The organism is Rhodomicrobium lacus, assembly GCF_003992725.1.
Taxonomy (GTDB): Bacteria; Pseudomonadota; Alphaproteobacteria; order Rhizobiales; family Rhodomicrobiaceae; genus Rhodomicrobium; species Rhodomicrobium lacus.
The window spans coordinates 798,536-855,598 of the sequence record NZ_RZNF01000012.1; the positions used below are offsets into that span (position 1 = coordinate 798,536).

At 61.4% G+C, this 57,063-nt stretch carries 48 protein-coding genes, 3 tRNA genes and 1 pseudogene (2 of these 52 only partly in view); 30 read left to right on the forward strand and 22 right to left on the reverse strand.

Annotation, left to right across the window (positions count from 1 at the left end):
- The 3 genes from EK416_RS13120 to tsaD all read right to left on the reverse strand — a co-directional run.
- Nucleotides 1–872 carry the 5' portion of an alkyl sulfatase dimerization domain-containing protein gene (locus tag EK416_RS13120; protein ID WP_210211001.1) on the reverse strand. Its footprint begins 823 nt before the window's first position, so 872 of the gene's 1,695 nt are visible here — the first part of the coding sequence; its start codon is at nt 870–872; its stop codon lies beyond the left edge, outside the window.
- A 413-nt stretch (nt 873–1,285) separates the two neighbouring features.
- Nucleotides 1,286–2,326, reverse strand: a complete 1,041-nt coding sequence (locus EK416_RS13125) for an NAD(P)H-dependent glycerol-3-phosphate dehydrogenase (protein ID WP_127078202.1) — start codon at nt 2,324–2,326, stop codon at nt 1,286–1,288.
- Nucleotides 2,327–2,438: 112 nt separating this feature from the next.
- Complete coding sequence (gene tsaD / locus EK416_RS13130) at nt 2,439–3,509, reverse strand: tRNA (adenosine(37)-N6)-threonylcarbamoyltransferase complex transferase subunit TsaD (protein WP_127078204.1); 1,071 nt, start codon at nt 3,507–3,509, stop codon at nt 2,439–2,441.
- 182 nt (nt 3,510–3,691) lie between these two features.
- Between tsaD and hemC the strand changes: the two genes are divergently transcribed.
- From hemC to EK416_RS13155, 5 genes are all read left to right on the forward strand, one after another.
- Nucleotides 3,692–4,633 carry a hydroxymethylbilane synthase gene (hemC, locus tag EK416_RS13135; protein WP_127078206.1) on the forward strand — a complete coding sequence of 314 codons (942 nt, stop codon included), beginning with the start codon at nt 3,692–3,694 and terminating at the stop codon, nt 4,631–4,633.
- Nucleotides 4,634–4,864: 231 nt separating this feature from the next.
- Nucleotides 4,865–5,572, forward strand: a complete 708-nt coding sequence (locus EK416_RS13140) for a uroporphyrinogen-III synthase (RefSeq protein WP_127078208.1) — start codon at nt 4,865–4,867, stop codon at nt 5,570–5,572.
- A gap of 78 nt (nt 5,573–5,650) precedes the next feature.
- Nucleotides 5,651–6,751 (forward strand): COG4223 family protein, encoded by a 1,101-nt coding sequence (locus tag EK416_RS13145; protein WP_127078210.1) that lies wholly within the window; start codon nt 5,651–5,653, stop codon nt 6,749–6,751.
- Between the two features lie 46 nt (nt 6,752–6,797).
- Entirely contained in the window at nt 6,798–8,375 is a 1,578-nt protein-coding gene (locus EK416_RS13150; protein ID WP_127078212.1) for a heme biosynthesis protein HemY, read from the forward strand.
- A gap of 170 nt (nt 8,376–8,545) precedes the next feature.
- Nucleotides 8,546–8,621: transfer RNA gene (locus EK416_RS13155), tRNA-Thr, on the forward strand.
- 592 nt (nt 8,622–9,213) lie between these two features.
- On the opposite strand, the gene soxR is transcribed toward EK416_RS13155, so the two are convergent.
- Nucleotides 9,214–9,711, reverse strand: a complete 498-nt coding sequence (soxR, locus tag EK416_RS13160; protein WP_127079772.1) for a redox-sensitive transcriptional activator SoxR — start codon at nt 9,709–9,711, stop codon at nt 9,214–9,216.
- A gap of 162 nt (nt 9,712–9,873) precedes the next feature.
- On the opposite strand from soxR, the gene EK416_RS13165 reads away from it, so the two are divergent.
- The 3 genes from EK416_RS13165 to EK416_RS13175 all read left to right on the forward strand — a co-directional run bounded on the left by EK416_RS13165 (nt 9,874) and on the right by EK416_RS13175 (nt 14,206).
- Nucleotides 9,874–10,077: a hypothetical protein gene (locus EK416_RS13165; protein ID WP_127078214.1), complete on the forward strand. Its 204-nt coding sequence runs from the start codon at nt 9,874–9,876 to the stop codon at nt 10,075–10,077.
- Between the two features lie 154 nt (nt 10,078–10,231).
- A complete protein-coding gene (locus EK416_RS13170; RefSeq protein WP_245434053.1) occupies nt 10,232–11,164 on the forward strand; it encodes an efflux RND transporter periplasmic adaptor subunit in 933 nt (310 codons plus the stop codon).
- Nucleotides 11,165–11,173: 9 nt separating this feature from the next.
- On the forward strand, nt 11,174–14,206 hold the full coding sequence (locus EK416_RS13175) for an efflux RND transporter permease subunit (protein WP_127078218.1): 3,033 nt from the start codon (nt 11,174–11,176) through the stop codon (nt 14,204–14,206).
- Nucleotides 14,207–14,360: 154 nt separating this feature from the next.
- Here EK416_RS13175 and EK416_RS13180 read toward each other — a convergent pair whose 3' ends face one another.
- The 3 genes from EK416_RS13180 to EK416_RS13190 form a co-directional block, all read right to left on the reverse strand.
- On the reverse strand, nt 14,361–14,909 hold the full coding sequence (locus EK416_RS13180; protein ID WP_127078220.1) for a hypothetical protein: 549 nt from the start codon (nt 14,907–14,909) through the stop codon (nt 14,361–14,363).
- 133 nt (nt 14,910–15,042) lie between these two features.
- Nucleotides 15,043–15,801: a rhomboid family intramembrane serine protease gene (locus EK416_RS13185; protein ID WP_127078222.1), complete on the reverse strand. Its 759-nt coding sequence runs from the start codon at nt 15,799–15,801 to the stop codon at nt 15,043–15,045.
- 18 nt (nt 15,802–15,819) lie between these two features.
- Nucleotides 15,820–16,746, reverse strand: coding sequence for an alpha/beta fold hydrolase (locus EK416_RS13190; protein ID WP_164730020.1), 927 nt, complete (start codon nt 16,744–16,746; stop codon nt 15,820–15,822).
- 109 nt (nt 16,747–16,855) lie between these two features.
- On the opposite strand from EK416_RS13190, the gene EK416_RS13195 reads away from it, so the two are divergent.
- The 3 genes from EK416_RS13195 to acs all read left to right on the forward strand — a co-directional run bounded on the left by EK416_RS13195 (nt 16,856) and on the right by acs (nt 21,930).
- Nucleotides 16,856–17,362, forward strand: coding sequence for an Hsp20/alpha crystallin family protein (locus tag EK416_RS13195; protein WP_164730021.1), 507 nt, complete (start codon nt 16,856–16,858; stop codon nt 17,360–17,362).
- Nucleotides 17,363–17,560: 198 nt separating this feature from the next.
- On the forward strand, nt 17,561–19,882 hold the full coding sequence (locus EK416_RS13200; RefSeq protein ID WP_164730022.1) for an adenosylcobalamin-dependent ribonucleoside-diphosphate reductase: 2,322 nt from the start codon (nt 17,561–17,563) through the stop codon (nt 19,880–19,882).
- Between the two features lie 101 nt (nt 19,883–19,983).
- On the forward strand, nt 19,984–21,930 hold the full coding sequence (gene acs / locus EK416_RS13205) for an acetate--CoA ligase (protein WP_127078228.1): 1,947 nt from the start codon (nt 19,984–19,986) through the stop codon (nt 21,928–21,930).
- A 621-nt stretch (nt 21,931–22,551) separates the two neighbouring features.
- Here acs and EK416_RS13210 read toward each other — a convergent pair.
- The 3 genes from EK416_RS13210 to EK416_RS13220 form a co-directional block, all read right to left on the reverse strand.
- Nucleotides 22,552–23,370, reverse strand: a complete 819-nt coding sequence (locus EK416_RS13210) for an enoyl-CoA hydratase (RefSeq protein WP_127078230.1) — start codon at nt 23,368–23,370, stop codon at nt 22,552–22,554.
- A gap of 125 nt (nt 23,371–23,495) precedes the next feature.
- Entirely contained in the window at nt 23,496–24,215 is a 720-nt protein-coding gene (locus EK416_RS13215; protein ID WP_127078232.1) for a DUF4145 domain-containing protein, read from the reverse strand.
- Between the two features lie 19 nt (nt 24,216–24,234).
- Complete coding sequence (locus EK416_RS13220; protein WP_245434054.1) at nt 24,235–26,589, reverse strand: ATP-dependent helicase; 2,355 nt, start codon at nt 26,587–26,589, stop codon at nt 24,235–24,237.
- Between the two features lie 233 nt (nt 26,590–26,822).
- On the opposite strand from EK416_RS13220, the gene EK416_RS13225 reads away from it, so the two are divergent.
- Both EK416_RS13225 and EK416_RS13230 read left to right on the forward strand, forming a co-directional pair.
- A complete protein-coding gene (locus EK416_RS13225; protein WP_127078236.1) occupies nt 26,823–27,617 on the forward strand; it encodes a DUF502 domain-containing protein in 795 nt (264 codons plus the stop codon).
- A gap of 76 nt (nt 27,618–27,693) precedes the next feature.
- Nucleotides 27,694–27,769: transfer RNA gene (locus EK416_RS13230), tRNA-Lys, on the forward strand.
- Nucleotides 27,770–28,422: 653 nt separating this feature from the next.
- On the opposite strand, the gene EK416_RS13235 is transcribed toward EK416_RS13230, so the two are convergent.
- Entirely contained in the window at nt 28,423–29,490 is a 1,068-nt protein-coding gene (locus EK416_RS13235; protein ID WP_127078238.1) for a hypothetical protein, read from the reverse strand.
- A 292-nt stretch (nt 29,491–29,782) separates the two neighbouring features.
- Here EK416_RS13235 and queF point away from each other — a divergent pair, with 292 nt between their 5' ends.
- Both queF and EK416_RS13245 read left to right on the forward strand, forming a co-directional pair.
- On the forward strand, nt 29,783–30,244 hold the full coding sequence (gene queF, locus EK416_RS13240) for a preQ(1) synthase (RefSeq protein WP_127078240.1): 462 nt from the start codon (nt 29,783–29,785) through the stop codon (nt 30,242–30,244).
- Between the two features lie 9 nt (nt 30,245–30,253).
- Nucleotides 30,254–31,243 (forward strand): DUF1835 domain-containing protein, encoded by a 990-nt coding sequence (locus tag EK416_RS13245; RefSeq protein WP_127078242.1) that lies wholly within the window; start codon nt 30,254–30,256, stop codon nt 31,241–31,243.
- A gap of 71 nt (nt 31,244–31,314) precedes the next feature.
- On the opposite strand, the gene EK416_RS13250 is transcribed toward EK416_RS13245, so the two are convergent.
- Both EK416_RS13250 and EK416_RS13255 read right to left on the reverse strand, forming a co-directional pair.
- Nucleotides 31,315–32,034, reverse strand: a complete 720-nt coding sequence (locus tag EK416_RS13250; RefSeq protein WP_245434055.1) for a quinoprotein dehydrogenase-associated SoxYZ-like carrier — start codon at nt 32,032–32,034, stop codon at nt 31,315–31,317.
- Nucleotides 32,035–32,135: 101 nt separating this feature from the next.
- Nucleotides 32,136–33,065: a quinoprotein relay system zinc metallohydrolase 2 gene (locus EK416_RS13255; RefSeq protein ID WP_425376118.1), complete on the reverse strand. Its 930-nt coding sequence runs from the start codon at nt 33,063–33,065 to the stop codon at nt 32,136–32,138.
- A gap of 686 nt (nt 33,066–33,751) precedes the next feature.
- On the opposite strand from EK416_RS13255, the gene EK416_RS13260 reads away from it, so the two are divergent.
- Nucleotides 33,752–34,960: a glycosyltransferase gene (locus tag EK416_RS13260; RefSeq protein ID WP_127078246.1), complete on the forward strand. Its 1,209-nt coding sequence runs from the start codon at nt 33,752–33,754 to the stop codon at nt 34,958–34,960.
- Nucleotides 34,961–35,001: 41 nt separating this feature from the next.
- Here the strand turns inward: EK416_RS13260 and EK416_RS13265 are convergent, their stop codons facing one another.
- A complete protein-coding gene (locus EK416_RS13265; protein ID WP_127078248.1) occupies nt 35,002–38,508 on the reverse strand; it encodes a PAS domain-containing hybrid sensor histidine kinase/response regulator in 3,507 nt (1,168 codons plus the stop codon).
- 291 nt (nt 38,509–38,799) lie between these two features.
- Between EK416_RS13265 and mnmA the strand changes: the two genes are divergently transcribed.
- The 4 genes from mnmA (at nt 38,800) to EK416_RS13285 (ending at nt 42,918) form a co-directional block, all read left to right on the forward strand.
- The gene (mnmA, locus tag EK416_RS13270) at nt 38,800–39,987 is read left to right on the forward strand and encodes a tRNA 2-thiouridine(34) synthase MnmA (RefSeq protein ID WP_127078250.1); all 1,188 of its coding nucleotides are present in this window, start codon (nt 38,800–38,802) and stop codon (nt 39,985–39,987) included.
- The gene (locus EK416_RS13275) at nt 39,984–40,634 is read left to right on the forward strand and encodes a class I SAM-dependent methyltransferase (RefSeq protein ID WP_127078252.1); all 651 of its coding nucleotides are present in this window, start codon (nt 39,984–39,986) and stop codon (nt 40,632–40,634) included. The genes mnmA and EK416_RS13275 overlap by 4 nt, the downstream gene beginning before the upstream one ends.
- Before the next feature lie 82 nt (nt 40,635–40,716).
- Nucleotides 40,717–40,793, forward strand: a tRNA-Met gene (locus EK416_RS13280).
- A gap of 328 nt (nt 40,794–41,121) precedes the next feature.
- Nucleotides 41,122–42,918 carry an ABC transporter ATP-binding protein gene (locus EK416_RS13285; RefSeq protein ID WP_127078254.1) on the forward strand — a complete coding sequence of 599 codons (1,797 nt, stop codon included), beginning with the start codon at nt 41,122–41,124 and terminating at the stop codon, nt 42,916–42,918.
- A gap of 496 nt (nt 42,919–43,414) precedes the next feature.
- Here the strand turns inward: EK416_RS13285 and EK416_RS13290 are convergent, their stop codons facing one another.
- Nucleotides 43,415–43,708 (reverse strand): con-10 family general stress protein, encoded by a 294-nt coding sequence (locus EK416_RS13290; RefSeq protein WP_013419904.1) that lies wholly within the window; start codon nt 43,706–43,708, stop codon nt 43,415–43,417.
- A 243-nt stretch (nt 43,709–43,951) separates the two neighbouring features.
- On the reverse strand, nt 43,952–45,136 hold the full coding sequence (locus EK416_RS13295; protein ID WP_127078256.1) for a type III PLP-dependent enzyme domain-containing protein: 1,185 nt from the start codon (nt 45,134–45,136) through the stop codon (nt 43,952–43,954).
- Nucleotides 45,137–45,907: 771 nt separating this feature from the next.
- On the opposite strand from EK416_RS13295, the gene EK416_RS13300 reads away from it, so the two are divergent.
- Nucleotides 45,908–46,300: a response regulator gene (locus EK416_RS13300; protein WP_127078258.1), complete on the forward strand. Its 393-nt coding sequence runs from the start codon at nt 45,908–45,910 to the stop codon at nt 46,298–46,300.
- A 7-nt stretch (nt 46,301–46,307) separates the two neighbouring features.
- Here EK416_RS13300 and EK416_RS13305 read toward each other — a convergent pair whose 3' ends face one another.
- Nucleotides 46,308–47,879 carry a cation:proton antiporter gene (locus EK416_RS13305; RefSeq protein ID WP_127078260.1) on the reverse strand — a complete coding sequence of 524 codons (1,572 nt, stop codon included), beginning with the start codon at nt 47,877–47,879 and terminating at the stop codon, nt 46,308–46,310.
- Nucleotides 47,880–48,000: 121 nt separating this feature from the next.
- Between EK416_RS13305 and EK416_RS13310 the strand changes: the two genes are divergently transcribed.
- Together EK416_RS13310 and EK416_RS13315 are read left to right on the forward strand one after the other, a co-directional pair.
- Entirely contained in the window at nt 48,001–48,456 is a 456-nt protein-coding gene (locus tag EK416_RS13310; protein ID WP_127078262.1) for a DUF3429 domain-containing protein, read from the forward strand.
- 202 nt (nt 48,457–48,658) lie between these two features.
- Nucleotides 48,659–49,009, forward strand: a complete 351-nt coding sequence (locus EK416_RS13315) for a BA14K family protein (protein ID WP_245434056.1) — start codon at nt 48,659–48,661, stop codon at nt 49,007–49,009.
- A gap of 224 nt (nt 49,010–49,233) precedes the next feature.
- Here the strand turns inward: EK416_RS13315 and rfbB are convergent, their stop codons facing one another.
- A complete protein-coding gene (gene rfbB, locus EK416_RS13320; protein ID WP_127078266.1) occupies nt 49,234–50,292 on the reverse strand; it encodes a dTDP-glucose 4,6-dehydratase in 1,059 nt (352 codons plus the stop codon).
- A 1-nt stretch (nt 50,293) separates the two neighbouring features.
- Nucleotides 50,294–51,208 carry a glucose-1-phosphate thymidylyltransferase RfbA gene (gene rfbA, locus EK416_RS13325; RefSeq protein ID WP_127078268.1) on the reverse strand — a complete coding sequence of 305 codons (915 nt, stop codon included), beginning with the start codon at nt 51,206–51,208 and terminating at the stop codon, nt 50,294–50,296.
- Nucleotides 51,209–51,338: 130 nt separating this feature from the next.
- Here rfbA and rfbC point away from each other — a divergent pair, with 130 nt between their 5' ends.
- From rfbC to EK416_RS13340, 3 genes are read left to right on the forward strand one after another with little or no spacing between them, the layout of a single operon-like run.
- Nucleotides 51,339–51,893, forward strand: a complete 555-nt coding sequence (gene rfbC / locus EK416_RS13330) for a dTDP-4-dehydrorhamnose 3,5-epimerase (RefSeq protein WP_127079779.1) — start codon at nt 51,339–51,341, stop codon at nt 51,891–51,893.
- 5 nt (nt 51,894–51,898) lie between these two features.
- Entirely contained in the window at nt 51,899–52,804 is a 906-nt protein-coding gene (gene rfbD / locus EK416_RS13335) for a dTDP-4-dehydrorhamnose reductase (RefSeq protein WP_127078270.1), read from the forward strand.
- Nucleotides 52,782–53,639, forward strand: coding sequence for a glycosyltransferase family 2 protein (locus tag EK416_RS13340; protein WP_127078272.1), 858 nt, complete (start codon nt 52,782–52,784; stop codon nt 53,637–53,639). Before rfbD ends, EK416_RS13340 begins: the two co-directional genes overlap by 23 nt.
- A gap of 141 nt (nt 53,640–53,780) precedes the next feature.
- Here EK416_RS13340 and EK416_RS13345 read toward each other — a convergent pair whose 3' ends face one another.
- On the reverse strand, nt 53,781–53,984 hold the full coding sequence (locus tag EK416_RS13345; RefSeq protein WP_127078214.1) for a hypothetical protein: 204 nt from the start codon (nt 53,982–53,984) through the stop codon (nt 53,781–53,783).
- 55 nt (nt 53,985–54,039) lie between these two features.
- Nucleotides 54,040–54,735 (reverse strand): O-methyltransferase, encoded by a 696-nt coding sequence (locus EK416_RS13350; RefSeq protein ID WP_127078274.1) that lies wholly within the window; start codon nt 54,733–54,735, stop codon nt 54,040–54,042.
- A gap of 136 nt (nt 54,736–54,871) precedes the next feature.
- Between EK416_RS13350 and EK416_RS13355 the strand changes: the two genes are divergently transcribed.
- The 4 genes and pseudogenes from EK416_RS13355 (at nt 54,872) to EK416_RS13375 (ending at nt 57,005) form a co-directional block, all read left to right on the forward strand.
- On the forward strand, nt 54,872–55,693 hold the full coding sequence (locus tag EK416_RS13355) for an AraC family transcriptional regulator (RefSeq protein WP_127078276.1): 822 nt from the start codon (nt 54,872–54,874) through the stop codon (nt 55,691–55,693).
- 180 nt (nt 55,694–55,873) lie between these two features.
- Nucleotides 55,874–56,543, forward strand: a pseudogene (locus EK416_RS18015) (IS630 family transposase); the annotation flags it as partial.
- An 8-nt stretch (nt 56,544–56,551) separates the two neighbouring features.
- Nucleotides 56,552–56,707: a type II toxin-antitoxin system Phd/YefM family antitoxin gene (locus EK416_RS18020; protein WP_281023884.1), complete on the forward strand. Its 156-nt coding sequence runs from the start codon at nt 56,552–56,554 to the stop codon at nt 56,705–56,707.
- Nucleotides 56,697–57,005, forward strand: a complete 309-nt coding sequence (locus EK416_RS13375) for a type II toxin-antitoxin system RelE family toxin (RefSeq protein ID WP_127078284.1) — start codon at nt 56,697–56,699, stop codon at nt 57,003–57,005. Before EK416_RS18020 ends, EK416_RS13375 begins: the two co-directional genes overlap by 11 nt.
- Nucleotides 57,006–57,022: 17 nt before the next feature.
- On the opposite strand, the gene EK416_RS13380 is transcribed toward EK416_RS13375, so the two are convergent.
- Nucleotides 57,023–57,063: the end of a metal-dependent hydrolase gene (locus EK416_RS13380; RefSeq protein ID WP_127078286.1), read on the reverse strand. Its footprint extends 652 nt past the window's final position; 41 of the gene's 693 nt are visible here — the last part of the coding sequence; its start codon lies off the right edge, out of view; its stop codon occupies nt 57,023–57,025.

Below are 57,063 nucleotides of genomic sequence, written 5' to 3' on the forward strand. Positions count from 1 at the left end.
TCTGCGAGTTGATCGCGCTTGTAACCGAGGTTCATCCAGTAGATGGATTGATCGTGGACATATTGGATCGCGTCGCGATAGTTGCGGATGCGGTCCACGATGAAGTCGTTGCCCTTCCACGCGCGCATGTGCGAGCCGGAATAGGTGTCCGCGTTCTTCGCATACTGCAATAGCGCGTCAACGCCCTCCATCCACGCTTGCACGTCGCGGTACGATGTCCCGCGCAATGTGTAGAGGTTCGGAAAGGTTTCACCCTGCACCGTCTCCGAGCCGTGGACGTGCTTGAAGTCGGGCAGCCAAACGTCGATCTCGTCGTCGCCCGCGTCGCCATAGGCCGGAAAGATTTCGAAGTTCACGCCGGAAATCGACGTCTTGAGCGGCTTGTCGCCCGGCACCAGAACGGTCGGCATGAAAAAGGATACCGGCCCCGCGCCAAAGGTTGGCCCAATGCCGAAATGAACAGGGCCTTCCGGTCCGAGCGGAAGATAACCGGCGCTATAGGCGGTGCGCTGGGTCAGAATGTTGCCGACGACGCCCACATCGTTGACGAGATTTTTCACGAAGTTTTCGGACGCGATGATCTGCGTCTTGCCCGAGTTCACGGTGTCTTGCGTCACGCCCCAGCCTTTCGAGCCGAAGGCGTGATCGGGGTGCCGGTGCGTGTAGATGATGGCGGCCACGGGAAGTTTCGCGGCCTCCGGCGCGGCCTTCGCGAACGCCTCGCGGGTATCCTTCGCGCTGTTGTCGTCTGAGCCGGGATCGACGACGATCAGCCCGTCATTACCGATCACGATCAGCGTGGAAGCGAGCTGGAAGCCATAGGCGTGATAGATCTTGCCTTTCACGACCTCCTGAATCGTTTTCGGCATCATCCGCGCATATTCGGTTTGCGCAGGCGGGATGGTCGGCGCAGATTCCGTATAAGCGAGGTTTTCGCCTTGCCATACCGCCGGAGCCAGATGACTCAAAGTGTCCTTGCCGTTGAAAACCGAAGGGTTTTGACTTCTTATCGGGCTGTTTAGCGGACCCTGTTCGTCGGCTGCCGCGAAGCCAGCCAAAGTGAACATCGAAATCGCGCTTCCAAGAAAGATTTCTCGACAGAACGTCATAACCGCCTCCGCATCGTTTGTGTGACGCAAGGCGCTTATCGGCAGGTTCGTTCCGGGAAAGAGTGCTAATCGGCTCCAATAACGGCTTAAGGCGAACAGATTGTAAACTGTGGCAACACTTGCTGGCTCGCGCCTCTCCAGACGGGTGTTGGGTGACGGCCGGAACAGCTTGGGCTTTACGAGGCAGGCGGGAAATCCACCTCGGCGCGCAGCGGGCGCGACAGCAGCGCATCGATGGCGTCATCCACGCTCGTCTCGCCCTTGACGATGCTATGCACGGCCTCGCAGATAGGCATCTCCACCCCGTGCTTCGCCGCCAGCGCGACCACGGCGCCCGCCGAATGCACGCCCTCGGAGACCGATTTCCGCTGGCCGAGAATTTCGGAAAGCATGCGGCCTTGCCCGAGCGCCAGCCCGAGCGACATGTTGCGCGATTGAACACTCGACGCGGTCAGGATGAGATCGCCGAGCCCGGAAAGCCCGGTCAGCGTTTCGAAGCGTCCGCCGAGCGCGCGCCCCAGCCGCACGAGTTCCGCGAAACCGCGCGTGACCATGGCCGCGTGCGCATTCGCGCCGAACTTCCGACCCTCAACGATACCTGCCGCGATCGCCAGCACGTTCTTCACCGCGCCGCCAACCTGTGCGGCCGTGACGTCGTCGGTCCAGTAGAGGCGGAAGGTGCGATGCGCGAGGGCGGCGGTGAGTTCCGCGCCGAGCGTCTCGTCCGGGCAGGCCAGTGTCAGCGCCGTGGGCAGATTGCGCGCGACCTCACCCGCAAAGCTCGGGCCGGAAAGGACAGCGATTTCGGCGCCGGGCACAACTTCGCGCACCACCTCGCTCATGAACGCGTTCGTGCCGTTCTCCACGCCCTTGGTGCAGATTACGACGGGCGTGCCGCTTCGAAGGTGTGGCGCGACTTCGCTGGCTACGGCGCGCGAGAACTGCGAAGGCGCGACGAAGAGGAGAGCGTCAGCCGCCGCGACGTCCTTCGCCTTGGCCGTCGCGCGTATGCGTGGATCGAGCGCCACGCCCGGCAGATAGACGCGGTTCGTGCGGTGATCGTTGATTTCGGCAACCGTTTCGAACTCGTAAGCCCAGAGCGTGACCTCGCGCCCCGCGCGGCAGGCGGACTGCGCAAGCGCCGTTCCCCACGCGCCGCCGCCTATGACGCCGATGTGCTGCAAACGCGCCGCCTCGCCGGAAGTGTTCGTGGCCATGATCGAGCCGCCCTTTCCAAAATGCCGCGAGCCATGCGGCTGCGAGCTTACGATTGAGGCGGCTGTGGTAGCGGGGCGGCGGAGACCGCGCAACCCGCTGGCCCTTTCAGGGTCATTCCGCCGCGGAAAGCTCTTTCACCGCCTCGACCGGGGCCGGAACTTCGGAAATTGGCCAGCGCGCGCGTGCCGCGACGTCAAGGCCGTCTACGAGGCCGGCTGCGATCCGGTTAGCCCCCGCCCAGGCGATCATTGCCGCATTGTCGGTGCAAAGCCCGGGTGGCGGGGCGTGAAACGTGTATTCAGAAGCTTCACACTCTCTGAGAAGCGCAGCTCGCAGCGCGCGGTTGGACGCGACGCCGCCCGCCACCACAAGCCGCCGCGGCAGGCCGGATGCTTCATAGATGGTCATGGCCGCGCGAAGCCTGTCGCGCACGACGTCCGCCGCAGCCTTCTGGAACGACGCACAGAGATCGGCCGCAACCTGCCTCGACACAGGCGCGTGCGTGAGCGCAACCTGACGCACGGCGGTCTTGAGGCCGGAAAACGAGAAGTCGGGGCGGGTGCGCCCTGCCAGAGGTCGCGGCAGATCGAAGCGATACGGATCGCCGCTGGCCGCCGTGCGCTCAACGGCGGGGCCGCCGGGAAAGCCGAGGCCGAGCATCTTCGCGACCTTGTCGAAAGCCTCGCCGAGAGCGTCGTCGATGGTGCCGCCGAGCTTCTCGTATCGAAAGAGACCGTCAACCTTCAGAAATTCCGTATGGCCGCCCGACACCAGCAAAAGGAGATACGGCGGCCGAAGCCCTTCCGTGAGGCCGACCGTCAGCGCGTGGCCTTCGAGATGGTTCACCGCGGCAAGCGGGAGATCGTGAACGAGCGCGATGGCCTTCGCCGTGACGAGGCCCACGAGGACGCCGCCGATCAGCCCCGGCCCCGCCGTCGCTGCCACGCCGTCGAGGTCGTCGAAGTCGAGCTGCGCCTCTACGAGCGCGGCCTCCACGATGCTGTCCACGACCTGCACATGAGCGCGCGCGGCAATTTCCGGCACGACGCCGCCATAGGCTTCGTGATCGTTGAATTGCGAACGTATGATAGACGAGAGAAGTGTGCCGTTACCGAAAGGGTCGCGCCGGACTATTGCAGCGGCGGTTTCATCGCAACTCGTCTCGATTCCCAGCACTGTCAACTCGCGGTCTTTTGTCGCCCCCGGCTCCTTAGTTGCTCCGGTGCTCGCGCGTTGCTGCATGATCCGTGTCTAATTCCGTCTTGCTTTAGTGCTGTACCTTGCGGCTGCGATATGCTTAGTGTCCCAATCCTCTGCATCCTCAAAAAACCGGACGCACCCCTACAACCTAAGTCAACACAACCATGAAAAATCACTCAGACGCAAGGCAAATTCGCATCGGTACCCGTGGCAGTGCGCTGGCTCTGGCGCAAGCTACGGAAGTACAGAACCGCCTGGCCGCGATCTATGGCGACGAGGTACAATTCGAGCGTGTCGTCATCAAGACGACCGGCGACAAAATCCTCGACAAGGCCTTGTCTTTGGTTGGAGGCAAGGGGCTTTTCACCAAGGAACTTGAAGAGGCGTTGTTTGCGGACCAGATCGACATTGCCGTTCATTCGATGAAGGACGTGCAGGCTTTTCTGCCGGACGGTCTTGAGATCGCCTGCAATCTTCCGCGTGAGGACGTGCGAGACGCGTTCATCTCGACGAAGGCGAAATCTCTCTCCGACTTGCCGGAGGGCGCGGTCGTCGGAACGGCTTCCATTCGCCGCGAAGCCTTCATCAAGAACAAGCGTCCGGATCTGAAGACGGTGCTGTTCCGCGGCAACGTTCAATCGCGGCTGAGGAAGCTCGAAGAGGGCGTTGCCGACGCGACGCTCCTGGCGTCCGCCGGCTTGAACCGTCTCGGTCTCTCCGACCGCATCACCGACCATATCCCCGTTGAAGAAATGCTGCCCGCTCCCGCGCAAGGCGCGATCGGCATCGAAATCCGCTCCGACGATCAGGTGACGCGCGAACTCATCATGGCGCTGCACGACGAAGCGACTGGCTATGCCATCAATGCCGAGCGCGCATTCCTCAGCGAACTCGACGGTTCCTGTCGAACGCCGATTGCGGCGCTCGCCCGCTACGACGGTCACGGCAAGATATCTTTCAAGGGCGCGATCCTTACGCCCGACGGCGCACGCATCTATGAAACCACCCGCGAAGGCAGCGCGAACGACGCGGCAGCGATGGGTAAGGATGCGGCGAAAGAGCTTTTCGCGGTGGGCGGCAAGGACTGTTTCCCCGCCACCGAATGACATGATCGCGTATCAAGCGGAACGCCGCACGTCGCGGCGTCCGCAACTGGTGCTTCGATGCAGACGTTTCGCCTGACTGATGCACAGGCAAACCCAGACTCCAGAAGAGCACCGCATTTATCGAATCCCGTGCAGTATGACGATTGACTTTGATATGAGAGCCCACGCTGCGGGCGAATCGAGTGTCAGTCCGACCGCACCGGCGCAGGACCATCCGACAGCGGAGGCGGCATGCGTTTGCTGGTAACGAGAGCGGAGCAGGACGCCGGTCCATTCGCCGACGAATTGCGCGAGCGGGGGCATGAGCCCGTGCTTCAGCCGCTCATCGAACTTCACGCGCTCGATTTCGACGCAGCGGCGCTTGAAGAGACCGACGCGCTTATCGTGACGAGCGGCAACACGCTGCGCGCGCTGGAACAGGCGGGCGCAATCGGTGGACTTGCCCGCTTCCCCATATACTGTGTCGGAGATGCTACCGCGCGACGCGCCAGACATAGCGGCCTTCAAAAGCCGCTTGCCATCGAGGACACGGGCGAAAAGCTCGCTGCCGCGATCGTCGATGCGGCTGCGCCGGGCACACGCTTCGTCCACCTGGCGGGAGAACATCTTGCGTTCGATATCGTTGGAGAATTGACACGCCACGGCATGCCGTCGCGGTCGCTGGCCGTCTACGCCATGGAAGCCGCCGAGGCGTTCAAGCCCGAGGTCGCGGACATGATCGAACGGGGCACGCTCGACGGCGTGACGCTGCTCTCTCCGCGCACGGCCGAAATATACGTTTCATTATGTCACAGGCATCGATTGGCTGAATGCGCTAAAAAACTGGCGTATTTTTGCATATCGGAAACTGTGGCGCACCGACTTGAGACGCTCGACGCGCGTCGCGTTTACATATCCGAAAGGCCGAATCGCAAGGCTCTTCTTGACCTTGTAAGTTAGGCGCAACCTCTGCCCTTCCGAGAACACGATCTTGTGGAAGAAGGCGCTTGCAAAAAAGATAAATAGGCTGGTCCGACGATGCCCGAAGACAAGAAACCGAGACCGACTATCATCGATGGCGAAAAGGCTCAGCCAGCGGCGGCAGGCGCGGACACCTCGCCCCGTCCGAAACCGCAAATCATCGACCAGGCACCGCAACCGACAAGCGGGGGCGGCCTTTTGAAGACGCTGACAGCGGGCGTCATCGGCGGCCTCGTTGGCGCAGGCGCGGTCTATTTCACGGTCGCCGCCGACACGACCGGGGGCACGGACGCGGAAGCGCGCAGGCAGATCGCCGATCTCCAGCAGCGGACGGCGCAGCTTGGCGAGGCCGTACGCGCGCGGCCGCAGGCGGTGGCCGAAACGGCGGCTCCGGCCGTGCCGCCCGTCGATCTTACGGAGGTCAACAACCGTCTCGATGCGCTTGAGAATACCGGCAAGGATGCGAGCGCCTCGCTGCAATCGCTGACGCAGCGAATCGAAGCCGTCGAGCAGAAGCCCGGCATCGAGCCGCGCAAGGAAGTGGTCGAAGCGGCCGTCGCGGCGCAGATCGCCCCAATCGGCGATCGCATCACGGACATCGAACGCGGTCTTGGCGAGCGGCGTGCCGACGCCCGCAATGCCGCCCTTTCGCTTGCTCTTGCAAACTTCAAGCGCGCGGTCGCCGAAGGGCGCCCCTTCGCCGAAGAACTGACGGCCATCGAAAACCTGTCGCCTGAAAAGCTTCCGGTGTCGGCGCTCGCCGCCTACAAGGACAAGGGTGTGCCTTCCATCGCCGCGCTGCGGACGAGTTTCGAGGATGCGGCGCGCGTGGCGATCCAGCGGCACTATCAGAAGCAGTCGCCCGACAGCGTCGTCGGCCAGGTGGTGGCGCGCGCGCGCTCCGCGGTTCAGGTCAAGCCGTCCGGCGATGGTGGCGACACGGTCGAGGCCATCCTCGGGCGGGTTTCGTCCGCGCTGAAGGCGGGAAATGCGGCGGGTGCCCTCGCGGCCTCGGATACGCTTCCTTCTACGGCCAAAGAGGAAATCGTCGCGTGGCTTGAGCAAGTAAAAGCCCGCGTCGCTGCAGACGAGGCCGTGAAGAACACCGATCAGCAGCTTATCGCGACCCTGACGAAACCTCAGGGCGTCCAGAACTGAACAACCGGCAACCACGCGCGAACTCGCTAACTTTGGAATTCAAGTCATGACCCGCCTCATCGGCTATTTCCTGCTCATCGTCCTTGTCGCCGTCGGGTTTGCCTGGATTGCGGACCGGCCGGGAAGCGTAACCATCCAGTGGCTCGGCTATGACATCCAGACGAGCGTCTTCATCGGCTCGGTAGCGCTGCTGCTGGCCTTCGTCATCGTGTTCCTTCTGGGGTGGCTGGGCCTCCTCACCTGGACCGGACCGAAGAAGTTCCGCAACAGGGTCCAGCGCCGCCGCCAGCGCATCGGTCAGGAAGCCGTGCGACGCGGTATCTTCGCAGCGGGAGCGGGCGACAAGTCCGCCGCGCTCAAGGCGGACGCCATTGCGAGGCGGACCGTGCCGAACGAGCCTCTGGCCCTTCTTCTTCAGGCGCAGTCGGCACAGCTGAACGAGGACTCGATTGCGTCGCGGCAGGCCTTCGAGCGCATGCTGGAAAAGCCGGAAATGGCCGAGCTTGGCCTTCGCGGTCTTTACATGGAGGCGAAGAAAGCGAATCAGAACGAGGCCGCCAAGCAGTTTGCGGAACGGGCGCTCGCCGCCAACCCCGCGCTGTCGTGGTCTTCGAGCGCGCTTTTCGAAATCCAGACCCGCGAAGGCGACTGGCGGGCAGCGCTGAAAACGCTTCAGATCGCAAAGGAACACCGCCATCTCGCCAAGCCCGAAGCCGACAGGCGCCGTTCGCTGCTTCTGACGCAGCTTGCCATCGAGCTTGAAGATTCGCAGCCAAGCAAGGCGCTGGCATACGCCACGGAAGCTTTTGACTTGTCGCCCACGCTGATCCCCGCCGCTGTCGTGGCGGGCCGGATCCTTACCACGCAGGGCCAGACATCGCGCGCCACGAAAATTCTCACGCAAGCCTGGCGCTCGACCCAGCATCCCGAGATCGCGCTCACCTTTGCTCACGCGCGGCGCGGCGATTCGCCCCGTGACCGCCTTGCCCGTGTAAAGTCCCTCGTCGCGGCCGGGGCGCAGACGCTCGAAGGTGCGGTCGCCGTTGCCGTGGCTGCCATCGACGCACAGGAATGGAAGACGGCGAGGCTGGCACTCGAACCCTATCTCGCCAACAATCCGACCGCGCGGGTGTGCCGCCTCATGGCGCGCATCGAGGCCGGTCAGAACCGTGATTCAGGCCGTGCGCGCGAATGGCTTGCAAAAGCGGCGCGCGGCGCTCCGGATCCGGTCTGGGTGGCTTCGGATGGCACCATATCCGCCGAATGGCAGCCGATATCGCCGACGACCGGCGCGCTTGGCAGCTTTGAATGGAAGACCCCGCCCGCCAACGCGACACCAACCTCCGAAGACTTCGCAGCAGAGATTTCAGCCCTGGACGTCGTTTCGCTCGAAGGTGAATCGCTGCCGGACTCCTACGCGAAGGCCAAGGGGTTGTCTGGCCGCTCGAACGAGCCGGTGGACGTCGTCGCCTCTCCTGTGGGCAAGGAGGGGGCCGATCCGTCCAAGACGCCTCCTACGCCCGCTAATGACACGGCAACGTCCAACGCTTTGATCACAACGCCGGAGACGACGGTGGAGGCCGAGGAGGTGACGACGCCGGTCGACCGCTTCCGGCGCCGCTGAGCGCGGGCGACGAGCAGGTCGAACGCAAAGTGCCAACCGTGTGCGGTCGCGGCGCCTTGCGGTAGCCGCGCCTCGTATAGAGTATCGAGATTTCCGCCAAATATCTTTCAAAGCGGGCTTGCACCACGAGAAGTCCGTTGCTATGCATGTTTCGCGGGTTGGCCCGCATCGCCGCTTTAGCTCAGCCGGTAGAGCACCTCATTCGTAATGAGGGGGTCGCGTGTTCGAGTCACGCAAGCGGCACCACTTCCCTGCCAATTCCGAATTGTAAAATTCCGTACCCGAACGCAATCGGGAGCGAACGGTGTCGCGGCGCGTCGAATCTGGGCGGTCGAAGCCGTGATTATACGGTGGTTACAAGTGCAAAAGCTTGAGAAGTCACCTAAGGGTCGGGTTCATACAAGACGTGTCGCTCTGCTCAGCAGACATTCAACCTCGTGACGAGCCCTGGAGATGATGTCCGAATATGACCAAACCCGCATGTTCGGGGCATCGTTCTGGGGATTCAATTCGCTCACCCGCTTCCCACCAATTACGATGATGTCGCAGGGCTTCGCCGGTAGCCGTGTCTGCAAATCGTCCGCATAAGTCCTGAAGCCGCCTCTTGGCAATGCCTTCATCATTCGCCTGGCCGCTCTGGCGACGAACGCATCAGTGGAACGCCGCTTGCTTCCGAGGGGTGAGTTGCGTTTTCTTGCGGCAGAGTGCGCAATTTCTACTGGAATAGTCAGAAGCTGGCGTTCGCACTTATCCATGCCTTCAGTCCGTCGGCCTGCGCACCTGCAAAAGTTCAACCGACGCCAGCGAAATGCGTTGTAAGACCATTGGTGCTCCGAAATCATTCTGACTCGGGTTGGCACTCTCGGCTTTCTGCGCCTCCGATGGTGGAAGCAAGCCGGCGCGGGCCAGCGCCCTCATGTCCCAGTTCGTCGCCGGGGTTGCGCAGCGGGCATTCCTGGAGCGAAAGACATCCGCAGCCTATGCAATTTATGAGATGCTCGCGAAGTTCGGTCAGCGCGGCGATACGTTCGTCGAGCATGTCTCGCCAAGCGATCGAAAAATTCTTCCAGTCTTCGACGTCGGGCGGCCGATCTTGCGGGAAATCCTTCAGCGCTTCGCGGACGACCTGGAGCGGAATGCCCGCGCGCTGTGCAACGCGGATGATCGCAACGCGGCGCAAAACGGAACGATGGTAACGCCGCTGGTTGCCGTCGGTGCGCCACCCCTCGATAAGCCCCTTCGATTCATAGAAATGCAGAGTGGAGACCGCTACGCCCGCGCGTTTGGCGACCTCGCCGACGCTGAGCGTAACCTTGATATCTTCGTCCGTCTCCATGGCTTCCCTCTCGATGACGGCCTTCGCCGTTGCGACGTTGCGACGCGTTGGAGCATGCCCGCGCATGCTTGACCTCAACATTAGTTGAGGTTTTATAGTCCATGTCGGCTTGCAAGGGCAAGTCCCGCAACGTCTCAGCGGACGTCTTCAGGAGGGGCCGACATGATCAACCGTTTCAAGGCCTGGCTTTATCGCACACGTCCGGACCGTTCGCTTGGTCCGGCCCTGTTCATCGGTTTTCTGACGCTTCTCGCCGTTCTGATGTGGCTTGAGACGCTGAGGATCAGCACCCTTTTCTGCGAAACCGATCTTTGCTGCGCATTCTGGATCGCCGCCTCCGACGTGCGGGAGGCCGCTCATGGCTAATCCGACGCGCCGCCCCTTTTTCGCGACATCCGTTTCAGTCCACATTCTCGCTCTTTTGATACTCACAACCGTTTTTTCGGGGGTCTATGCGTGGCGCTCGACGAGACTGCAATCGTCCGGTTCTAAAGCCCTGCCTCCCATTGAGGTCGTGGCCATGACCGTCGAACCCGAGAACTTGCCTCAGGAGTTGGACGCCATAGGCTCGCTCTCGTCAGTGAACGAAGTGACGCTCGCGCCGGAAGTGGCGGGCCGCGTGATCTCGATCGATTTCGAAGCCGGGGCGGAGGTGGCAAAGGGGGCTGAACTCGTCCGTCTGTACGATGCGCCAGAGCGCGCCGATCTCGAAACGGCGAAGGCAAAACTGGAGTTCGCGCGGCTTCAGTTCGACCGCGCGCAGGACCTCGCACCGAAGGGCGCTGAGTCGCGCCAGATGCTCCAGCAGCGCGCGGCGGAACTCGCGCAGGCCGAAGCGGCGGTGCAACTGGCTGAAGCGCGCCTCACGCAACGCACCATCCGCGCGCCGTTCGCCGGCCGGCTGGGTGTGCGCCGCGTCAACCTCGGACAATATGTGAACGCGGGCGAGCCGCTCGTAAGTTTGACAGCTCTTGATCGGCTGTACGTCAATTTCACGGTTCCGCAGCAGGAACTTTCGAAGCTTGTGAACGGCGGCAAGGTGGCACTGCGGACCGATGCGTGGCCGGGACGAGACTTTGAAGCCCATATCAACGCCATCGAGCCGATGATCGCCGCGGAGACGCGCAATATTTCGGTGCAGGCCACGCTCGCGAACGCGGACGGCGCGCTCCGCCCCGGCCTTTATGTCACCGCGAAAGTGGGCCTGCCGCCGCGCGTCAAGGCAATCCTCGTGCCTGTGACCGCGGTCGTAACAGGTCCGTCCGGCGACACGGCCTATGTGGTCCGCAACGGCAAGGCCGAGATCGTGCTGGTCGAGACGGGACGAAGGGTTGGCGCGTACGTCGTCGTGGAGCGCGGCCTGGAGGCTGGCGACGTTGTCATCACCACGGGGCAACTCCGCGTGCAGCCGGGCGCGGCCGTCACTCTTGCCGCCACCAGGGCGAAGGAATAGGCGCGCGCGATGCGATTCACCGATCTGTTCATTCACCGGCCGATCCTGTCCATCGTCGTCAGCCTGCTGATCTTGCTGGCGGGGGTGAATGCGTTCTTCTTGCTGCCGGTGCGGCAATATCCGAACCTGCAAAGCGCGACGATCACGGTCGAGACGGGCTTCCCCGGCGCCACGCAGGACGTGATGCAAGGCTTCGTCACTACGCCGATTGCGCAGGCGATCGCGACCGCGAGCGGGATCGAATATCTGACCTCGACCTCCACGATGGGGCAGAGCCAGGTCAAGGCGAAGCTCGTTCTCAACGCGGACTCGGACCGGACGATGACCGAGGTTCTGTCCAAGGTCCAGCAGGTCAAATATCGCCTGCCGCAGGGCGCCTTCGATCCGGTCGTCACGAAGATCACCGATGGCGCTTCTGCCGTCCAGTATATCGCTTTTGTCAGCGACACGCTGACGATCCCGCAGATCACCGATTTCGTCACGCGGGTCGGTCAGCCGCTGATCACCTCGGTGAAGGGCGTCGCCTCCGCAGACTTCGCGGGCGCGCAGGCGCTCGCCATGCGCGTCTGGCTCGATCCGGTGAAGCTCGCCGCCCGCAATCTGACGGCGGGCGACGTCGCGGCAGCGCTGCGCGCCAACAACGTCCAGGCGGCGCCGGGGCAGCTTGAAAGCGACCGGAGCATCACCAGCATTACGGCAACGACCGACGCCACCTCTGTCGGCGATTTCCGCGAGATGGTGATCAAGACGAGCGCCAGCGGCCTCGTTCGGCTCCGCGATATCGCCGATGTCGAGATCGGTAGCCAGAACCATAAGACGCTCGGTTGGGCGAGTGGCCGCCGGGCCGTCTATTTGAAAATCGCGCCGACACCCGACGGCAACCCTCTGGAAATCGTGGCGGCGACGAAGGCGCTGATCCCGAGCATGCAGATCGTCGCTCCGCCCGGGCTCAAGGTGGAGAACCAGTTCGACGTCGCCCATTTCGTGAACGCTTCGATCGACGAGGTGCTGCGGACACTCGTCGAAGCTGTTCTCATCGTCGTCGTCGTGATCTTCCTGTTCCTGGGCTCGCTGCGCGTGGTCGTCGTTCCCGTCGTCACCATCCCGCTGTCGCTCGTAGGCACGGCGGCGCTGATGCTGGCGTTCGGCTTCTCGCTCAATCTGCTCACTCTTCTCGCCATGGTGCTGGCGATCGGGCTGGTGGTCGATGACGCCATCGTGGTCGTCGAGAACATCCACCGCCATATCGAGGAGGGTCATTCGCCGGTCGAGGCGGCACTCGCCGGGGCGCGTGAGATTATAGGCCCGGTCATCGCGATGACGATCACTCTCGCCGCAGTCTATGCGCCAATCGGGCTGATGGAGGGCCTGACCGGCAGTCTGTTCCGGGAGTTCGCCTTCACGCTGGCCGGATCAGTGGTCGTGTCGGGAGTTGTCGCGCTTACTCTCTCGCCGATGATGTGTTCGCAACTTTTGAGCGGCAAGGCCAGCGAAAGCCGCTTTGCCCGGCTGGCAGAGCGCCTGTTGACGGCGCTTGCGGGCACCTACGGCCGTGTGCTCGACCGAACGCTGAACATGCGCTCGGTCGTGCTGCTCGTCGCGGGCGCGATGGTCGCCGCCATCGTGGTGCTCTTCCTCGGCGCCAAACGCGAACTCGCCCCGCAGGAGGATCAGGGGTACGTGTTCACCGCCGTCCGCGCGCCGCAATACGCCAATCTCGACTACACGGCGTCAGCAGCCGCCGACGTTCAGCGGATCTTTCGGTCCTTCCCCGAATATGCGGCGAACTTCTTCGTCGTGGGCACCGATGGCATGAACAACGCCTTCGGCGGCATTATCCTGAAGGAGTGGAGTGAACGCGAACGAACGTCCACCGACATTCAGGCCCAACTCTATCGAGCCGTCAGAAGCGTGCATGACGCCTCGGTCACGCCGTTCCAGCCGATGGCGCTCCCCGCCTCGACGGGCGGCCTGCCGTTCCAGATGGTGTTGCGTTCGCCCGCCGACTACGACGGAATCTATCAGGAAATGGAGGTGCTGAAGGCGGCGGCACGGCGCAGCGGCCTCTTCGTGTTTGTCGACAGCGACCTCGCTTTCGACAGTCCGACGGCGCGGATGCGCATCGACGTCGCGAAGGCCGGAGAGGTCGGCGTCACCATGCAGGCAATAGCCGACACTATGGCCGTGCTCGTTGGCGAAAACTACGTCAACCGCTTCAACTATTATGGCCGATCCTACGACGTGATACCGCAGGTCCGCCAACCCGACCGCGTGACTCCGGATGCGCTCGGCCGCTTCTACGTTCGGGCCAGATCGGGTGCGATGATGCCGCTCGCCACCCTCATCAAGCTCGATGTCATGCCGCAACCCAACCGATTGCCGCAGTTCAATCAGATGAACGCCGCAACTCTCTCGGCCGTATTGAGGCCCGGCGTGACCATGGGCCAGGCGGTTGCATTCATGGAGTCGCTGCCGCGTGCGCCGGGCGTCACCATCGACTGGCTCGGCGACAGCCGCCAGTATGTGCAGGAAGGCAACCGGTTGACCGTTACTTTCGGCTTCGCGCTGATCGTGATCTTCCTCGTGCTTTCGGCCCAGTATGAAAGCTTCCGCGACCCGCTGGTGATCCTCGTCACCGTGCCTCTCGCGGTCTGCGGTGCGCTCGTGCCGCTCTGGCTCGGCTACACGACGCTCAATATCTACACGCAGATCGGGCTGGTGACGCTGATAGGGCTCATCTCGAAACACGGTATCCTGATGGTGGCGTTTGCGAACGACATCCAGCGACGCGAGGGCGCCGGAAAGCGGCAGGCCATCCTCAAGGCGGCGATGGTGCGGATGCGGCCGATCCTCATGACGACGGCGGCCATGGTGGCGGGCCTCGTGCCGCTTCTCTTCGCGACCGGCGCGGGAGCGGCGAGCCGCTTCGCAATCGGCATCGTGGTGGTGATGGGAATGCTGGTCGGGACGTTGTTCACGCTGTTTGTGTTGCCGACATTCTATGTCCTGCTCGGGAGTGAACGAATGCCCCGCCCGAGCTGACTCAGGTGGACCAAGATAACGGTATGCAGCGTCTGCTATCCGCTCGAAAGCCGGCGGAACGAGAAATGCAGGGTTTGATTGGAAGCGTAAAAAAACGAAGCCGTTCGTCTCATATGAAACGAACGGCTTCGCAGTAGAGAGCGCTTGCGAGAAGTTACGCCGCCGCGCTTGACGTTTCTGCCAGAGGATCGCCCGCATGGGCGCCCGCGAAGCGGATGCCGTCGAGCGCCACATAATGCGAGCGGAAAACCTTCCGGTCGAAAATGACCGTTCCGTAGAAATAAAGGCGCGGGATCGCGTCCGTCAGCCCGTTCGCCGTCGCGTAGGCGTCCCAATCCTTGCCCGCCTTTGCCCAGGACGCGTCGTCGAAACCGGGGGCAAACGCAATCGCCGGTCCTGCCTCGCCACCCGTCGGCGGCTTCAGATAGGCGAAGTCGCCCATGCGGTCGTCCTGGCGGCCGAAATCCCTGCGCGAAAAACTGAGGTTGCGCTTGCTGAACGTGGACAGAATGACGACCTGCTTGCCGGACCATTTGTAGCGCGGCACACCGAACAGCGAATATTTCGTGTGCGCGGCGAATTCGGCGAACGTGATGGGCGCATATTTCACGCCGTTGAACTCGTACGGGTCGAAGGGAGTAACGGTCTCCTCGGCGGTCTCTGCGATGGGCTCGCCTTGTTCGATCGGGTGTTCTTCGGTCATCTCAACCGCATCTCTCTGAGGGTTATCGGGATGGCGTCGTGCGGCACCTCGCATGACGCGCAATTTTCTTCGCCACTGTGGCAAAACGGGGACAGGCGCGCAAGGCGTCCATGCGCCGCGCTCCGGCAAGGGGCTACCCCCAGGGGCCAGGTTTCCAGGGCGGCGCACCGTTCGATGCGGTCGCAACGGGGGGCTGAAAACGCGGCTGGGACTCGTCATAGGTTCGATCCGGGCCGAACCGCCAGAGCGGAATCAGCGCCAAGCCCGCCACGAACCCCCCGATATGCGCCCACCACGCAATGCCGCCGCCCGTGTTCGGCTCCGACAGGTCGGTGAATCCCTGAGCAAACTGAATGCCGAACCACACGAGCCAGAAGAAAAGGGCCGGCACCCTGAAGACGAAGATCAGGATCAGGATCGTGAGGCGCGCGCGCGGAAATGTGGTGGCGTAGCCGCCGAACACGCCCGCGATAGCCCCGGACGCGCCGAGCGTCGGCACATCCGAAAGCTGGTTGAACCAGGCGTGTACGTAGCTCGCGGCGACCCCGCAAAGGAGGTAGAAACAGAGGAACTGCCAGCGACCCACGCGGCCTTCAAGCGACGAGCCGAAGACGAAAAGCAACCACATGTTGATGATGAGGTGCAGCCATCCGCCATGCATGAAGGTGCCGGAGATGAAAGGCAGGTAATCCGTGCCCGAGAGGCCCATATAGGCAGCCCAGGCCGGATCGAAATACCGGCGCGGGATCAGCGCGTATTCCATGGCGAAGGCGTGCGCCTCGGCTGGACTGAGGCTCGACTGGTATAAGAAGACAAGCACGTTGGCGAGGATCAGGCCATAGGTTGCCACCGGCGCGAAGGGGATGCGGATCGAATCCTTGATCGGGAACATCCGGCGCCCCTTCCCCGCTTATGAAGCAACGGTGATGCTGTCTTTGAGCGCGCCGAGAACCTCTTCCATGTGATCGAAAATCCAGTAGTGGCCAGCGCCGACAACCCGCACGGGCCTGCATTGCGGCACAAGCGCGCCGAGGTGCAACGCCGCCGAAACCGGCACGTTCCGGTCCGCCAGCCCCTGCCACAGCAGGAATGGCGTCTTGATCGCCTCGAATGAAATATTCCAGGGCTCGGAAAAGAGCCTGAACTCCTGCACGACGCCGCGAATGCCGGGCCGAATGCCCTCGATAACGCCCGCCAGAACATTCGCCTTGACCTCGGGCCGCGACAGGATCGGGGCGTCCGCTGGCCCCGCGCGGCGCATGAGCCCGCGAAACATGGCGTCGGGCGCGGCATTGAACAGCGCGCGGCTCAACGAGAAGACGCCCGTCATCGCAAGTGCATATTGTGGCATGGAGCGGAAGAAGATCGCTTCGCCGCGCGGCAGGGTCGGCGGGCCTTCGGGCGGGCAGAGCGGGCCGACGGGGCTGACAAGCGCCGTGGCGATCACACGCTCGGGCAGAAGCGCTGCGCTCGCGGCTGCATACGGCCCGCCGCCGGAGACACCCGCGACCGCGAACCGCTCGATGTTGAGATGATCCGCGAGAGCCGCGACATCGCCCGGCCAGTCGACGAGCTTTCTCTTCGACTGAAAGTCGGAGAAACCGAAGCCCGGGCGGTCGGGCGATATGAGGCGAAGGCCGAGCCTTCGCGCGGGCGCGTCTGCGAGGCGATACATGAGCCGCGAACCGGGCGTGCCGTGAAACACGAAAACGGGAGCCCCCAACTGGTCCCCATATTCGGCCCAGGCGAGCTTGCGGCCCCCGGCAAGCGCCAGCGTTCGCGGTTCATTCGCCGGAATGGCGTTATCGGCCTGCCGGGTGCTGGTTGCAAAAGCCATGATGCGCCTTCCGGTTGAAACATCGCGAGCGGATTTAAATATTAGAAAAAAGCCCCGCCCCATGGCGGACAATCTCGGAATGTTAGCACATCATGACAAGGAGAAAACGATGGCTGACGAAGGTTCGAGCAACGGTCGCGGCGCCGCGACCGCGCGCTACGGAGACCCGTTTCAATCGTTTCGGTCCGAAATGGACCGGCTTTTTGAAAACTTTCTGTCGGGAGTGCCGCAACTGGTGGGCTTCCCGCAGCGCGCATCGGCAGGTCACGGGCTGACGCCGTCTTTCGATGTGAAGGAGACGGACAAGGACTTCGTGGTGAAAGCGGATCTGCCGGGCATCGACGAGAAAGACCTGCAACTGACGGTGCACGACGGTCAGCTTCGCATCAGCGGGGAGAAGAAGAGCGAGACGTCGGAGGAGCACGAGAACTACTATGTGAAGGAGCGCAGCTTCGGCTCTTTCACGCGCACTGTCCGGCTGCCCGACACGGTCGATGAAGACAAGGTCGAAGCGACCTTCGACAAGGGTGTGCTTAAGGTCACCCTGACGAAGAAGGACGACCACATAAAGCCGCAGAAGAAGATCGAAATCAAAAGCGGTCCGGCGTCTGCCTAGTGGTCCGATCCCGACGTTTGCATCCTTTGCCGGGCAAATGTCGGGATCGAAAGGACACGCGACAGAAGGCGGGTGGCGGCCTCTGCGCCGCTATTTCATGGTTTGTTTCGCTCCTTGAAGTTTCGTTAGAAGTTTATCCACACGGCGCCCTTGACACTTTGGCACAAAAAGGGAACATTTGGGGATCATAACGCGTATATGTCACAGAGTTTGGACGCTTCGATGCCGATCCCGATTTCACGCCAGATATGGGAAGCCAAGTATCGTTTTTCGCCCGCCGGTGGCGAGCCCGAGCGATCCGTTGCTGAAACCTTCGCGCGCGTGGCAAGGGCCGCCGCCGCTGCGGAACCCGAAGCCAGACGAAAGGAGTGGGAGAAGCGCTTTCTCGATGCGATGACGGATTTCGCCTTCATGCCGGCGGGACGCATCCTAGCTGGCGCCGGCACCGGCCGCGAAGTCACCTTGTTCAACTGTTTCGTCATGGGAGAGATCGGCGACGACATGGGCTCGATCTTTACCCATGTTCGCGAGGCCGCGCTGACGCTTCAGCAGGGCGGCGGCATCGGGCACGACTTTTCCACGCTGCGGCCAAAAGGCGCGCCCGTGAAAGGGGTGGGCGCGGATGCGTCCGGCCCGGTCAGCTTCATGGATGTGTGGGATGCGATGTGCAGGACGATCATGTCCGCCGGATCGCGTCGCGGCGCCATGATGGGCACGCTCCGCTGCGATCATCCCGACATCGAAGCCTTCATAGAAGCGAAGGCCGACCCGGCGCGTCTCAGAAACTTCAATCTTTCGGTACTCGTGACAGACGCTTTCATGGAGGCGGTCAAGGCGGATGCGCGCTGGCCGCTCATGTTCGGAGGCACCCTGTTTCGGGAGGTCAGCGCCCGGGGCCTTTGGCTGAAGATCATGCGCAGCGCCTACGACTATGCTGAACCGGGCGTGATCTTCATCGACCGCGTCAACGCCGCGAACAACCTTGCCTGGTGCGAAACGATTTCGGCGACAAATCCATGCGGCGAACAGCCATTGCCCCCCTACGGCGCGTGCCTACTCGGCTCGATCAATCTCGCAGCGCTCATCGAAAGGCCCTTTGAAACCGAGGCCCGGCTTGACGAGGCGCGCCTTGGAAGGCTCGTGCCCGTCGCGGTGCGCCTTCTCGATAACATCATCGACGTCTCGCGCTATCCGCTGCCGCCGCAGGAGCGCGAAGCGAAGGCGAAGCGGCGCATTGGCCTTGGCGTCACCGGGCTGGCGGATGCGCTGGTTTTCTGTGGTGCGCATTATGGCGAGGAGAGCGGACGAGCGCTCGCTGCGTCATGGATGGCGCGCATTTCGCAACTGGCGTACGAGGCGAGCGCCGCACTTGCGAAGGAGAAGGGCGCGTTTTCGCTGTTCGACGCCGATGCCTTCCTGGCGCGGCCCTTCCCCGCCTCGCTTCCGCCGTCACTGCAAAAGGCCATCCGGCAACACGGCGTCCGCAACGGCGTTCTCACCTCGATCGCGCCGACGGGGACCATTTCGCTTCTCGCAGGCAATGTGTCGAGCGGCGTGGAGCCCATCTTCGATTTCGAATTCAGTCGCCGGGTCCTTCAGCCCGATGGCTCCGCGCGCCACGAAACGGTTGACGATTATGCGGTGCGCGTCTTCCGCGAAATGCGAGGCAGCGCGCCGCTGCCGCCCGCCTTCGTCGCGGCGCGGGAATTGACGCCCGCTCAACATATCGAAATGCAGGCCGCGCTTCAGCATCATGTCGATGCTTCGATATCCAAGACGGTCAACTGTCCGGCTTCCATCCGGTTCGAGGACTTCGAGATGCTGTATGCCGATGCCTGGCGCCTGGGCCTCAAGGGGTGCACCGCATATCGCCCTAACGCGGTGACGGGGGAGGTTCTCGCTTCCGCGCCCGCGGCGATCGGCGAGCCGCCTGCCCAGCCCGCGCTTCCGCTCGCTGCTGCCCCGCCGTATGAGGTCCAAGCTGTTGAACCGTTGCCTCGTCCGCGCGAACCCGTGCTTTCGGGCTTCACCTACAAGCTGAAATGGCCCGGCTCGGACCACGCGATATATGTCACCATCAACGACAGCATCGAGGACGGCGAGCGCCGCCCCTTCGAGATCTTCATCAACTCCAAAAACCTTGAGCACTACGCCTGGACGGTCGCCCTTACGCGCATGATCAGCGCCATTTTCCGCCGCGGCGGTGACGTGGGGTTCGTGGTCGAGGAGCTCAAGGCGGTTTTCGATCCAAGAGGTGGCGCGTGGATGGACGGGCGGTACGTCCCGAGCCTCCTTGCCGCCATCGGCGATATCGTCGAGCGGCATTTCATCCATATCGGCTTTCATGGCGGGCCGTCCGAGCCCGACCGGCTCAAAGTCCCTATCGGGCCGCAAGACGACGTCCAGAACGGCGCGCGGATCCCTCTGACGAATCTCTGTCCGAAATGCGGGGCGCCGGGGATGATCTCGCAGGAAGGATGCCGCACCTGCCGTGTCTGCGGGTTCTCCACATGCAATTGAAACAGCTCTCTGCCCGTCGGGTGTTCGACCTTTGCGCAACTTGCTCTGGGATAGCCAATCAAACATAAATAGCGCTGAAAAAGCGCATCGTGGAGGACGTCATGACGGGCAAAATTTATCCGGTCTCCGAGGCCTGGAGCAGCTCGGCCTATATTGATGAAAACAAGTATCGCGCGCTCTACGAGCAGAGCGTAAGCGATCCCGAAGGCTTCTGGGGTGAACAGGCCGCCCGCATCGACTGGATCAAGCCCTTCACGAAGGTCAAGAACACGTCCTACGACCCGCATAACGTTTCAATCAAGTGGTTTGAAGATGGATCGCTGAACGTCGCGGCAAACTGCATCGATCGCCATCTTGAAACGCGCGGCGATCAGGTCGCCATCATATGGGAAGGCGACGAGCCGAACCTGGATCTCAAGATCACCTACCGCGAGCTTCACGACCGCGTCAGCCGCTTCGCCAACGTGCTGAAGAAGCACGGCGTCAAGAAGGGCGACCGTGTCACGATCTACCTCCCGATGATCCCCGAGGCGGCTTACGCGATGCTTGCCTGCGCGCGCATCGGCGCGATCCATTCAGTCGTTTTCGGCGGGTTCTCGCCGGACAGTCTTGCGAGCCGCATTGTCGACTGCGATTCGAGCGTCGTCATCACGGCGGACGAGGGCGTGCGTGGCGGTCGCAAGGTTGCGCTCAAGGCAAACGCGGACAAGGCACTGGAAAAATGCCCGAGCGTGGAACGCGTGCTTGTGGTGAAACGCACCAATTCTCCCGTCGGCTGGACTGCGGGCCGCGATTTCTGGCTGGCGGAAGAAATGGAATCCGTGTCCGCGGATTGCCCGCCTGAGGAAATCAACGCGGAAGACCCACTGTTCATTCTCTATACGTCCGGCTCGACGGGGCAGCCGAAAGGTGTGCTTCACACTTCCGGCGGCTACCTCGTCTATGCTTCGCTGACCCATCAGTACATCTTCGATTACAAGGATGGCGATATCTACTGGTGCACGGCGGATGTGGGATGGGTCACCGGCCACAGCTACATTCTCTACGGTCCGCTCGCGAACGGCGCAACGACGGTCATGTTCGAGGGCGTACCGAATTATCCCACCGCGTCCCGCTTCTGGGACGTCATCGACAAGCATCAGGTGAACACGTTCTACACAGCGCCGACGGCCATTCGCGCGCTGATGGGCGCCGGCGACGAACTCGTCAAGAAGACGAGCCGCAAGTCGTTAAGACTGCTGGGGAGCGTCGGTGAGCCGATCAATCCCGAAGCCTGGGAATGGTATTATCACGTCGTCGGTGAACAGCGCTGCCCCATCGTCGACACCTGGTGGCAGACGGAAACCGGCGGCATTCTCATCAGCGCGCTCCCCGGCGCCATCGCCCTTAAGCCCGGCTCGGCCACGCTGCCGTTCTTCGGCGTGAAACCCGCGCTCGTGACGCCTGACGGCCAGAACATCGAAGGCGCCGGCGAGGGCAACCTTGTCATCACCGATTCGTGGCCCGGTCAGATGCGCACCGTCTACAAGGACCACACGCGTTTCGTGCAGACCTATTTCTCGTCTTATCCCGGCACCTACTTTACCGGCGACGGCTGCCGTCGCGACGAAGACGGCTATTACTGGATCACCGGCCGCGTCGACGACGTGATCAACGTGGCGGGGCACCGCATGGGTACGGCGGAGGTCGAGTCGGCGCTTGTGGCTCATCCCAAGGTGGCGGAAGCGGCTTGCGTGGGGTATCCTCACAGCCTCAAAGGTCAGGGCATCTATGTCTACGTCACCCTGATGGAGGGCATCGAGCCGACCGAGGCGGTCCGTACCGAATTGCGCAATTGGGTTCGGCAGGAAATCGGACCGATCGCGACGCCGGATCTTATCCAGTTCGCGCCGGGTTTGCCGAAAACGCGCTCGGGCAAGATCATGCGCCGTATCCTGCGCAAGATCGCGGAAGACGACTTCTCCAACCTGGGTGACACGTCGACACTCGCTGAACCTGGCGTCGTGTCCGATCTCATCGAGAACCGCATGAACAAGGCCGTCGCCTGATTGAATGCGGGGGCGGCAAAAGCTCGCCCCCCCGCATTCCAGCTGAGCCTTGCGCGGAGCTGTTACTTCAGGGCCACGGCGTTCCGCGAGAAGCGTTCTTGGCCGAGCCAACGCATGCATTTCCGCTCGAATCCGGTTAATAGGCAGGCCGTGGATGACATTGGAAAGAGCCATGCCTGAGCGGAACTTCGATAATGCAGACGTCAGAGCGAATCTGGGCTTTCGCCCCACACTTCTGACCCCTGTCATGGAACGAAACGCGCTGGAAAGCAGCGACGTTGAAGACTTTCTCTCGGTCCGCCTCTCTGCAGCGGAGGAATCCGGCGAAGGTGTGACAGAGCTCTGGCTTAGTTGACCCCCAGCGCGGCCACTCGCGGCGTGCATCGAAGAGCCGAGAGCGCGTCTGGAACAGTGAAGCGGTTCGGGGCGCGCGACAGAGCAAAAAGATGAAGCGAGCTTTTGCTTCGATCAAAAGCGAGATGCTCGGCGTGCTTCGCAGTGGATCAGCCCGCGTCAAGTCGGCATCGATCTGACGCAGGCAAGGTGAGCGCCAATATAATCTGCGCGTCATAAATCTACGGCGTCGTGGGGCGTCCGACATACACCGTGACGCCGTAAATCTCACGAGCCTGTCCATTCCGGTGTACGCTTTTCTATAAAGGCACCGATGCCCTCTTCAGCGTCGCGCGTGAGCATGTTTTCCACCATCACTTGAGCCGTGTAATCATACGCGGCCGCGAGCGGCATCTCGGCTTGTGCGTAGAACGCCTTCTTGCCGATAGACAGCGTCAGCGGCGACTTCGCGGCGATCTTCTGCGCCACGGCGAGCGCCGCCGGAAGAACCTCCGCGTCCGGCACCAGCCAGTTGACGAGGCCGAGGTCCTTGGCGCGCGCCGCGTCGATCATATCGCCGAGCAGCAGCATTTCCATCGCCGCCTTGCGCGAAACGTTGCGCGTCAGCGCGACCATCGGCGTGGAGCAGAAAAGACCGATATTGACCCCCGGTGTTGCGAATTGCGCGTGGTCGCCCGCAACCGCCAGATCGCAGCTCGCGACAAGCTGGCAGCCTGCGGCGGTCGCGATCCCGCCCACCGCCGCGATGACCGGCTTCGGACAGTCCACGATGGCCTGCATCAGCGCCGCACACGCGCTCATCGTCTGGTCGAAAAACGCGCGGCCCCGATCCGCATCCGCGCGGTGGGCGGTGAGTTCCTTCAGGTCGTGCCCGGCTGAGAACGCTGGCGGCGCGCCCGCGAGCACGATTGCCGCCACCTCGCGATTGGAACCCTCCGCCGCGATGGCGTCATGCAGCGCCGCGATGAGGCCGAGCGAAAGGCTGTTGCGCGCCCTCGGCCGGTTCATGGTGAGGATCGAGATGTTGCCCCGCCGCTCGGTGAGAAGCAGCGGCTCGGGCGTGTCCGGTGTCTGTGTCGCGGTCATGCGTTTCGTCTCCCTTTTTCGGGAGAGTAAAGCGAACCGCCGCCGCGCGGAAACACGACTACGTCAGCGGAACGGGGCAAGCGGATCGCTGGCTATGGAAAGCAGGGTCGCCGATCCCGCGGTGCCTACGCCTTTTTGAGCGATTTCCTATCTCGGTCCGCGATGGCTTCCGTCTTTGCGGACGGCAACTTTGCATATAATTCGTCGATTTGCTTCGGGCGATAGAGGAGATCTTCCACGATTATATTCACAAGCTCAAAGAGTACAGCCGCTGTCTCGCGATCGTCCTTGATGTTCATTAATCCCGGATGCACGGCCTCGTTTCCGATAACGCGGACAACATCGAGCGCCTTTTGAATGTCGCGGCGAAGATCATGCTTCACCAACTCGGCAATTGCTTCATTGATTCCGAGTTGCTTTCCGAGCTTGTGATTGCATAACTTCTGCACGCAAAGACGCAATAGAGCGGCGGCCCCCCTTGGTGAGGCATTCAAGATGCTCCGCGCTTCTTCGAAGTCCAACTTGACGTCGTCGGGCATCGCTTGGTGGGGAGAAATTTCATATCGCTGGGCGGGATATATCAGCTCGTCCGCGCGCCAAAGCGCAGTGTCGTGGCAGCTTGCACACTGACTAGCATAGAGATTGGCGAAATACATTTTTGCAGAATAATCGTCCATCAATACAGAAACATGTATTCTCGGATTGACCGGTCGGTGCAGCTTTGGAACAGAATGAGTGACAAATAGCGTTCCGGCGCCAAACCACATCTGGTCAGCAAAAGTCCCACAGTGAGGACAATTGAATGCCTTTTTGTCTATAGAAGGCGCTACATAATTCGTCTGCATCTATCCCCCAATCAATAAATCAAACCGCCTCCACGAAACTCGCGACAACCTTCTTCTGCCCGGCTTTTTCGAAATCCACGGTGAGCTTGTTGCCCTCGATCTCGGTCACGCGGCCATAGCCGAATTTCTGATGGAAGATGCGCTGGCCGACCGAGAACGCGCACGCCTCCGCGACGCTCTTCGCCACAAGCTCGCCCTCGATCTCGCGCGGAACGGGCCGCTGCCGGTTCTTCGCCGCGCCTTCGCTCCGCCAGTTCGTCTGCGCGCGCTTCCAGCCGGGCGTGCCGCGCTCTTCATAATCGAACGGTGAAACGTCCGGCTCGTCGAACCGGCTCGCGCCGTAGCCGCCATTCGCCGCGCCGAAACGCCCATAACCGTAGCCGCCGCTCTCAATCTTGAGTTCGGCATGCTCGACCGCAAGCTCATCGAGGAAGCGCGACGGCAGCGCCGATTGCCACGAGCCATGCACGCGCCGGTTCTGCGCGAAGCTGATGATGAGCCGCCGCTTCGCGCGCGTGATGCCGACATAGGCGAGGCGGCGTTCTTCCTCCAGCCCCTCCTGCCCGTTCTCGTCGAGCGCGCGCTGATGCGGGAACAGCCCTTCCTCCCAGCCGGGCAGGAAAACGACGCCGAATTCGAGGCCCTTCGCGCCATGCAGAGTCATGAGGCTGACGCGGTCGCCGTCGGCGGCCTGATCGGCGTCCATCACGAGCGAAACGTGCTCCAGAAATGCGCCGAGACTGTCGAACTGATCCATGAAGCGGATGAGTTCTTTCAGGTTTTCGAGCCGCGTCTGTGCCTGCGGGGACTTGTCCTTCTGCCACATCTCGGTGTAGCCGGACTCGTCGAGGATGAGTTCGGCAAGCTCCGTGTGCGGCATCGCGCCCATGAGGCCGCGCCAGCGCTCGAAGCTATCGGTGAGCGCCCGAAGCGACCGGCGCGCGGCGGGCTTCAGTTCTTCGGTTTCGGTGATCTGCCGCGCGGCGTGGAACAGACTCAGCCCCTCGGCGCGCGCATGGCCGAAGATGGTCTGCACGGCCTGCTCGCCGAGCCCGCGCTTCGGCACGTTGACAATGCGCTCGAAACGAAGATCCGCGGCCGGATTTTGCAGCACTTCGAGATAGGCGATGGCATCCTTGATTTCCTGCCGCTCGTAGAAGCGCGGGCCGCCGATGACGCGATACGGCATGCCCATCGTCACGAAGCGGTCTTCGAAGGCGCGCATCTGGAAGCTCGCGCGAACGAGGATCGCGATGTCGTTCAGCGCCACGCCCGCGCGGCGAAAGCGGTCGATGTCCTCGGCGGCAAGCCGCGCTTCCTCGTCGTCGTCCCAGACGCCGCGCACGGCGAGCTTTTCGCCCATGTCCGCGCCCGCGATGCCGGTGCGCAGCGTCTTGCCGAGGCGGCCTGCATTGTTCGCGATGAGCTTCGAGGCCGCGCCAAGGATGTGCGGCGTGGAGCGGTAATTCTGTTCGAGGCGGATGACGTGCGCGCCGGGAAAGTCCTGCTCGAAGCGCAGGATGTTGTCCACCTCCGCGCCGCGCCAGCCGTAAATCGACTGGTCGTCGTCGCCGACGCAGCAAACGTTGTGATTGCCCTGCGCGAGAAGGCGAAGCCAGAGGTATTGCGCGACATTGGTATCCTGGTACTCGTCCACCATGATGTAGGTGAACCAGCGGTGATATTGCTTCAGGACATCCGGGTTTTCCTGGAACAACCGGATGTTTTCGAGCAGGAGATCGCCGAAGTCGACGGCGTTCAGATCCTTGAGGCGCTTCTGATAGGCGGCGTAAAGCTCGATGCCGCGACCGTTCGCGAAGGAAAACGCATCGCCCGCGGGCACCTTCTCCGGCACGAGACCCTTGTTTTTCCAGCCGTCGATGAGCCCCGCAAGTTGCCGCGCGGGCCAGCGCTTTTCGTCGAGCCGCTCCGCCTGAATGATCTGCTTCAAGAGCCGGATCTGATCGTCGACGTCGAGGATCGTGAAATTCTGCGAGAGACCGACGAGTTCCGCGTGGCGGCGCAGGATGCGCATCCCGATGGAGTGGAACGTGCCGAGCCACGGCATGCCCTCGACCGTCCCGCCGACAAGCTGGCCGACGCGCTCCTTCATCTCGCGCGCCGCCTTGTTGGTGAAGGTGACGGCGAGAATTTCATTGGGCCGCGCGCGGTGCGTCCACAAAAGATGCGCCATGCGCGTCGTGAGCACGCGGGTCTTGCCGGTCCCGGCGCCCGCGAGCACCAGCACAGGCCCGTCGAGCCGTTCGACGGCCTCGCGCTGCTCGGTGTTCAGGCCCTTGAGATAAGGGGGTTCGGGCGCTAGCGCATTCGATGCGGCGATGGCTGCGGCGATGTTCAGACGACTCGTTGGCATGAATGAGATATAGCACGCAGGCGTCGGCATGCCACGAAGCGGCGACAGTTTTCACCAAAGGGGCGGGGGCGCTGCTCGCGCGGTATTGAGGGGCCCCGGCCGTGCAGCGCGAGAATGCTGCTACCGCAGCGCCTTCCGCGTTGCAGCGTCCCTCTATTTTTGCCACCAACAAACGGTACGCATGGGTTATGTGTTCGCGGTATACTAGGCTGCACCGAAACCGATGAAGCCGCATGAACAGCCCGTTGGACGAAGGAGTGACGCGCATGCTGAACTGGATCTCCCGTGTGTGGAGGACCAGCGTGATCGGTTCGTTTCTGGCGGGCCTGCTGTTTCTTCTCCCGATCGTCCTCACAGTCTTCATCGTTGCGTGGATCATCAATTTCGTGCGCGGCGCCATCGGCCCCGGCACGGTGCTCGGCGATCTTTTCACGCGCGGGGGCAATTATCTGATCGGCGGCAGCCAGGACACGCTCGCGTTCTGGCTCGGCATCGGCATCGCGCTCATCGGCATCTGGCTTCTCGGCCTGATCGTGAAAACGCGCGCCAAAAGCATCATCCAGAACTATCTGGACAGCTTGTTCTCTCGGGTGCCGCTCATACGCTCGATTTATAGCCCGGTCTCGCGCGTGGTTCGCCTCGCAACGGACAGGTCCGGCGCACCGGGCGACCTGTCGGGCATGAGCGTGGTTTCGTGCCGCTTTTTCGGGGAAGGCGCACAGGGCGTCGACATCCTCGCACTGCTCGCAAGCCAGCAGCTTTTCACCATCGCCGGGGAGCGCCGCAGGCTTGTCTACTTGCCGGCTGCGCCAATCCCAATGTCGGGCGGCCTCGTTTTTGTTTCCGACAGCGCCATCACACCCGTGCACGACATGAAGGTGGACGACCTTTTGAAGATTTACGTATCGCTCGGCGCGCTTGCGCCCGAAGTCATTCCGCAGGGCACCGATCCGCGTCGCGCCATCACGGCATTGCCGGGGCCGCGCACACCGCCGCAGGCGCCGATCACGAAGCCGGAGCACGTGTGAAGGAAATGCGAAATTGACGCAAAGCAGGTAGACATCCGGCTTCCGACGCATTATAGAACACGAACCGCGACGGAGCGGGCGCATAGCTCAGTTGGTAGAGCAGCTGACTCTTAATCAGCGGGTCCAAGGTTCGAATCCTTGTGCGCCCACCAACGCGATCAAGGGCTTAGGCGACAAATCGCGTAGTCTTCCTCTCAAAAAATCGTCACTGTGTCGTCACGGTGAAGGAAATCCACGGCAAGCGCATGAAGCGTTGCGCGCAGATTAATCGGCGGGCTCCTCAAAGCGGTTGCGCCCGCGCGCCTTCGGCATGTCGCGCTCAAGCTCGCCGAAACGGGGAGAGCGTAAATCTCCAGATGCGCGCTGGGCACTTGCATCGTTCTGCAACCCAGCGAGAAGCGAGCGAATTGCTTTGGCGAGTTTCAGCTTGCGCTCTCCATAAGGCGCGCTGGCGATGAGATGTCGAGCAGAAGCGCGGCTTCCGGCCACGACCCGGCGGCATTACCTTCACGCCGCAGAATTCGCAACTCACCGCGCTGCTTTCGGCCGCTTTTCGAGCGCGCAGGGGCAATCCCGATCATCTCGTCACCCCGCCGAGAAGCTTCTTGAGCCGCCGGGGTTCGGATGGTGGCGGCGAAGCGTCTGTGTCGCGGCGCTTCCGGTCTTCAGCGTGCAAGCGTCCTTGCTGATGCCTGCGATCTCCAGGTGAAAGACGCTACAGCTGCACAGCTGCAAAACGCGGAAAAAAGTGAGAGGCGGGTTTCCTGATACGCTTCGGCCGCGCACGCCCTCCTCTGCGAAGCCACTATTCCGCGCCGCCTGAGCTGCCGATGTAGCGCAGCGCGCCGGTCGAAAGCGCGCCGCCGACGACGCAGGGAATGCCCGCCGTTCCGACGCTCGCCACCGCAAGGCCGAGACACCCCGCCGACATCGCCGCCTGACCGACGGAACCCCATGTCAGAAGGTCGCGCGTCGAGCCGGGCCCCTTGCGCTTCAATTCATCCAGCGCTGCAAGCGCGTCCTTGCCGAGCCGCGCCGTGTCCGCGAGTTCCGCCGCTTCGATCACTTCGGCGAGGATGGGTTTCACCTTTTTCGGCTGCCGCTCCTGCAGGGCCTTCAGCACCCGCAGAAGGTCCGCGTCGCGCGCCGCGTTCGAGGCCAGCGTGAAGCGGGCCATGCTGCCGATGGTGAGCTTGTCGACGCTGTCGCGCTCTTTCGACCATGGCAGCAGCGTCACGATCTGAGCGATCGGGCCCTCGCGGCCCGTGGCGAAGTAGATGCCCCACAGCGTATCGATCAACTCGGCGTTGGAGGCGAAGGTGATCTGCCGCTTCCTGTCTTCTTTTTCCTTTTCCTTGTCCTTGAAGAACATGTCGCCATTGAAGAAGCTTTGAACCTTCTCCACCGTACCCGGCTTGTAGGGTTCGAGGGCGATCTGGTTCAATGTCGGCAATTCTCCCGAAAGATAGCGCTCGGCCATCACGCGCCGATCGGGCAGGCGAGCGGCGAGCACGCTCATGTGGTTGCGCCAGTCGGGGATCTGCGAATAGGCGACGGCCCGGATCACGAGCCATTGATCCTCGAAGGGCAGAGGCAGCGTCTTCTCGATGATGGCCTGCGCCTTGCTCGGGTTCGCGTTGAGCACGCCTGCCAGAAAGCCGACATAGAGCCCGGAGGAATCCGGCTCCTTCAGCGCGCCGGAACGGCTCAGCATCTGGATAACGGCAGGGACCGCCAACGGCTCGGGCTTGGCGCGGTATTTTTTGATCCAGCGTTGACCGGCCTCGGGCCAGTTCCCGTTCGCGGGCGGCGGAGCGGCATGCGCCGGAAGGAGAAGCGCAACGATAAGGAACGGAACGAGAAAGCGGCGCATGAACTCTGTACTCAGGGACGAACGCGACCGCCAAGCGGTCCTGGCGTTCGATGGGCGCAGACTGAAACGCGGCGGGATGGCCATTTTATGAAGCGACTGTGGCGGGACGATCACAAGCTTCCTCATGCCCGAGAGGGGACTTGCGGAATCGGGCTTTCCGGATGGCGCCGAAAACTCACGGTTGCATGGCCGAGGCGCCGTTTGCGCGGTGGAAGAGGATATGGCACCAGTGAGACCAATCGTGCGGGTTACGAGGCGCCCGGACAGCCCGATCATACACGGAGACAGTCGCATGAACGATCCAACGGTTCGCCTGACACAACTCGGACAGCGCGCCGACCTGCCCGCGTCGCCGGACGAGGCGGCGCTTGAAACCGTGCCAAACCCGCATCCCGGTTCGCTCTATGTCGTGCGCTTCACCGCGCCGGAATTCACGTCGCTTTGCCCCGTCACGGGCCAGCCGGATTTCGCGCATCTCGTGATCGACTATGTTCCTCGCGACCTGCTTGTGGAGTCGAAGTCGCTGAAGCTTTATCTCGGTTCGTTCCGCAATCACGGCGCGTTCCACGAAGATTGCACCGTCGCCATCGCCAAGCGGCTCGATGCAACGCTGAACCCGCATTGGCTGCGGATCGGCGGTTACTGGTATCCCAGAGGCGGCATCCCCATCGACGTGTTTTTTGCTGTTGGCGACCTTCCGCACGGGCTCTGGGTGCCAGATCAGGGCGTTGCGCCCTATCGTGGGCGCGGCTAAAAATTCCTTATGAGAGATCGGCTGATCATCACCAACGGCGACGAGGCGGTGGCGCGCATGCGAGAAGCCCGCGTCGAGGGGGAGATTCTGCCGTGGCGCGATATTCTGTATGAAGGGCCGGTCCCCGCGCTGCCGCTTGCCGAGCTTTCCGACGTTCGCGCGCGCTTTCTGGCAGAGCGCGGCTGGACCTCGGAAGAGGAGCTTCGCGCGGCGTTCCGCGCTCGCGACGACGTCTTGCGCAGGCATGCCGAATTTGGGGAAATCGTGCTCTGGTTCGAGCACGATCTCTACGACCAGCTGCAGCTCGTTCAGGTGCTCGATTTTCTCGCGGGCGAAGGCCGGCGCGAGGGCGTGTCGCTCATACAGTCCGGGCGCTATATCGGCACCGAGACGCAGCGTGGCCTGAAGCAGCACCTCCACCTCAAGGAACCGGCTACCGACGCGCATTTCGCGCTCGCGCGGCTCGCATGGAGCGCGTTCCGCTCCCAATCGCCGGGGGCCTGGGCGAACCTGCTGCGTCTCAGCACGCACGTACTGCCGTTCCTGCGCCTCGCGATCTTGCGACTCCTCGAAGAAATGCCCGATCGTCGCACCGGTCTCTCACGCACGGAAGCGACCATCCTCTCGCTGATCCACGACGGCGTCCGGCATCCGTCCGATATCTACGAGGCCTATCGCGAAAGCGAGGTGGCGCTGTTCATGGGCGACTGGAGCTTTTATTGCCTGCTGGATGCGCTGGGCGATACCTCCGCCCCGTTCATCGCCGGGTTTAACGGCCGCGCCTTCTCGCCGGGTCTGCCGGAAGACGCACGCGACGCCTATTTTTCCTCGCGGCTTTCGCTCACGCATCTGGGTGTTTCGGTGCTTTCCGGCCAAGCGGACGCCTTGCAGCATCGACGCATTGACCGCGCCATCGGCGGCGTTCGCATCACGTCGCTCGCGCCGTGGCGATGGGACGGGGACGCCCGGTGCCTCGTGCCGCCCGAGCGAAAAGTCTGACCGACACGCTCACGCAGGTCTCGACCTGGGCGTGTCCCCCCAAAAAAATCCGTTGCGCGCAGGCGGCTGGACTAAAAGCCGTTCCCTTCCACAGCCCATTCGCCCCTGAATGACGCTCCATTCGTATCCCGCGCCTCCGCTCGTATGCTCATCGCCCCGTTCGGGCGATAGGTAAAGCGGACGTTCGGGTCTTGGGAAATCGAGATTGCTCCCGACATCGACATCAGCAGATTCTCCCCCTGCCAGATCTTAAGTTCCTCGATGTAGTTCGCCGGGACGTAAGAGCGGGTGATCGGGTCCATCTCAAAGCCTGAGTTATTTGGATGGCGGATCATGATCTGCATTTCACGAGATGTCTTCTCGCCAAAGCGCTTCAATTTCATCGCGCCTGTGTCCGTCCGCACGCTGTCTTTGGGGGCCGGCGCGCCGCAGCCGCCCGAAGCGCGGATGAATTTTTTCACGACATACACCTTGCCGTCCGACAGTTCGGCGACGCCGTGGATGTAGGTGTAGGCATTGATGCGCACACGGGTCGAAAGAGCGTCGACGCCAGAGGAAGGGCCGAAGGTGAAGGCCCCGGCGAGTGGCGCAGGGTTCTCGTCGATGACCAGCCAGAATTTCCGGACGGACCGTGCATCGCCGACCGGAAGCGTCGTCTTGAGCGTGACTGGAACGATGGCGGCGTCATCGGCGCGGGCCGGCATCTCCAGCGCCAGAAGCCCTGCCCCGTCCTCAAGGGGCCTCTCGCCGAACAGGTTGTATCTGACTGCGTCCCAGGCCTCTTCGGACATCTCGGGTTCCGGGGCCTCGTCGGCGCGACCTGGCAGCGGAGACAAAGCGGCAAAAAAGACGGCCGCGAAGACGGCAACGACGTGACGAAGGAAAGCGCTCCTCATTCCCACTCCATTTCTGCATAAGCCGCAGTTGCATTGCGGGCATTGAATTCGCCGAAGAGACTCCAGCGATCCTGCTCCGAGCGCGCGGCGGTCGGAGCTTCGGAGATCGGCGCACCCTTGCGGATCAGACCGCGCACGTCGGCGGCCAACCGTTCCAGATAGCGGCGCTGATCGCCGAGGCCAGCGGGCCAGTTCTGCAGGACCGGACCGTGCCCCGGCACGACCTTTCGTGCTTTCATCTTTTCAAGGTCGTCGAGCGCGGCGAGCCAGCCTCGAAGATTACCGTCGAGCACGGGCAAGTGCTGCGCCATCACGAGATCGCCGGAAAACAGGGTTCCGCTCGACTGGTCGAAAACGGTCAGGTCGTTATCGGTATGAGCCGTCGGCCAGGCCTTCAGCGTGAGGACACGATTGCCGAGATCGAGCGTCGTCTCGTTGGACACGACAAGCGTCGGCGGCACAATGGCGACACGTTCCATGATTTCAGGCCCAAGAAGCTCGGTGAACTTTTGCAGATAGAAGGGGCCGCGCGCGGCAAGTGCTGCAGACAGTTTCCGATGGCCCACGAAAGTCGCGCCTCCCTCTGAAAAAGCGGCGTTCCCGAAGATGTGGTCCGGATGCATGTGGGTCGAAACGACATAACGAACAGGCTTCGACGTAACCGACCGTATGGCGGCAAGGAGGCTGCGGCCTTCGCGCATGCTCCCGCCCGTATCGATCACCGCGACGGCATCGTCACCGACGATGAAACCGACATTGGCGATCGCCCCCCGGTTCTCCGCCGTCATGAGCGAGACTGCACCGACGAAGACATGGACACCGGGCGCGATTTCCTCCATGGGCAGAGGTGGCGCCTCTCCGCCTTCCGCAAAGGTGCGCGCGAGCGTCACGATAAGCAGCGCGAAGCTTAAACATAAGCGACGCACCTTCTACAAACCGCCGTGAGCGACAGTCGCCTTATGGGTTGCAGAACCTGCGCGATAGCTTCCCGCCTCAGGCGCGGCTGCCGCGAGCGGCGCAACAAGAAGCGCAGCCGCAGTTTCACCATTCGAGCTTGACATAAGCGCGGTTTCCTTCCTTAAGGCCGCTATGCGCGGCTGTTTCCTCGATGGTCCGGCCTTTTGCTGCCGTTGTTTATGCTGATTGGAGGCAGACAATCCGACTGCCTCAGACTTCAAAATCTACCTTACCAGAACAGCCAAGTCAGCCCATGATCGCGGGGCCGTCGCCTCCGGCATTGGTCTAGGTGGTCCGTTTCCGACATTTGCATCCGTTTGCAGCACGCTTGCGAGCAAGTGTCGGAATCGAAAGGACCACTAGCAACATCATGATTCTAGTGGAGCTTTTGAATTCGACATTTGAGCGAGAGCTCGCATCAACCGGGACTCAAATGTCAAATTCGCTCCACCAGGTGATCGACTCTCCCTCGATCCGCGTCCGTCGTCCGATCCCGTTGCATGGCGCGCGAGTGGCGACCATGCGGCTGTCTGTTCCGCCGTCATGCCGCTCAAACCTTCGGAGACTTTGACGCAACGGCGCAATCATACTAAAATTCAACGCTTCAGCCGCATGGTGGGCGGCACAGGCTTTTTGACCCGGTGCATTGCTCGTGATGCGTTTCGCTTCAAAAAACATCCCTCCGACCGAATTCACCGCCATCGAACACGCGCATTATCCTTCGCAGCCCTACCTGCCGCTGCCGTCGCATCGAAAGCGCGTGGCGGTGACGGCGTCGTCGGCTGGCGCGCTCATCAATTTCTGCCATGGCCTGATCCTCGACATGGTCAATCGCGGGCACCGCGTCTTCGCGTTTGCGCCCGAACTGTCGAACGGCGATCTGCGCATCCTGTCGCATCTCGGCGCGGAGGCTTACTCCCTGCCGCCGCAACTCGCGCTCTGGGACAAGTACCGGCGCATGCGCGAGCTTTCAAACCTGTTCGGCGACGTCGCGCCGGACGTGCTTCTCGTTGAATCCGCCCGCAACGGCATGGTGAGTGTCGCGGCGGCGAAGATCGCGAAGATTCCGCATGTCGTAACGGTGGTGCCGAGTTTCGGCCCCGCCTTCATGGAAGGCGCGGCGGGCGCGTCGGCGTGGAGCCACCGGCAGGCAATGAAGACCGTCTTCCGCACCGTCTTCTCGTGGAGCGATGCGGTGGTGTTCCACAGCGCGCATGACATGAAATTCGCGGACGACACGAAGCTTCTGCCTCCATCGAAACCGGCGGTCGCGGTCGGCGGGTGGGGAGAGGATCTGCACCGCCATGTGCAGCGCGCGTTGCCGCCTCTCGATCGCGGCGCGCTGTTCCTCATGGCCGCGCCGCTCGACCAGCTTCAGGGCATTCTCGATTATTGCGAAGCGGCGAAAACCATGCGGCTCAAGGCGCGCCGCGCGCGATTTTTTCTCGCGTCGACGCCGGGTGAGGCCATTGCGCCGGTCGACACTGCAATCCTGAAGCAGTATCGCGAGTTCGTGCAGTATATCGGCCCGGTCGACGATGCGGGTTCGCTCATTTCAAAGTGCCATGTGGTGGTCGCACCGTCGTGGGGCAACGGCGCTCCGCGTCCGCTGTTTCAAGCGCTGGCACTCGGTCGACCGGTCATCACCACCGACACGCGAAGCTGCCGCGACTTCGTGCAGCAAGGGCTGAACGGCTACAAGGTGCCCGTGCGCGACCCCGATGCGCTCGTGCGCGCGATGAGCCAGATCTTGCAGCGGCCGGATCTCATGCCGCTGATGAGCGAGGAATCGCGCCGCCTCGCCCTGCGATTTTACGACATGAACGCGGTGAACGCGCTCGTGCTGGAGACGCTGAGCCTTTAGAAACCATGCGCGGCAGGCCGCCCGGAGCCGGTCGCACCCGCCTACTCCGCGGCGTGGCGCTGCATCACCATCGACGTCAGCAGCGCGCGCAACGCCGCCGGTTTGACCGGCTTCTGCAGGAAGGCGTAGCCCGCGTCGTTCACGAGGCGGCGCACTTCATAGGAACCGTCCGCCGTGACGATGATGCCGGGCAACTCCGTTTCGCAGGCGGCAGAGACGGTCTTGATCGCTGTGCAGCCATCGGTACTGTCGAGATGGTAATCCGACACGATGATATGCGGCACGATCATCGCCTTCTGCAACTGGCTGATGGCGTCCTCCGCGTCGACTGCCGTCATGACCTGACATTGCCAGCCCGAGAGCAGGGTGCTCATGCCATCGATGATGCTGCGTTCGTTGTCGATGCAAAGCACGATCGTGCCCCGCAGGTCGCCATAAGGGGCCGGTCGCGCGGGGAACGGGCGGGGCTGCTCCATCTCGATCCAGCGCGCGAGCGGTACGTTCACGGTGAAAGTCGAGCCATGTTCGAGCTTGGAGCGCAGGGCGAGTTCGTGACCAAGCACGCGGCACATGCGTTCCACGATGGAAAGTCCAAGGCCCAGGCCCGGCGCGTGGATGTGGTGATCGAGTCGCTGGAATTCCTTGAAGATGAGGTCCCGCTGATGCTCGGGTATGCCGGGGCCGCTGTCATGAACCTCGATGACGAGGTTGCGGCCATGCCGGCGGCAGCCGAGCACCGCGCGGCCTTTTTCGCGGTTATATTTCAGCGCGTTCGAGATCAGGTTTTGCAGGATGCGGCGCAAGAGCTTTCGATCCGAACGGATGAGCGCGCCGGAATCGAGGATCTTGAACGAGATGCCGCGCGCCTTGGCGATGGGCTCGAAGTCTATGCGGATCTGTTCGAGCAGATCCTTGATCGGGAAAACGGTGAAGTCGGGCTTCATCGCCCCCGAGTCGAGCCGCGAGATGTCGAGAAGCGCGTTCAGGATTTCTTCCACGCCGTCGAGCGAGGCGTCGATGTTTCGCGCGAGACGGCCGAGTTCGGCGGGCGGCGACCGCTCGATCAGGCTCGCGGCGTAGAGCCGCGCGGCGTTCAGCGGTTGGAGAACGTCATGGCTCGCCGCCGCGAGAAAGCGCGTCTTCGAGAGGTTCGCTTCGTCCGCCTTGGCCTTGGCAATGGCAAGTTCCTGCGTACGTGCCTCCACCCGCCTTTCGAGGGTCTCGTTCGCCCGCGCCAAAGCTTCGGCGGCCGCCTCGCGCTCGGTGATGTCGGTATATGTAATCACGATGCCGCCCTGCGGCATGGCATTGGTTCGCACCTGAAGCACGCGCCCTTCGATGGAGCGCTCGTGGAAGCTCTCCATGGTGAGCTGGTATTTCGCGATGCGATCGGTAACGAGTTCTTCAGCCGCCGTGGGGTTCTGATGCACGCGCTGGGCCATGTAGCGAAGAATTTCGTCGAGCGGCGCGCCGACGCGGCCGAATTGCTGCGGCAATTGCAGGATCTCGCGAAATTGCCTGTTCCAGCAGATGAGATGCATGTTCTTGTCGAACACGGCGATGCCCTGACGCACATGGTCGAGCGCCAATTGCAGCAGGTCGCGGTTGTACTGGACCGCCTCGGACGCTTCGTCGAGAAGGCGGAGGGCCGATTCGCGGCCGACATTGAGACGCCTCAGCATCAGGGACATCACAAGCCGGGAGGACGGCGCGCCGATGGCGCTTGCAAGCAGGTTTTCGGTGAAACGCAGCGCGTGAACGTCGCCCTGAGGATGGCCCGTCCTGGCGATGCCCCGGCTCTCCATGTAGTCGGTGAAGGCGCGTTGCGTGCGCTCCTCGCCGAGATAACGCGAAACCGTTCCGATGAGTTCATCGAACGAAACCGTCGTGCGCCATGGCTTGAAGGCTGGGCCATTGGCCGGTTGCGGGTTCGGGTCTTCGATGAAGACGTTCGTCTGAAGGCGCTCGATGGGTTCGAGCGGGCGCAGCAGCGATACGGAAACAAAAGCGAAGACGTTTACGGCGAGGCTCCAGACGACGCCATGCGTCAACTGGTCGAAGTTCATGTAGAACAGCATTTCGGGGCGCAGGAACGCGATGCCGAAAGGGCCGTCCTTGAGGAAGGCCGCGCCTTCTGGCGACGAGAGGATCAATTTGGGCAGAAGCAGCGTGTAGGCCCACACGGCAAAGCCCGCGAGAATGCCCGCGACCGCGCCGCGCGCCGTCGCCCTGCGCCATACCATGCCGAGAAAGAACGCGGGCGCGAATTGCGCGATCGCGGAGAAGGACAACAGCCCGATTTCCGCGAGCGACGCATTGCCGATGTGATCGTAGAGGAGATAGGCGAGCAGGATCACCGCCAGCATCGCCACCCGCCGGATGTCGAGCAGCACGCCGCTCATGTCGCGGCGGTTCTGCACGACGTTCGCGCGGCGCTTGAGGATCAGCGGCATCAGGAGGTCGTTGCAGACCATCACCGACAGCGCCACCGTCTCGACCACGACCATGGCCGTTGCCGCAGACAGCCCGCCGAGAAAGGCGATGAACGTGAAGAACTCGCTGCCGGCGTTCAGGGGCAACGCAAGCAGGTACATGTCGTGCGGAACGTTTTGTCCCTGAAAGATGAGCGTACCCGCCATCGCCACCGGCACGACAAACAGGTTGATCGCCACGAGATAGAGAGGGAACAACCAGGACGCGCGCTTCAACTCCTCCTCGGAAACATTCTCCACCACCGTCACATGAAATTGGCGCGGCAGGAGGAAGATGCAGACGAAGCTCAGCCATGTCACGGTGAGCAGCGTTCCGCCGTGAAGGCCCGTGCTGAAGATCTGCGCGATATGGGGATCGTCCATCGCCCTGGTGATGAGCGGACCGATACCGCCAAACATGCCGTAGACGATGAACAGGCCGACGGCGAGGAATGCCGCGAGCTTGACGACCGATTCCACCGCCACGGCCAGCATCAGGCCGCGCTGATGTTCGGTTGCATCGCTGTCTCGTGCGCCGAACAGGATCGTGAAAGCGGCGAGTACGAGCGCGATCACGAAATCCGTATTCGGCGAGGGGGCGGATGGCAGCCCGGCCCCTGTCGTCGAAGAGTTCGCGAGAAGCACCGCGATGGCTTGCGAGATCGCCTTCAGTTGCAGCGCGATGTAGGGAAGCATTCCCACCACCGCGACAATGGTGACGACAGCGGCCACAGCCGGATTCTTGCCGTATCGCGCGGCGATGAAATCGGCGATCGAGGTTATGTTCTGCGATTTCGAAAGAACGATGAGCCTGCGCAGCAGCGGCATGGCCGCCGTGAAGGCGATGATCGGCCCGAGATAGACCGCGATGAAGTCGAACCCCTTCTCGGCGGCGGAGCCGATGCTGCCGAAGAACGTCCACGACGTGCAGTAGACGGCCAGTGCCAGCGCGTAAACGTAAGGACGCCCGAACAGGGTGCGATTCTTCTTGCCGGCGCGGTCGCCGTACCAGGCAATGGCGAAAAGCGCTCCGATATAAAAGAAGGAACACCCGATAATGACCCAGCCGTCGATCATTGTTCTCTCATGTTCAAGCTGGATGAAAGCTGATGCGGGTCAGCCATGCGGACCTGGAATGTCAATGTAGAACCCGCATCGACGTTAAGCAACAGCGCTGCGTCTCGCCCGGCTTCCGCTGAGCATATATTGCGCCAACGCCCCCGAAGACAGCGCTTTCGCATGCGCATTCCGGCAATGCCCGCCAAAATGTCGCGCCAATCTCTCGCGACGTGTCTCCGTCGCGGCATTTGGCTGTGCGTCGCCTCTACCTTATATGTCTCGATGTAACGAAACCGAAAAGCCTCCGACATGCCGACATCCATCGCCGACGCTCCCGCACCGCTCGCGGGACGCGGCCCGGACCTTTCTCCCGCCGCGCTCGGGTTCACGGGATCACCGTCGAGCCATCGCATTGTCGTGGCCATGTCGGGCGGCGTCGACTCGTCCCTGACGGCCGCGCTCGTCAAGCGCGCGGGCTACGATACGGTCGGCGTGACGCTGCAGCTTTACGACCACGGCGAGGCGACAGCGCGGAAGGGCGCGTGTTGCGCGGGCCAGGATATCATGGACGCGCGAGGCGTGGCGGACCGGCTCGGCATCCCCCATTACGTGCTCGACTACGAGGACCGTTTCCGCCAGTCCGTGATCGACGAGTTCGCCGACAGTTATCTGGCGGGAGAAACCCCCGTTCCATGCGTGCGCTGCAACCAGACGGTCAAGTTTCGCGATCTTCTGGCAACGGCGCGCGAGCTTGGCGCCTCGGCGCTCGTCACCGGACATTATGTGCGGAGCGTCCCCGGAGCGTGCGGCATCGAGATGCATCAGGCGGTGGACCCGGACCGCGACCAGAGCTACTTTCTCTTCGCCACAACCCAGGCGCAGCTCGACTTCCTTCGATTCCCGCTCGGTGGAATGACGAAGACCGAGACGCGAGAGATGGCCGCAGCCCTTCATTTGCCTGTTGCATCGAAGCCCGATAGTCAGGATATCTGCTTCGTGCCCTCCGGCGACTACGCGTCGATCATTCGGAAGCTCAGGCCGGAAAGCGGCGAGCCGGGCGACATCGTCCATGCGGACGGACGTGTGCTGGGCCAGCACCCTGGCATCATCAATTTCACTGTGGGCCAACGCAAGGGCCTCGGCATCGCAACGGGAGAACCGCTGTTCGTGATTCGGATTGAGCCATCGGCAAGACGTGTGATCGTGGGGCCGCGCGAGATGCTGCGGACCGCGCGTCTTTCCTTGCGCGACGTAAACTGGATCGGGGGCGGTTCGTTCGATGAGGCCGTGGCCGGCGGGCGCTCGCTGTTCGTGAAGGTTCGATCCACGCAGCCGCCGCGCGAGGCCCGCCTTTTCGCGGATAGTGGCGACGTTTGGGTTGAGCTGCCGGGGGGCGAATTTGGCGTCGCGGCCGGTCAGGCTTGTGTCTTTTATGACCGCGCGGGCGGCGCGGCCCGCGTGCTGGGCGGCGGATTTATCGAAAGGGTTGCGGCGTGAGCACGGAAACGAAGACGGTCAATCAGCCGTCGCTTGACGATAATGCGGTGCGGGAAGCCTATCGCTGGTGGGCGCCGATCTACGATTACAGTTTCGGCGTGATCGCGGGTCCGGGGCGCAGGCTCGCGGTGGACAAGCTGAACGAGGAAAACGGCCGGATCCTCGAAGTTGGCGTTGGAACGGGGCTTTCGCTGCCACGCTACCGCGCCGACCTCGACGTGACAGGCATCGACCTGTCGCCGGAAATGCTGTCGAAGGCCGCACAGCGCGTGAACCGGCTCGGCCTTCGCCGCAAGACGCTTCTCGTGATGGATGCGAGCCGCTTGTCCTTCGCCGACGAGAGTTTCGACGCCGCCGCCGTGATGTATGTGATGACCGTGGTGCCGGAACCCGCCGCCGTGATGGCTGAACTGCGGCGCGTGCTGAAGCCGGGCGGAACCGCGATCGTCGTCAACCATTTCAGCCGCGAGAAAGGTGCGCGTGCCGGAGTGGAGAAGTGGCTCGCGAAATATTCGCGCAGTCTCGGCTGGCACCCCATATTCCCGATGCAGAACGTGACCGATGCGCCGGGTTTCGAGCTCATCGACGCCACCGATGCCGCCCCGCTCGGGATCTTCACGCTGCTCAGGCTGAAGAAAGTCGGATAAGGCCGTTCGGAATATTGACGGCGGGGGCGTGCCTCCTTATACAGGGCTGATGCAGCGCAGCGATGCGTTGGCATTGTCGTTTGGCGGAGTAGCTCAGCTGGTTAGAGCAGCGGAATCATAATCCGCGTGTCGGGGGTTCGAGTCCCTCCTCCGCTACCAACATTCCCCTTGAAAAAGAGGCCGATCGCTGGAAGCGTGCACGATTGCGCGCCGACCTCGATCTCGACCCGACTCGCAGGATTCCATCGGCATATATGGCCGAATGAAACAACCCGCACCGGCAATTTAAACCATCGATAGTACTGGACGGTGAGAGACCCCTGGCCCAGGCGGCGGCACCGGGGACCGGTACGCGCATGGCATTTGGGTGTTGAGCGTGCGGGCGACGAGCGAAAAAATAGTCGAATACCTTGACGGGGCCATCATTAGATTTTATTGGCCTAAATGCCGAATTTCGACCTGGAAGGGCAAGGGCAGAGCTAAAATTATGACCACTTTTCGTTCGAAGTTTATTTCTCTATTCAAGGTATTCGGAGATGACGATTTCCGGGTGTTCGTTTCTATTTTTAAATCATACTTCCCCTTATATAAATATAAATATGCCATCATCTTTGTCTTGATAGGAATTTCTTCCTATGCCACTGCCATGGCCGCGTGGCTTGTGCGCGATGTCGTTAACGATTTTTTTGTAAATAAACAGGGCCAGTATCTGGTTCCCCTCTTTCTCGCGATCGTCGCGCTCTTCATTGCGAAAGGGGCTTCGTCATACTGGCAAGCCGTGCTTTCAGCGCGCATCGCGAATGATATGGTCGCACGCACGCAAGAGCGAATATTGTCTCATATCATGGCTCAGCGTGTGCGCTTCTTCGAGCGCTATTCGTCGGACGACCTCACGATGCGAACCAATATGGGCGCATCGTCATTTGGCACCATCCTCAACCAGGTTGTTTTGAACGGCGCGCGCGATGGAGCAACCGTTCTGGCACTCCTTGTTGTCATGGTTGCTCAAGATCTTACGCTGACCTTGATCTGCCTGCTCGCCGTGCCGGCCGTTTTTTTTGCGATCACACGTTTGCTGAAGCGTATCAAGGCACTGATGCAGCAGGAGATGCTCTCGGTCGCCGAGCTGAACAAGCACGTGCGGGAAGTCGTGCAAGGGGTGAAGGTCATAAAGTCATACAATCTGGAGCCGATCATCAAGTCCGAGGTCGGCACGGTTATTGAGAGTATCAAGGACAGATCGAATAAGGTATCCGCGCTTCAGACTGCCCCCGTGCCCATCATCGATACAATCGGCGGCGTCGGCATCGGCCTCACAATTCTTTACGCGGGGTATCGCTCCGTTTATGGCGTCTACGATCCGGGGACGTTTCTCTCGTTCGTAACGGCGCTCCTTCTCGCGCTCGATCCGGCACGACGGCTCAGCCAACTTCGGGTTTCTCTGAAGACGTCGCTTGTTGGCGTCGGGATGGTGCATGACCTGCTGGCCGACAACGAGCCGGACCAGACAGATGTCGCCGGCATCCAAAAGGCACCGCCTACGAAATCCGAGGTGGGGATGTCGATCGAGATGAAAGATGTTCGGTTCGCTTACAATTCGGGTGGTGACGTCCTTCGGAACCTGTCGCTTGATGTGAAGCCCGGTGAAATGATCGCCCTCGTGGGCCCTTCGGGCGCAGGAAAATCCACGGTGTTTTCACTACTCTTGCGCTTCCACCCTCATCAATCGGGCGAAATCCGCATCGGCGGCAGCCCGATAGAAACAATTCCAGTCCCAGAGCTTCGAGACCTTATCGCGTATGTCGGGCAATCGAACTTCATCTTCAGCGGGACGATTCGAGAGAACTTGACACTGAGACGAGCTGGCGTTTCCCAGGAAAAAATCGATGAAGCCTGCAAGACGGTGGGGCTAAGCGATTTCATCGCAGGTCTGCCGAATGGGTACGAGACATTCGTGGGTGAACTCGGCTCCCTTATATCAGGCGGGCAGGCGCAACGTCTCAACATCGCGCGCGCCATTATCAAGGACGCCCCCATACTTCTGTTCGATGAAGTGACGTCTGCGCTGGACGCCGACAATGAAGAACTCGTTCGCGGATACATGCATTCACAAGCGGGGAAGAAAACCATCCTTGTGATTGCGCATAGAATTTCCACGGTGCGGCAGGCCGACAAGATCGCGCTGGTCGAAGGCGGGATGGTAAAGGCGTTCGGCAGCCATCAGGATCTGATGCGCGGCAGCGAATATTATCAGCGCGCCGCTGGCTTGCAGCTGCTGTCCTGATCGATTGGGGCAGTGAGGTTTCATCGCCCCTTTCGTTCGCCGAGCCACCCTCATTGTTTTCAGGAAAGATCCAAATTGGGCTTCGCGGGGCGCCGTCGAAGGCGCTACGCCCTGCCTCTTCGACCAGCACGAACCGGTCAAGAATTCGCGCCGAGTGGAAATTCCCCAAGCCGATTCATGATGGCCGAACTCCGCCCTGGCAGGCTGCTGAAAAAGCGGTGACAGCGGAACCCGGATTCTCTGCTGAAGCCTTTCGATGGGAGTTTGCTGTAGCCGCGGGGCGCCTTCCGCATCTTCTTTTGTCGAAAGCGCGCTGGCTCATGGCCTTCGATGACGAAGCGATCAATCGATCCTGACGAGGCTCATCGATGAAGGTCTGGCTTTGACCGAAGCGAGCGCGCCCTTCAGGCGGGCCTGCAGCACCGTGCCGAACTGAAAGAAAACCCCGCCAACTGACGGGGTTTCTTATGAGACGGATCGTCTTGGTGCGTAAGCGTCAGACTTGCGAGCGGCTTTCACGGGACTTCCCCCCGTGGCTCGCCTGTCCGCCCTTACGGCCTGCCTGCGCGGCGAGATCGCGGTTTCGCGAGAAACTGCGGTTTTCGTCCGACACGTTCTGACCGCCCTTGCGACCGGCTTCGGCGGCAAGCGAGCGGTTCTGGCTGAAGCTTCTCTTTTCGTTCGGGACGCTTTGCCCGCCCTTCGAAGCGATGGCGCGTTGCTTTTCGGCGTCCATGGAGGCGAAACCTCTGTTCGAGGTCGAACCTTTCTTGGGAGTTTGGGAGGCCATTCAAGCTCCTATCATACCGTTTGCATAGTCTCAGACTGAGACTTTACGCTGCTAACAGCCCGCTTCCGCCATGGTTCCGCTGATCCCGCGAAGAATTTGCGCCAGCGCGACAGATTTTCTTCACGTTTTTGTCAAGACAAGCTTCAGGTCGCAGAACGCGAAAGGCCGCCGGACGGGAAAAAGTCCGGCGGCCTGGAGGGTCAAGCTCTCGCTTTACTTGGAAGTCAGGTTGCAGGCAAAAAGCTAAAGCGCTGCCGATATCGAAGTTGCTTCCACATCTTCGCCATACATCGACAACATCGGCTCATCGGCAAGAACCACCTCGTCATAATAGCCGCAGCCGTTGAAGTGGCTCGCCATCACGCGACCATACGCACCGATATTGCCGATTTCGATGAAGTCGCCCTCATCGATGTTTTCGGGCAGCAGGAACGGCCCCTCAAGATAGTCGGCGCTATCGCAGGTCGGGCCGTAAAGGTCGAACTCCCGCTTGCGACCGCTCATCTCGTGGCCGTTTGCGTCGAAGGCACGGGTCGGAAATACCCACTTGCAATGCGCCGCGTCGTAAAGGGTGCCGAACGCGCCGTCATTGATGAAGAGCGTATTGCCCCGACGGCTGTCCACCCGCACGATCACGGATTCGGACTCGGCGACAAGGGCGCGGCCCGGTTCGCACCAGAGTTCGCAGTTATATGTGACGAGCATCTGGTCGAACGCGTCGCGGATCTCGTCCATATAGGCATCGAGCGCGGGCGGCTCGCGACCCGGATAGACCGAGGGAAAGCCGCCGCCGACATCCACGATGTCGACGAGCGTCGCCGCGCGCGCGATCTGCTTCGACACGGTGCGAAGCACCTGGCCGTAGCCTTCGGGGCACATCATCTGCGACCCGGCGTGGAACGATACGCCGAGCGCTTCCGCATTCTGGCGGGTGCGCCGGATGAGATCCGGTGCATCGCTCCACTGCGCGCCGAACTTGCCCTCAAGCGAAATCTCGCTGTAGGTCGAAGGACAGGCTACACGCACGACGAGCGTCAGATCCTTCGCGTTGCCGGTGACGGCAAGGATCTTTTCGAGTTCGGCTTCGGAATCGAGCGAGAAGGTTCTCACGCCGAAGTCGAAATACGCTTCGGAGATGAACTTTCGCGATTTGATCGGATGCATGATGTGCATCTTCGCGCCCGGTAGATTCGCAATGGTGCGAAGCTCCGTTGCGGAAGCGACATCGAAATGCCGGATCCCCGCGCCGAAGAGCGAATTAAGGGCCTTTGGCGAATCGTTCGCCTTGACCGCATAAAGCGTCTCTCCCGGAAAATTGTCCAGAAACCAGCGCGCAGCACGAGCTGCCGCATGCGGACGGAATCCGAGTACGGGGCGATCTACTTGAAGCTTGCGGAGAACCTCCGCCGGCGTCGGGTAAATGTCCATCGCATGGGACCTCCCATTTAAGAGTTAATCCGATGCTGCTGACGAACGCTTCACCGCGCGATGCGGAGTTTGCCAGACAGGCTATTTCTGCACGTTCAGCATACGGGAGACGGAACAAGTCCCGACCCAAGTCGCAGCCTTTATGAGCAGAAGTCACCTCCCCGGCGCCCTGATATGGCGCAATCGTTTCGCAATCGAGCTGCTTTAAGTGGCTATAACGGCCCCGAGGTCAAGCCCTTTTTTCGCAAGGGGAGAAAAAACCGACGGCGTGATGTGTTCCGAACGCGGAGCATTGGAAAAAGTCGTTAATAATCAGAGGCATTCATGCGGGCGACACGATGCGTTGCGGGAGGCCGCCCTCGCCGTGGACCCCGCAAAATGCGGCTCGAATCTCACAGCAGACGACCGCTTGCGGGCTCGCCAAGACCACGCTTCGAACCGCTTCGGCCTCAAGGGGATCGGGGGGCCTTTGCACTGTCCGTCCGCAACGCGATTGCGGACGTATACGATTGTTTGAGAGCATGCGTTCAAAAGAGCGGGACTGAAGGCGCCGCACTAGGAAACGGTTCATCACAACATACGGTTTCACTGCGAGTGGTGGCATACCATGGTACAACCCCAACTCCATTTCGCTTGCTGAATCCAACAATTCTCCGAAAGGACCGCGGAAAAAGTCGGCACATCGGGAAACCTACTCGCAGGTCTCATTTGGAATTTTTGCAAGTGACCCCAAATTGGTTGGATATTTCTCGCTTTGGATATGCGGACAGAATGAGTTCCGATTCTGAAATGCCCTTGCAGGGAGCAAAAATACTCGTGGCCGAGGACGACGCGATCCTCGCATTCGATATCAGCATCATGCTTCAGAAGGCGGGGGCGGTGATCCTGGGGCCGGCCGTCACGCTGAAGCACACGATGACCATTGCCTCCGATACGCCGATGTCCGCAGCGCTGCTCGACGTAAGCCTGCGCGGCGAGGAGGTCTTCCCGGCGGCGCGTGTTCTCACGGAGCGTGGCGTTGGCGTGGTTTTCTATACCGGTTACGCCGAGGTGGACAAGCTCAGGCGAGAGTGGCCCCGGGCCGAGGTACTGACAAAGCCGGCACCCCCTCGTCGCCTCGTGAACGCGGTGGCCCGAGCCTGGGGCGAAAACGCCGTCGTCTGAAAAGGGATCAACTCCTGAAGACCGAGCGCGAGGTGTAAAGCTCGGTTCGGTCCAGCACCTCCTCGACCCGGAAATACGCCTCGGTGCCGATCTGACCGTTCGTCAGCAGTTTCGCCAGCGCCTGCCGCGAGGCGGTGACCGTCCGCTGGTGCAGAAGATCGTGTTCGCTGGCCTCCATCGTCGGCAATCCGGATGCGAGAAGCGCGCCTGTGTCGTTCCACCGGGCCAAGGCTGCGTTATACTCGATCCGCAGCGCATCGGCGTAGGCGGACGTCTCTCCCTCAAGCGCCTGAAGCCCCGCTTCCAGCGCCTTCCGTCTCGCAAATGCAGTTTCCGCATCGACCTGATTGTCGTTCGGCAGCCTCAGGATGCGGACAAGCGGCGCAAGGGTCAGCCCCTGAGCGAGCAGCGTTCCAAGCACAACGACGAAAGCCACGAATTGTATGAGTTCGCGCTCCGGGAACCCCGCTGGCAAGGCAAGGGCCGCCGCGAGCGTCAGCACGCCGCGCATGCCGCTCCATCCGACAACCAGGCTGCCGCGCAGAGATGGCCTCAGGAACATCCGGTTCGCCCTGCTGGGAAACGCGCGATAGGTCGAACGCAGTGCCGTGTTGAAAGTCAGCACCCAGGCGAGGCGGACAAGGATCACCGTCGCGAGGACGATGAGCGCGACCACGAGGTAATGCGACCGTTCTGCCGGCGTGAGCGGCGAAAGAAGCGGTCCGAGTTGAAAGCCGAGAAGCGTGAACCCAAGAACGTTCGTGAAGAAGATCGCGGTACGCCAGACCCACCGCGATTGGACGCGAATGACCGTATCCGTGCCAGGCACAGCAAAACGCATCAGTCCGATCCCAAAGGCGACGATGGTCAAGACCGGCGACAAATCCAGTTTCTCCGCCAGCATCCAAACGCCAAGCACCGCGCAGAACTGAAGCACGATGCTGGACGCTGGATCGCGGACGAAGGCCACAAGCCGCACACAAAGCCACACGCAGGCAAGCCCGGCAACAACGCTGGCGAAGATGCTGAGCACGTAAGCGAAGGCGACGGGGGCGATGTCGTCGCTCCCCTGGGTCGCGACCCTCACGGCAATCGAAAAAATCAACAGAGCGCTGGCATCGTTGAAAAGGCTCTCTCCTTCGAGGATTTGCAGGATGCGGTGCGGAATTCTCACCTGCCGCAGCACGGCGGTCGCCGCCACGGCATCCGGCGGCGAAACGATCGCTCCGAGTGCGATTGCCGCCGCCCAGGGCACCTGAGGTTCGAGGGAGTGAAAGACCATCGCTACGGCGGCGGTCGTGACCGCCACGGCGGCGACCACCAGCGTCACGATCGGAAGACGGTTATCCTTGAGATCGCGGGGCGAAACCTCGCAGGCGGCGATGAAAAGAGCGGGGGCGACAAACACGAGAAGCGCGAACTGCGAATCCAGTTCGAAGCGGGGTATGTTCGGAAGCAGCCCGACCGCCGCCCCGCCGAGCGCGAGCAGCGCCGGATAGGGCATCGACAACTTGGCGGCGACACGGGTGAGGAAGACGGCCCCGACCAGCAGGGCAACGAGAAAAGCGAAAAGGTCCACTTCAAAATCCGATGCTTACGCGCCGCTTTTGCGAAGCTCTGCAGCGGCGCAAGTTTCAAGCATGGCGTCTGCGGTAAATTAATGGCGCGTATAATAATTTCCCCGCGCGGAGGAAATCGCAATGCCGGTGCCGTCGAACGTGAAAGCCTCTCAAGCCATGCCTTTTCCGGCGCGCGCTATCGGGCTTGCCTGCCTTCTTCCTTTCACCATGGGCGCCCTCGCCGTGTGTCTGGCGCCCGAAATCAGGGCTGAAGCCGCTTCCGCGCTGATCGTTTACGGCGCCATCGTGCTGTCGTTTCTCGGCGGTGTCCGTTGGGGGTTCGCTGTGGTCGACGAAAGCCAGGCGAGCTGGAGCGCCTACGGGCTGGCAGCCATTCCGTCCCTGATGGCGTGGATTGGCGCGGTAAGCGGCGGCCCCGACGGTCTCGGCATTCTCGCGCTGGCGCTCACGGTCTGGTTTTTCGTCGAAAGGGCCGCCCCACCCGCGTTGCCGCTGCCTGCCTGGTATGGGCGGGTGCGGGGCGTGCTCACCACCATCGCAACGCTGTCGCTCGGCGTGGCCGCTTTTTCATGGTAAATAAACGGTAATATGCTCAACCCTTGGCCGAGCTGCGGAACCATCATATCTTGCGATGTGTTGGGCAGTTTAGTATTCAGAGAGGGTTAACATGTCCCAAATTATTAAAGTATCCTGCGCAGCGGCGGCGCTTGGTGCTGCTATGACCTTGGCGTCGTATTCTGCTAGTTCGGCTCCGCTTGTGTCCGGTCTGGAGAGCGCAATGTCTTCGGGCGCGATGACCGTACAATATCCCGGCGGTCCGAAACACCACAAACCCGGTTTCAAACCAGGCCCGAAGCCCGGCCCCGGATACGGTCCCGGCCCACGCGGTCGTCACTGGGGGAACCGTCATCGCGGTCCCAGCGGTGCAGCCGTCGGACTTGGCATTGCTGGCGCGATCATCGGCGGTGCCATCATCGCCAACGAGGCCAACCGCGCTTATGCCGCTCCACCGCCCGGCGCCTATGATGACGGCTACGGTCGTTGTGCAGCCACGTTCCGGTCCTTCAACCCGAACACCGGCACCTATATCGATCTGAACGGCTACGAACGGCCGTGCCCCTATCTCTAAACTTATGCGTGACAGGTTCCTGCGATCGGCCTTTCGGGGCTGATCGCAGAAAATCGCGACCCCGCGACGGGGCCGCAAATTCCGATGCGGGCTTCGATGGCGACCTCTTCAGGCGGCGCGTGGGGAAAGTGCCGCGATTTGTTCGGCGTTCGCAGGTCTAGGTCGGGACTGGTAGGAAACGCGGTCGCGACGATGATCGCACCGGCCAGCTGTGGCCTACAATGTCAGCTCGTTCCAATCCGATCCGCCTTGTAGCCGCCATCGAGAACGGCCTGCCACCAGACGCGATTGTCGATATACCAGCGGACGGTCTCTTCAAGCCCGGTATCGAGTGTCTTTTGCGCGCGCCAGCCGAGGTCGCGTTCGATCTTCGAAGCGTCGATGGCATAGCGGCGGTCGTGACCGGGCCGATCGGTGACAAAGCTTATGAGATCCCTGCGGGCACCTCGTTCAAGGGGCAAGATGCCGTCCAACTGGCCGCAGATCGCTTCAACCACCTGGAGGTTTGTGCGTTCGTTCTTCCCGCCGATATTATAAGTTTCCCCGATCTCGCCTTTTTCCAATACGAGAAGGAGCGCTCTTGCGTGATCTTCGACGTATAGCCAATCTCGGATATTCTGCCCGTCGCCATAAACTGGCAACTGCTCCGCACTTAGGGCCTTGATGATCATATGGGGGATGAGTTTTTCGGGAAACTGATAGGGTCCGTAATTATTGGAGCAGTTTGTGACAAGCGTCGGCAAACCGAAAGTGTGATGCCAGGCGCGCACGAGATGATCCGAGGCCGCTTTGCTGGCTGAATAGGGCGAGTTGGGCTGATATGGACTCTCTTCGATGAACGCACCCGCCGGGCCGAGCGAGCCGAACACTTCGTCGGTCGAAACATGCAGGAAGCGGAATTGAGCGCTCTGTTCAACAGGGAGCGTCCGCCAATAGCGAAGCGCTTCCTGAAGCAGTGTGAAGGTTCCGACCACGTTTGTTTTAATGAATTCCTGTGGAGCGTCGATCGAGCGATCCACGTGGCTTTCCGCTGCAAGATGCATCACCGAGTCGGGCCGGAACTCCTCGAAGACATTTCGGATCGTCGACGCATCGGCGATATCCGCCCTGACGAATCGATACCTGGGGTTGCCGTCGGCCTGAGGGATTGAAGAAAGGTTGGCCGCATAGGTCAGTTTGTCGACGTTGAGGACTTCGTGATCTGTCTCCGACAGGAGCAGCCGGATCAGGGCCGATCCGATGAAGCCATACCCCCCAGTAACAACAATGCGTTTCGCTGCCATGTCACGCCACCTGTGTCAGTAATGCGGGGTTCTCAGGAAAGAGCTCCGGGGCCATTTGCGGCAGCGAGAGCAGGTATTGGCCGTAGCTGCTTTTTTCACACCGTCGCACCGCCGCAAAAAACGTCTCCGGCGAGATGAAGCCCATGCGCAGCGCGATCTCCTCCGGACAGCTGATCTTCAGACCCTGCCGGTTTTCGATCACCTGCACGAACTGGCTCGCTTCAAGGAGAGATCCGTGCGTGCCTGTGTCGAGCCAGGCGAATCCGCGTCCCATGATCTCGACGCGCAGCTCGCCATCGCGCATATAGGCGGCATTGACATCGGTGATTTCCAGTTCGCCGCGAGGAGATGGGCGCAAGGATTTGGCGATCTCGACAACGCGGCCGTCATAGAAATACAGACCTGTAACCGCGAGGCTTGATTTCGGACGCTTGGGCTTCTCTTCGATTGATACGGCTCGCCCTCCCCCGTCAATCTCTATGACGCCGTAGCGTTCCGGATCCTTGACCCGGTAGCCGAAAACCGTCGCGCCTTTCTCGCGCGAAGCGGCTTTTGACAGCAGCTCCGGCAGCCCATGCCCGTGAAAGATATTGTCTCCTAGGACAAGGCAGACCGCATCATCGCCAATAAAGCGCTCGCCGATCAAGAAGGCTTGGGCAAGGCCTTCAGGGTGCGGCTGCTCCGCGTATGAGATGTTGAGACCCAATTGCGAACCGTCTTCCAGCAGGTTTCGGAAGGACGGCAGATCCCTCGGCGTGGAAATAAGCAGAATGTCCCTGATACCCGCCAGCATGAGCGTGCTGAGCGGGTAATAGATCATAGGCTTATCATAGACTGGCAGAAGTTGCTTCGACACCGATATCGTGCTCGGAAATAGCCTCGTGCCAGACCCACCAGCTAAAATGATACCCTTCATAACCTTATCCAAATCCCAAAAAACTACATAATAACCCATATCCCAGTCGATCTGGTGTTGCAACGCCTGGGGGCTGGAGTTATTTCATAAAATCTGTTGATAGATTTTTGCGGCTTTGGGGGAGGAACGCGTGCGCGTTTGGGAGGAAAATCTGCCGGAAGTCAAGGTCGTCGAACCCGCCGTGTTCCCGGACCCGCGCGGCTATTTTTTTGAGAGTTTCAATGCCGACAGATATCGAGACGCCGGGATCACCCGAAGCTTCGTGCAGGACAACGTGTCTGTATCCCGCAAGGATGTAATCCGGGGGCTCCATTTGCAGAATCCCGTGCAGCAGGGAAAACTTGTGACGGTTCTGCGCGGTGCCATAAATGACGTCGCGGTCGACGTGCGCGTCGGCAGTCCATCATTCGGGCGCCATGTGTCGGTGCGTCTCGATGATCGCAATCACAGGCAGCTGTGGATTCCGCGTGGCTTTGCCCATGGCTTTGTGGCGCTAACGGACGAAACCATCGTTCTCTATAAGTGCGACGCGCCTTATGATCGAGCGAGCGAAGTCGGCATTCGCTGGAATGACCCCGAGATAAACATCGATTGGGGAGTCGTCGAGCCGATCGTTTCGGAGAAGGACGCAGCGGCGCCACTGCTTCGAGACCTGATCGAGAAGCTTCCGCGATTTGAGGGCTGATACTGATGCGCATCCTCATCACGGGCGCTGGCGGTCAGGTCGGAGTTGCGCTTGCTCGGGAACTCGCGGGCTTTGCGGATCTGGTCCTCGCCACCAGAAGCGATCTCGATCTCTCCTATCCGCAAGGAATCGGTGCTTTTCTCAGGAGCGCGAAGCCCGACCTTATAATCAACGCAGCGGCTTATACTGCCGTTGACCGGGCGGAGACGGAGCAGGACCAAGCTTGGACCGTCAACGCGACTGCTGTCGGTGCGATGGGGCGCTGGGCCGCCGAACAGAACGTGCCTCTCATTCACTTTTCGACGGACTATGTCTTCGACGGCGACGCATCAGAGCCTTATTCCGAAACCGACCCGGTCTGTCCGCTTTCTGTCTATGGAAAGTCGAAGGCGGAGGGCGAAAGGCTCCTTCTTTCCTCCGAAGCGCCTTGTTTGATCATAAGAACAGCGTGGGTGTACTCGGACCATGGAAAGAACTTCCTGAAGACAATGGCTCGGCTCGCTACCGAGAGAACCGAACTGGCCGTGGTAAGCGATCAACTCGGCACGCCTACCTCATCGGTGCAGATCTCGAACTTCGTCGGGCATATTGTGAGGCAGGGTCAGCCCGCTCTGCCTGAGCTTTTCGCGAGAGCATCGCGACTTGTTCATTTTACCGCGTCCGGATGGACATCCTGGCACGGGTTTGCTTCTGCAATCGTTGACGGACTGAAGCGCCGCAGCGTTCCCCTGAAGGCTTCGAAGATCCGTGCAATTCCGAGCGTCGAGTATCCGACCCCGGCCCCTCGACCGAAATACTCACGTTTGTCAGCCGAGCGACTGAAACAGGTCTTCAATTACCATCCCGAGCCTTGGGAACAGGCTCTGAACCACGTTCTGGATACATCATATGGAAAAGCCGCAGGTCAGTGACCATTCGATATCCATCGGCTTCGCAATAGTGACATACAATAGTGAGGGCGTCTTGCGTGAGTGCCTGGCAAGCATACCGTCCGAGTATCCGGTTGTGATTGTCGACAACGCAAGTCGCGATCGTTCCGTAGAAATAGCCAGAAATTTCGGCCACCAGGTTATTGCTAATGCCGAAAATTTGGGGTTCGGCACCGCTTGCAATCAGGCGGCAAAAATACTGGGAACATCGTATATATATTTTCTGAATCCGGATGCGGCTATTACGAAAAATTCCATGCTCGAGATCGAAAAGGCGATCATGGCACATCCCGACGCGGCTGCCTTTGGTCCCGCAGTCCGAACTCGCGGCCTAAGCAAGTCGTTCCGAAACAAATCCTATATTTTGGATCAAAACAGAAAATACATCGATGATGAGTGCGTGCCAAAGGTCGACACGGAAGTTGATTTCATCGATGGTGCAGCATTGGTTTGCAATAGAAAAATATTTAATGATATCGGCGGCTTTGATGAAGCGATTTTCCTCTACTACGAAGATGACGATCTCTGCTATCGCCTGAGAAAGCATGGAAAGCGCCTCATTTATGTTCCGGCCTCTATCGTTCTGCATCGCAAAAAGGCGTCATCTGGGAATGACTTCAATTTGCATTATTTTAGAGCGCTACATGAGACAAGGTCAAAAAAAATACTATCGCAAAAGTATAATTTGATATTTGATGTGCGGAAAGAAAAAAGGCGCGCTATAATCAGGTTCTTTAGATCGCTTGTTACTCTGAGATTCAAGAAAGCGTCGCGTTATCTCGGCGCAATCCGCTCCCTATACGCGGCCGGTAATTAGAGTCTTTCTGACTTTAATCGAACGGCCAGGGATTCCCATCCTGCGCGAACAGTGATTCAGGTTCCATGAGCGGTTGTGAGTATCAAAAGAGCGAGAATGTGGACTGAAACGGATGTCGCGAAAAAGGGGCGGCGCGTCGGATTAGCCATGAGCGGCCTCCCGCACGTCGGAGGCGGCGATCCAGAATGCGCAGCAAAGATCGGTTTCGCAGAAAAGGGTGCTGATCCTCAGCGTCTCAAGCCACATCAGAACGGCGAGAAGCGTCAGAAAACCGATGAACAGGGCCGGACCAAGCGAACGGTCCGGACGTGTGCGATAAAGCCATGCCTTGAAACGATTGATCATGTCGGCCCCTCCTGAAGACGTCCGCTGAGACGGCCAGTTGCTCTGCTGGCCGGCGTCACCCAACCCGCACGGTGAACTCATTGCCGCGGCCTTCGTCGATATCGAGCGAGCGGGAGAAATAACCATTGGCGGGAGTGCGGACGTAATCGAGATAGTCCTGCGCAAAGGCGTTTTCCCCGAGGATCACAGCGCCGGGCGTCAACCGTGGCTCGATCAGTTTGAGCACCGGCAGGTACAGCGAAAACGCGCCGTCGATCGATAGAACATCAACCTCGCCGCCGACGTCCTTCAGCGTGTCGAGCGCATCGCCCTCGCGGATCTCCACCAGGTCGGCCAGCCCGGCCGCTTCGAGGTGAGCCCGCGCCCGCGTTACTTTCGTGGGTTCAAGCTCGGTGCCGATCAGCTTTCCGCCGCCATTGTCGCGAAGCGCAGCCGCAAGGTAGATGGTCGAGACTCCCATCGACGTACCGAACTCGACGATCCGGGTCGCCCTGCGGGCGCGCACGATCGCGTAAAGAAAGCGGCCATAGGCCGGAGAAATCGCCAGGAAATGATCGGCGTGACCGCGATATGTCGTTCGATAGTTCAACCGTTCCTCGTCGACAAACCTGGCGGCCGCATCCTGCAGCGTTTCACCGGACGCCTCGAGCTGCGCCATCAGCTTGGTCATCATGTCACGATCCGCCGCGTCGGCTTCTGCGTGGAGTTTGTCGAGCGTCTCCGCGACGCGCTTGCTGCTCAGCAATGTCATGAAACTCCCTTTCGGTGATGCCGAGACCGTTTCGGCCTCGACTTTCCGTGAGAGTAAAGGGAGGTCGCATTGACGTCATTACGAAGCTCAGACAAATTATTATCCATTTACGCCAAACGGTATGGTAGCTCGAACGATGCCCATTCTCACAGACAGCTCCGTTGCGTCCGACTGGATCGAGCCCGACGAGGTCGCGCGCCCGGTCGTCACCTATGGCATGGCGTCGAACAAGATCGGTACCATCGAGCTCGACCTGCACCGTCATGCCAAGGGGCAGATCATGCTGGTGCAGCGCGGCGCGCTCAGCTGCCGGGTCGAGGGCGGACTGTGGATCGTCCCGCCGCGCAGCGCCGTCTGGATACCGGGCGGCGCGCTGCACGCCATCAAGGCGACGGGCACGCTCGAAGGTTATAGTGCGTTCGTCGCGGCCGGCTTCGACGCCGGCCTGCCGCAACGCTGCTGCACCGTCTCGGTGACGCCTCTGCTGCGCGAATTGCTGTTTCGCGCCGCCCGCCTGCCGTTGCTGTACGACCAGGACGGAGCGAATTCGCGTCTGATCGCGGTGTTGCTCGACGAGATCGCAGCCGCCGAAATCGAGGATCTGCATTTGCCGATGCCGGTCGATCCGCGGCTGCGCGCTTTGGCGGACCTCATGATGGCAGCGCCCTCCGAACGTTGTTCGCTGGAGGAGTGGGCAGAGCGCGCCGGCCTGAGCGAGCGGACGCTTGGGCGGCTGATCAGCCGCGAGACGGGGATGAGCTTCGGGCGCTGGCGCCAGCAGCTCGGCGTCATGCTCGCGGTGCAGTGGCTGGCCGATGGCGCCTCGATCCAGCAGGTTGCCGCCGATCTGGGTTATGAAAGCGTGCCGAGTTTCGTCACCATGTTCCGCAAGACGCTCGGCACGTCTCCGGGCAGATACATGGCGGAGCGTCATGCCGGACGAAACGCGGGTTCTTAGTCGACGCCCTTTGGACAGCAGCATCCGACGCCCCCGTGCCCGCGCGGACAGCCGCAAAGGTAGCTCGGCCGGTCTCGACGGCGGCTTTAGAGTCGATTTCTGATTGATTGAATCGATTGGGGATTCACGCGCTGGTCATTATCTGATTCAACCAGCTGGCTGGTTTGGAGGTCGGCATGGATGGCGAGACCGTATTCGAACGATTTGCGTGAGCGGGTAGTGGCGTCGGGGCGGAGTTGCCGGGAGGTGGCGGCGCTTTTCGACGTGAGCGTGGCAAGTGTAGTGAAGTGGTCGCAGCGTCAGCGGGCAACGGGGAGTGCGGCGGCGCGACCGATGGGCGGGCACCGGAAGTGGTTGCTTGAGCCGCATCGGGCGCTGGTGATCGAGCGGCTGAGGGCAGTGCCTGACCTGACGCTGAAAGCGCTGGTCGCCGAGCTGGCCGAGCATGGCATTGCGACCTGCCCGGTGTCGGTGTGGCGACTGGTGCGCTCGGAAGGCATGAGCTTCAAACAAAAGCCTGTTCGCCGAGGAGCAAGCGCGACCGGCCATCGCAAGACGGCGCGCGCAGTGGAAGAAGTATCAGGGACGGCTTGATCCAAGACGGCTCGTCTTCATCGACGAAACCTGGGCGAAGACCAACATGACGCCGATCCGGGGCTGGGCACCGCGCGGCAAGCCGCTGATCGCCTATACCCCGTTCGGCAAATGGCGCACGCTCACCTTCCTCGCCGCACGCCGCCGCAACCGGATCGATGCGCCCTCGGTGCTCGACGGACCGATCAACGGCGAGAGCTTCACCGCCTACGTCACCCAGTTCCTCGTGCCGACACTCGCACCCGGCGACGTGGTGGCGAGCCCGTGGCGATCCTGAACCGAAACGAACCGGCCTTTTACTGCGTTCCGGCGAAGACGTTCGAGCGCCTTATGGAGCGCCTCGAAGATCTGGAATTGAACGCCATCGCGGCCGCAAGGAAGGGCGAAAGGGCCATTCCGGTCACGCTCGATGACCTATAGGCTGGCCTTCCTTGAAAGCGCTCTCAAGGAATGGAAGAAACTCGACGCGCAGACGCGGGAGCATTTCAAGGCCAAGCTGAAAGAACGGCTGGAAAGCTCGCGCGTGCCATCGGTCAAGCTCTCCGGTTCGCCGGATCGCTACAAGATCAAGCTTCGCAGCGCAGGCTATCGCCTCGTTTATGAGGTTCGCGACGAGCAGGTTCTGGTTGTCGTCGTCGCGGTCGGAAAGCGGAATCGCGACGCCGTTTATAAGGCTGCCCCAAAGCGCGGAGGCGGCAGGTTGCAAGAGGATAAATAAAGCCGCAAGCGTCCCCCCTAAACCTCAAACGCCACGCCAACTTCCGGCACCACCACAT

Coding starts and splice junctions, on each gene's coding strand:
- EK416_RS13195 (WP_164730021.1), top strand. CDS start 16,856: ATGGCTGACGAAGGTTCGAGCAACGGTCGCGGCGCCGCGACCGCGCGC.
- EK416_RS13125 (WP_127078202.1), bottom strand. CDS start 2,326: ATGGCCACGAACACTTCCGGCGAGGCGGCGCGTTTGCAGCACATCGGC.
- EK416_RS13145 (WP_127078210.1), top strand. CDS start 5,651: ATGCCCGAAGACAAGAAACCGAGACCGACTATCATCGATGGCGAAAAG.
- soxR (WP_127079772.1), bottom strand. CDS start 9,711: ATGGAGACGGACGAAGATATCAAGGTTACGCTCAGCGTCGGCGAGGTC.
- EK416_RS13185 (WP_127078222.1), bottom strand. CDS start 15,801: ATGTTCCCGATCAAGGATTCGATCCGCATCCCCTTCGCGCCGGTGGCA.
- EK416_RS13140 (WP_127078208.1), top strand. CDS start 4,865: ATGCGTTTGCTGGTAACGAGAGCGGAGCAGGACGCCGGTCCATTCGCC.
- EK416_RS13170 (WP_245434053.1), top strand. CDS start 10,232: ATGACCGTCGAACCCGAGAACTTGCCTCAGGAGTTGGACGCCATAGGC.
- rfbD (WP_127078270.1), top strand. CDS start 51,899: ATGCGCATCCTCATCACGGGCGCTGGCGGTCAGGTCGGAGTTGCGCTT.
- EK416_RS13345 (WP_127078214.1), bottom strand. CDS start 53,984: ATGATCAATCGTTTCAAGGCATGGCTTTATCGCACACGTCCGGACCGT.
- acs (WP_127078228.1), top strand. CDS start 19,984: ATGACGGGCAAAATTTATCCGGTCTCCGAGGCCTGGAGCAGCTCGGCC.
- EK416_RS13225 (WP_127078236.1), top strand. CDS start 26,823: ATGAACAGCCCGTTGGACGAAGGAGTGACGCGCATGCTGAACTGGATC.
- EK416_RS13150 (WP_127078212.1), top strand. CDS start 6,798: ATGACCCGCCTCATCGGCTATTTCCTGCTCATCGTCCTTGTCGCCGTC.
- EK416_RS13285 (WP_127078254.1), top strand. CDS start 41,122: ATGACCACTTTTCGTTCGAAGTTTATTTCTCTATTCAAGGTATTCGGA.
- EK416_RS13295 (WP_127078256.1), bottom strand. CDS start 45,136: ATGGACATTTACCCGACGCCGGCGGAGGTTCTCCGCAAGCTTCAAGTA.
- EK416_RS13340 (WP_127078272.1), top strand. CDS start 52,782: ATGGAAAAGCCGCAGGTCAGTGACCATTCGATATCCATCGGCTTCGCA.
- EK416_RS13180 (WP_127078220.1), bottom strand. CDS start 14,909: ATGACCGAAGAACACCCGATCGAACAAGGCGAGCCCATCGCAGAGACC.
- EK416_RS13175 (WP_127078218.1), top strand. CDS start 11,174: ATGCGATTCACCGATCTGTTCATTCACCGGCCGATCCTGTCCATCGTC.
- rfbB (WP_127078266.1), bottom strand. CDS start 50,292: ATGGCAGCGAAACGCATTGTTGTTACTGGGGGGTATGGCTTCATCGGA.
- EK416_RS13190 (WP_164730020.1), bottom strand. CDS start 16,746: ATGGCTTTTGCAACCAGCACCCGGCAGGCCGATAACGCCATTCCGGCG.
- EK416_RS13210 (WP_127078230.1), bottom strand. CDS start 23,370: ATGACCGCGACACAGACACCGGACACGCCCGAGCCGCTGCTTCTCACC.
- EK416_RS13265 (WP_127078248.1), bottom strand. CDS start 38,508: ATGATCGACGGCTGGGTCATTATCGGGTGTTCCTTCTTTTATATCGGA.
- queF (WP_127078240.1), top strand. CDS start 29,783: ATGAACGATCCAACGGTTCGCCTGACACAACTCGGACAGCGCGCCGAC.
- EK416_RS13260 (WP_127078246.1), top strand. CDS start 33,752: ATGCGTTTCGCTTCAAAAAACATCCCTCCGACCGAATTCACCGCCATC.
- EK416_RS13300 (WP_127078258.1), top strand. CDS start 45,908: ATGAGTTCCGATTCTGAAATGCCCTTGCAGGGAGCAAAAATACTCGTG.
- EK416_RS13375 (WP_127078284.1), top strand. CDS start 56,697: ATGACCTATAGGCTGGCCTTCCTTGAAAGCGCTCTCAAGGAATGGAAG.
- EK416_RS13235 (WP_127078238.1), bottom strand. CDS start 29,490: ATGCGCCGCTTTCTCGTTCCGTTCCTTATCGTTGCGCTTCTCCTTCCG.
- EK416_RS13290 (WP_013419904.1), bottom strand. CDS start 43,708: ATGGCCTCCCAAACTCCCAAGAAAGGTTCGACCTCGAACAGAGGTTTC.
- EK416_RS13220 (WP_245434054.1), bottom strand. CDS start 26,589: ATGCCAACGAGTCGTCTGAACATCGCCGCAGCCATCGCCGCATCGAAT.
- EK416_RS13165 (WP_127078214.1), top strand. CDS start 9,874: ATGATCAACCGTTTCAAGGCCTGGCTTTATCGCACACGTCCGGACCGT.
- EK416_RS13310 (WP_127078262.1), top strand. CDS start 48,001: ATGCCGGTGCCGTCGAACGTGAAAGCCTCTCAAGCCATGCCTTTTCCG.
- hemC (WP_127078206.1), top strand. CDS start 3,692: ATGAAAAATCACTCAGACGCAAGGCAAATTCGCATCGGTACCCGTGGC.
- EK416_RS13250 (WP_245434055.1), bottom strand. CDS start 32,034: ATGTCCGAAGAGGCCTGGGACGCAGTCAGATACAACCTGTTCGGCGAG.
- EK416_RS13200 (WP_164730022.1), top strand. CDS start 17,561: ATGTCACAGAGTTTGGACGCTTCGATGCCGATCCCGATTTCACGCCAG.
- EK416_RS13355 (WP_127078276.1), top strand. CDS start 54,872: ATGCCCATTCTCACAGACAGCTCCGTTGCGTCCGACTGGATCGAGCCC.
- EK416_RS13315 (WP_245434056.1), top strand. CDS start 48,659: ATGTCTTCGGGCGCGATGACCGTACAATATCCCGGCGGTCCGAAACAC.
- EK416_RS13350 (WP_127078274.1), bottom strand. CDS start 54,735: ATGACATTGCTGAGCAGCAAGCGCGTCGCGGAGACGCTCGACAAACTC.
- mnmA (WP_127078250.1), top strand. CDS start 38,800: ATGCCGACATCCATCGCCGACGCTCCCGCACCGCTCGCGGGACGCGGC.
- EK416_RS13215 (WP_127078232.1), bottom strand. CDS start 24,215: ATGCAGACGAATTATGTAGCGCCTTCTATAGACAAAAAGGCATTCAAT.
- EK416_RS13245 (WP_127078242.1), top strand. CDS start 30,254: ATGAGAGATCGGCTGATCATCACCAACGGCGACGAGGCGGTGGCGCGC.
- rfbA (WP_127078268.1), bottom strand. CDS start 51,208: ATGAAGGGTATCATTTTAGCTGGTGGGTCTGGCACGAGGCTATTTCCG.